The following is a 57,671-nucleotide window of genomic DNA, read 5'->3' as shown; positions in this document are numbered from 1 at the left end:
GGAACGTTTTTATGAGAACAATGTGTTAACAGGTGTGTTTTTAGAAGCGATTGCGATTTATTATTTAGCAAAAGTGTTGGAAATATTTCACGAAACAGCAACAGAGGATTGTTTGATGTATATGAAACAATTAAATCAAATGGGAATAACGGCTGTGGGAGATGTTGCTTTAACTGGTGAAAGCCCAGATGATTTAGTATATCCACATTTATATGCACATCAACAAGCAACTGTACGCATCAATTTCTTTCCAGCAATGCGTGAGGAAACACAGCACTTGGATACACTGTCTTCTAAGTATACATCGCCTATGCTCCAAATGTCAGGTGTGAAACAATTTTTTGACGGTGTGACAAGTTCACATACAGCGTTATTAAAAGAACCTTATGCCAATCCCTACCATGCTCATGATGTGGGTATTCCCTTAATTCCTATTGAAAAGATGCGTCGACTAATTCATCTTGCAAATCAAAAGGGTTTCCCAATCCGTATTCACGCCATTGGCGATAAAGCCATTCAGCTCACATTAACATATTTAAAAGAAGCACAAGAAAAATATCCACTTTTAAAAGGCAATAATACGGTTGAACATCTAGAAGTCATGGACTTAGCCGATTTACCATTGGTGACACAGCCAAATTTAGTATTATCTGTTCAACCAAGCCATTTGCTTGTAGGATATGACACGCTCGATGAAGAAGTCGGTCCAATCAGAGCAAAGGATATGTTCCCATTTCAGACCTTTCTTGATGTTGGGGCAACATTAGGATTTGGAACAGATGTGCCGGTGGTTGTTGATGTGACACCATTGGAAAGTCTTTACTATGCTGTTGCCCGTAAAACGACAGACGGTTTACCAGAGGGAGAGGCTTTAATGAGTCATCAAAAAATGAGTATTGCTGATGCATTAGTAGCACATACAAGTGGAGCAGCTGCGGCAATTAGTCGAGATGATGTAGGTACGATTTGCGTCGGTAAGCGAGCCGATTTAGCCGTATTAAGTGATAATATATTGCATCTATCAAATCCACAAGATATTTTAAATGTACAAGTTCTTAAAACCATTCTTAATGGTGACATTGTGTATCAAAAAATATAAAAAAATGATTGAAACAACTTGCAATTTCTGAAAAGAAATGGTTTAATAACAACATAATATTAACATTTATTGATAAAGACACGATTGATTAGTGAGCATTTTAGAGAGAATCGGCTAGGTGAAACGATTTATGTAACTAATGAATTACCACTTTTGAAAAGTTATTTTGAAAAATAACCGCTAGTTGCGTTACAACAAATGAGTGTTCGTCTGTTGACGAATAAAATGGGTGGAACCACGTATCATAGCGTCCCATTTCTAAGCCCCGGCTTAGAAATGGGATTTTTTGTGTTTATCAATAGAAAAAGGAGAATAAGATGATTAAAGTAACATTTCCAGACGGTGCTGTTCGTGAGTACGAGCAAGGCACAACACCTCATAATATTGCCAAAGAAATTAGTTCTGGTTTAGCTAAAAAAATATTGGCTGCTAAATATAACGGAGAATTGATTGATTATAATCGTCCTTTAGAAAGTGACGGTCGTATTGAATTGGTAACACCTGAGCATGAAGATGCATTAGGAATTTTGCGTCATTCAACAGCACATTTATTAGCACATGCCTTAACACGTCTATACCCAAATATCCATTTTGGTGTAGGTCCTGCCATTGAAACAGGATTTTACTATGACACAGATATGGAAGTGCAATTATCTGAAGATGAATTGCCAAAAGTTGAAGCTGAGATGATGAATATTGTGAAAGCTAATTTCCCTATCGAGCGTCGTGTTGTGACAAAAGAGGAAGCTTTAACGATTTTTGCCAAAGACCCTTATAAAGTAGAACTTATTAACGCATTACCAGACAATGAAACAATCACTGTCTATCAACAAGAAAACTTCATTGATTTATGTCGTGGTATTCATGTGCCATCAACTGGTCGCATTCAAGTCTTTAAATTATTGTCACTTGCGGGTGCTTATTGGAGAGGTAATTCTGATAACAAGATGATGCAACGTGTTTATGGAACAGCCTTTTTTGACAAAAAAGATTTGGCCGAGTTTTTGAAAATGCGTGAGGAAGCTAAAGAGCGTGATCACCGTAAATTAGGAAAAGAATTAGACTTGTTTATGGTGTCTCAAAAAGTAGGTTCAGGTCTACCGTTCTGGTTACCAAAAGGTGCGACTATCCGTCGTGCTGTTGAGCGTTATATTGTGGATAAAGAAATTAGCTTAGGATACCAACATGTGTATACACCAGTTATGGCTGATGTTGAGCTATATAAAACATCAGGTCACTGGGCACATTATAAAGATGATATGTTTCCTCCAATGGACATGGGCGATGGAGAGATGTTAGTATTGCGTCCGATGAACTGTCCGCATCACATGATGGTCTATAAAAACGATATTCATAGTTACCGTGAATTACCAATTCGTATTGCTGAATTGGGTATGATGCACCGTTATGAGAAAAGTGGTGCTTTATCTGGTTTACAACGTGTACGTGAGATGACATTAAACGATGCACATGTGTTCGTACGTCCAGACCAAATTAAAGATGAATTTAAACGTACATTAGAGTTAATTCGTGCTGTATATGAAGATTTTAACATTAAAGACTATCGTTTCCGTCTAAGTTATCGTGATCCAGAAGATAAAGAAAAATACTTTGATGATGATGCTATGTGGAACAAAGCAGAAAGTATGTTAAAAGAAGCAATGGATGAATTAGGATTAACATATTTTGAAGCAACTGGTGAAGCTGCCTTCTATGGACCAAAATTAGACGTTCAGTTCAAAACAGCTATGGGCTTAGAAGAAACAATGTCTACTATTCAGTTGGACTTCTTATTACCTGAGCGTTTTGATTTAACATATGTTGGTGAAGATGGAGAAAATACACATCGTCCAGTCGTTATTCACCGTGGGGTTGTATCGACAATGGAACGCTTTGTTGCCTACTTAATTGAAGAATATAAAGGTGCATTCCCTACATGGTTAGCTCCTGTTCAAGCAACAGTTATTCCAGTTAATTTTGATTTACATGCTGAATATGCACGTCAATTAACAGAACAATTACAACGTATTGGTATGCGTATTGACCTAGATTTACGCTATGAGAAAATGGGTTATAAAATTCGTGCTTCTCAAACACAAAAAATCCCATATCAATTAGTAGTGGGAGATCAAGAAGCGCAAAATCATTCCGTCACTGTTCGTCGCTATGGTTCAAAAGATACAGTGACCATGAGTGTTGATGACTTTATTGCAAAAGTACAACATGAAATTAGCCAATTTAGTCGTCCAGTTGAATAATCAAGAAAAGCCTTGTATACTTTGTGTATGCAAGGTCTTTTTGATAAAAATATTTTATTTTCACCTAAATTTATTTCGTGATGAAAAAACTAGATTAGGGGGTGTCGAAAGAGTATATAAGAAAAAGTAAATGTTAATGTCTGTCATTCATAATTTGAGATGAAAGGGGTACGAAAATGATTACATATAGTATGACAAAAGAAATAACAGATGAGCAATTAAGACAGCTATATACATCTGTCGGGTGGTGTGCCTACACCAATACATTTGATGATTTATCTATTTTATTGGACAAAGCAATACAAGTTATTACAGCATGGGACAATAATAAATTGGTTGGTCTAATACGTACGATAGGCGACGGCGTATATGTAGAAGTGATACAAGATTTGTTGGTGCTTCCAGAATATCAAGGAAACGGAATAGGGAAATATTTATTAACAAGAGCATGTGAGGGAGCAGAAGACAAAAAGCAAGTCTTTTTATTAACAGAAAGTGGTGCTGAAAATAAAAAAGCTTTATCGTTTTATTCAAAGCAGCCTTATTTCAGTGCATTTTCAGACATTTCGATTACTGGTTTTTACAAAACACAGCATATATTAAAATAAAATATGTTGCTACTCTGTACTTTACGATTAGAAATAGATAATTTTTTAGAGTTTATTTAAGGTTACTTTAAGCTAGTATGTTTATACTTATCTTAAATCAAGGATAACCTTGAATAAAAACAATGAAAATTGTTATTCCCTAATAAACACTTTCTTTTCAGAATATCTCTCATAAATATCGAAAAGAAAAATATGTCAGGACATCAACTCTCCCTATTTGATGCCTTGAACATAAATATTTCCCCCTTTTTTAACACCCGTTTTAACGGGTGTTTTTGTTTTGTAATCCTTTTTAATAGAAAAAGTTGACTTCATAGCTAGGTAGCTATATTATTGTAAATGCAAAAGGAGGATTTTTATGAAAAGTATGGAAACAGATGAACAAACTCAAACAAAACCAAAATGGTCTAAAAAAATTATAGCTCTTATTGTATTTTTATTAACGATTTTAACAATGACGATTTATGTTGTTTCACAATCTACGGTACATGCACCTGCACCTGAAACAACAACCACGACCACGACAACGAAGCAAGTATATAAACAAACAGAAGAAGAAAAAGCATTTCTAAAGAAAAAGTTTGAAGAGTTAGCGAATGTGAATAAAGAAGTGATTGCGTATCTTTATTTGCCTGGAACAAAATTAGATGAGCCAGTTGTTCAAACCTCTGATAATTTTACATATTTGGAAAAAACATTCGAAGGAGAACAAGTACCGTTTCTGGGAGCTGTTTTTATGGATACGAATAATCAGAAAGATTTTAGTGATCGTTTAACATGGTTATTTGCACACGCAAGAGGAAGTAAAGTGCCGGACAACCGTATGTTTAATGATGTTAACTATTATGATAAGCAAGAATTTTTTGATGCACATCCATTTGTTGTGGTGGAAACGCCAGAGAAAAAGTTATATTATCAAGCAGTGGCAATGGTCATTGTACCAGAAACAACAGCATTTTATCGTACAACATTTAAAGACGATGATGATTTTTTAACACAATTAGAACAAATTAAAAAAGATGCACAAGTAAAAAATGAATCTATTCAAATTAAAGCAAGTGATAAATACATGGTTTTATCAACATGCCGAGAAGAAGATGATACATTACGTGCCAATTTATATGTACGACAAATACCCGAAGATGAATTACAAGATTTCTTGATGAAAAACAAAGAGAAATTAAAATATGTGAAAACAAGAGAATAATATAAAAATGCACCAAAGCACTGTGTATGCTTTGGTGCATTTGTGTTATTTTGTACCAAATAATCTGTCGCCAGCATCGCCTAAACCTGGTAAAATATAACCATTTTCGTTTAAACGTTCATCTAAACAAGCTGTATAAATATCAATACCTGGATGTGCACTTCTTAATACAGCAACACCTTCTGGTGCAGCTACTAAACAAACGAATTTAATAGAGGATGGTTGAGCACCACGTTTTAATAATGCATCAATCGCAGCTACGGCAGAGCCCCCTGTTGCTAACATTGGGTCTACAACGAATAATTGACGTTCCGCAATATCAGATGGTAGTTTTACAAAGTATTCAACTGGCTCCAAAGTATCATGATCACGGTACATCCCAACATGTCCTACTTTTGCAGCAGGGATAAGTTCTAAAATACCGTCTACCATACCTAACCCAGCACGTAAAATAGGCACAACAGCAACTTTTTTACCTGATAATGTTTTTTGAACAGTTTTCACTAAAGGTGTTTCAATTTCAATGTCCTCTAATGGCAATTCACGAGATACTTCATAAGCCATTAACATTGAAATTTCATTAACAACCTCTCTGAACACTTTTGTTCCACAATCTTTTTCACGAATCATTGTTAATTTGTGTTGAATTAACGGATGATCCAATACCATAAATTTACCCATTGTACTGACCTCTCTTTTCTTATACTTGTTCCATTCTATATGAAATTTTTGATTTTTTCCAGTATTTTTTATAGTATAGTTAAAAGGAGAGATGAACATGACAATATGCGATTGGGCATTGCACAGCACACTTGAAAAAGTCTATCATGACACAGAGTGGGGAATACCGAAAACAGATGATCAAGAATTGTTTGAATTGTTGATATTAGAGGGAATGCAGGCAGGGTTGAGTTGGCATTTAATTTTAAAAAGACGTGAAAATATGCGACAAATACTTGAGCAATTTGATTATCATAAATTGGCGATGTATACAGATGAACAATTAGATATGCTTCTGCAAGACACACGTTTGATACGAAATAAACTAAAAATTTATGCAATTAGAACAAATGCACAATGTTTTCTACAAATACAAAAAGATTACGGTTCATTCGCACGCTATATTTGGAAATTTGTCGATTATCAACCTATCCAAAATAAATGGGCAACTATTGAACAAGTTCCTTGCTTTTCATCTTTATCCGATAAAATTAGTAAAGAGTTGAAAAAACGAGGATTTAAATTTATCGGGACAAAAATCATTTATTCCTTTTTACAAGCGAGTGGAATGATTAACGATCATCTAACAAGTTGTCCTTGTTATTCGTTGAAAAAATATGATAGAATTAACCTTAAAAAACAATAAAAATGGAGTATATCAACATGGAACTATTAAAGCAAATGGTGTTAAAGTATGGAAAAGTATATCCGAATAATGTGTTAAAAGTAGATTCATTTGTTAATCATCAAATTGATGCCCCATTGATGAAACAAGCAGGCGATACTTTTTTTGAACATTTTAAAGAAACAGGCGTGACAAAAGTATTAACGATTGAAGCAAGTGGTATTGCTCCTGCTATTATGACTGCACTATCATTTGGTGTCCCAATGGTATTTGCTAAAAAAACATTGCCAACTACTTTGACGAAAGATACTTTATATAGTACAGAAATTTATAGTTACACAAAGAATATGACGAGTAAAGTTATTTTATCGAAGGAGTATTTAAGTAAAGGCGACAAGGTGTTAATTATTGATGACTTTCTAGCAAATGGTGGAGCTGTTCTCGGATTAGACGATATTGTCAAGCAAGCAGGTGCTGAAACAGTGGGTGTAGGTATTTTGATTGAAAAAGCATTTCAAGATGGTCGTCAAAAACTAGAAGAAGCAGGGTTTGATGTATATTCTTTATGCCGTATTGCCTCTTTAGAAGATGAAAGTATTACATTTTTGTAAAAAACTACGTATTTCTTTAGAAATACGTAGTTTTTTATTGATTATTTTTATAGGAAGCGTTAACATGTAGGTAACTTAATATATTAAGGAGGGGTTTCTGAATGTTTAATACTTTAGAAAGTAAATTTGAAACATTATTTCATACAAAAGAGCATCATAATTTTTTTGCTCCGGGACGTATCAATCTGATTGGTGAACATACCGATTATAATGGAGGATATGTTTTTCCTTGTGCGATTACATTGGGTACATACGCTGTCGCGAGTAAAAGAGAAGACACAAAGTTAATGTTGTATTCCGAAAATTTTTCAGCAGACGGTGTTGTTGAATGTGATTCGACGGATTTAACACATTCGACAACATATACATGGACAAACTACGTTAAAGGTATGATTTTATACTTAAAAGAAGCAGGATATACTATTCGCACAGGTGCCAATATCGTCTTTTATGGAAATATTCCAAATGGTTCAGGGTTATCGTCATCAGCATCGTTTGAATTGTTGATTGGTGTTATTTTTAAAGGGTTATATCAATTAGATATTGAGATGATTGACTTAGTGAAATTGGGCAAAAAAGTAGAAAATGATTTTATCGGTGTTCAATCGGGTATTATGGATCAATTTGCTGTAGGTATGGGTAAAGAAAATCATGCAATAAGATTAGATTGCCAAACACTTGAGTATACATTAGTACCAGTGGACTTAAAAGATAATGTCATTGTCATCATGAATACGAATAAACGTCGTGAATTGGCAGATTCTAAATACAACGAACGTTTCAATGAAACAAGACAAGCGTTAAAAGAATTGCAAACACGGGTATCAATTCAAACATTGGCAGATTTAACGATAGATATTTTTGAAGCAAATAAAGATGTTCTATCATCTGAAGTATTAGTAAAACGTGCAAGACACGCAGTAAGTGAAAATCAACGAACTATTGAAGCTACTGAAAAATTAAGAGCAGGGGATTTAGTTGGGTTTGGAGAATTGATGAAACAGTCGCATTTATCCACAGAATTAGATTATGAAGTAACGGGTAAAGAGTTGGATACATTGGTTCATACAGCATGGGAACAAGAAGGCGTAATCGGTGCAAGAATGACTGGAGCAGGTTTTGGAGGTTGTGCGATTGCCATTGTTCAAAAAGATAAAGTAGATGCTTTTCAACAAGCTGTTGAAGACGTATATGTGAAAGAAATTGGATATAAACCTTCCTTTTACATTGCAGAAATTAGTAATGGGGCTGCACTAAAACAATAATCGTACGAACTCAAAAGATAGTCGTCTTTTGAGTTCTTGTAGTTGTGTAAAAGGAGATATGAATATGGATGTGTATATCAATAAATTTATAAAAAAAGCTGTTCAAGACAATTACATTGACCGATTAGATGAAGTGGTTCAAACGAACCGTTTATTACATGTATTGCAAAAAGATGCTTATGAGCCAATGCATGATGTGCTTTTAGACATGTCTTATCAAGAGCTTTTGGATAAATTCGTTGAAGATGCGATAAAAAGAGGTGTTATTGATACATCATTAGCACAAAAAGAACAGTTAGAAGCAGAGATTATGTCAGTCATAACCCCGCTACCGTCTGTTGTCAATCATGTTTTTTGGGATAAATATATGCAGTCTAAAGAATTAGCAACACGTTATTTTTTCCAGTTAAGTCAAGATAATGATTATATAAAAACAAGGGCTATCCAAAAAAATATATCATTTTCTCATGACAGTCGATACGGCACATTGGAAATAACGATTAACTTATCTAAGCCAGAAAAAGACCCTAAAGATATTGCAAAAGCCAGACAGATGACGCAAGTGACTTATCCCGAGTCGCAATTAACGATGACAAATGAGGGATACTATGGACGAATAAATCATCCTGCACGAAGTAATCATCGTATTATTCGCTTATGTTTAGGAGAGGATAAATGGGGATTCCAGTATTCTCCGTATGCTTATTTTAATGAGCACAGTATTTTTTTAAGTCAAGAGGTACGTCCGATGAATGTGAATAAGACGTGTTTGGCGAATTTATTGCATATTGTAGAAATATTTCCGCATTATTTTGTGGGTTCAAATGCAGGTTTGCCAATTGTGGGAGGTTCAATTTTATCGCATGACCATTATCAAGCAGGTAGACATGAGTTTCCAATGGATAATGCTAGAGAAATACCTATCGAGGAGATAAAAGGTGTAAAAGCCTCACTATTGCACTGGCCTTTATCTGTTATTCGTTTGAAAGATGTATCAATCGACAAATTGATTGATGCAGGTGGGCATATTTTATCTGTTTGGAAAGCATATAGTGATGAAACAGTCGATATAAAAGCAAGTACAAATGGTGTACCGCATAATACCGTCACACCAATCGCACGGTATAAAAACAACATGTATGAGCTGGATATTGTTCTTAGAAATAATCGTACAAGCAGTGAATATCCAGACGGTATTTTCCATCCACATCCCGATGTACAACACATAAAAAAAGAAAATATTGGCTTAATTGAAGTAATGGGTCTAGCCATTTTACCACCAAGATTAAAAGAAGAATTAAAAGTGGTACAAGATTATTTGGATGGAAAAGATGTATGTGTCAATCCAATTCATACGGACTGGGCAATGTTATTGAAAGATAAAGGAATATCGGTTGAGCAAGGTGTTGGACAAGTATTTGAACGTGTTTTAGAAGATGCTGGTGTCTTTAAGCAAACAGTAGTCGGGCAGGAGGCATTTTATCGATTTATAGAAGAAATAAGGAGGTCATAAATGAAACCTTTTAAAAAAGCAGTTATTGGAGAAATAAATGGTGAACCAGTAGATGTCTATACATTGGAAACAAAAAAAGGGCATCGACTTAGTGTGATGTCGTATGGTGCAACTGTTTTAGAGTATACTATGCCGGATAGAAATGGTGTGTTTGAAAATGTTGTTGTACGCTATGATACATTTGAGGAATATATTGACAACGCTATGAAACTTGGTGCAGCAATAGGTCCAGTGGCAGGGCGTATTGCCAATGGAGAGTTTAAACTGAATGGTATGGTGTATCATTTACCTAAAAATAACAATGGTAACCATTTACATGGAGGAAGTACAGGTTTTGATAGTGCCATGTTTAAAGCCGTTCAAGTGTGCGATGATGAAGTTGTTTTTTATTTACACCGTCAACGCAATACGGGTGGGTATCCTGGAGAATTACGTACATGGATTCACTATCGCATATTTGAAGATGGGCAGTGGCGTATCCGCTATGTTGTAAAAACAGATACAGATACTTTAGTGAATCCAACGAATCATAGTTATTTTAATTTAAATGGACGATTAGATATTGGTGTTAGCAATCATCACTTGACAGTGAATGCTACGGGATATACAGAACTAAATGATGTACAAATTCCAACTGGTAAAATAGATAGAGATGCAGATTTTTTAAAAGCGTTACAAAAAGGGGGAAATTTGAGCGTCATTTTTAAAAGTAAACACCCTCAAATTCAAGCTGCTGGAGGATTAGATCATGCGTTTGTATTAAATCCATTAGAAAGGGTAGCTGGTATTATTTCTTGTGAACAAACAGGCAGACAACTTATAATTGAAACAACCTCACCTGCAATGGTTGTATATACAGCAAATGGCTATGATGATAAGACGTTCTTTGGAGGTAAAAAACCTGTAGAGCATGTAGGTATTGCGATTGAAACACAAATATTACCTGATGCTATCAATCAAAAGTCTTTTGGAGATACTATTTTACGTTTAGGGCATACGTTTGAATCAGAAACGACGTATACGCCTTGTGTGTATTAAAAATAGATAAATAACGTGTAATGAGAGATGACTTTTTTACACGTTGTTTTTATTTTCTGTTTTTTTATCTAAAAACACGAATATTTTAAAATTTTTTGGTTAGAAAACATTAAATCTAATTATATTTTTCTTTATGTTATGGTATAATTCTTATAAAAAATAAGATTTTTTATAAGAGATCCTTTTCTAGAAGGGATAAAAGCTTTTTGTTTCTTGAAAAAATAAATTCTTTTTCAGAAAACTCCTAAGTAGATTGTTCAATATATGATGTGGGAGGCTAGGGTTACATTCTTTTTAGTGTATGTGAGGTATTATAAAAGTGAAAGGAGAAATATTTTGAAAGAAAATAGATTTTATAAACGCGTTTGTACAAAAAGTATGGTGGCATTGATGGCTACTTTTGTGATGGCAGGAACCGTATTACAAACACAAAATGCATATGCGGTTAATGGTAACTTAAAAATTACTGGTATACCACTCATTGGGAGTTTGGACATACCTGCAACGATTAATATCAATCAAGAGAAATCTGCTAGTGACACAATTAGTGGTTCACCAATTTTAGAACACCATAATTTTGAAACAGAGAATAAAACAAAACAAGTACTTGTAACGTCACCAACTACTGAAGATAGCTTGTTTAAATTTAATTCGACATTTCAAATGAAACAATCGCAAAGTCTTATTATTGCGACTCTTTGGGGAGCTTTACTTAAACCAGATTTATCGGATGCAGCAACGCTTGCTGAACTAGCTAAAGCTCAACCGGGAGGAGCAACATCTTATGTTGACTTAAAAGTAACGCTGGATGATCGTTTATCTTATACAGATGCAAATGGTTTAATTCAAAAAGCATATTTCACATCAGAAACATGGCGACCAGTATATATATTTGATTCACAATACAATCAATTAGCAGATGTTAAGGATACATATGTTGAGAATGTCGCACGTAAAGAATTTGATATTCCAACACATCATGTTAAGGAATTTATTATTCGTGTTGTCCCTATTGCTAATAAGACTTTTTCGGCAGCACAACAAGATACACCGATGTCATTTGGTTTTGATACAGAGGGCACTAATAATTTTAAAGTAAGTGCACAAGATGCCAATGCGATTGCTGCGAATCGTCGTATGATGACCGATGACGAAAAAACAGAAGAAAAACGTATTGTAGAAAAAGATTTAAATATGGCTGCTAATAAATTAACGCCAACTGAAATTGAAACATTAAGAAAATACAATATTTTCGTAACTGGAGAAATTGGTGGGAAAGTATGGGGGGGAGTGGGACGGCTTATACTCTCAGCAGATGTAAACAATATTTTGCCGCCAGCCGGAGTGGCCGTTACTTTTGCTAATCCAGAAGTGACCTTTATGAAAAATATTGAAACAGATGTAACAAAAGATAAAATTGCTAGTGTGTATGCGGATTACAACAAAACGATTCCAAATGATACGTTGACGGACCAAAATGTACCTGCTAATCCAACACGAGATGGTTATATATTTGTTGGGTGGAGTGAGAATAAAGATTCTAAAACAGCAGATTTTGACCCTGAAACAGCAGTTATTACAGAAAATAAAACGGTCTACGCGATATGGTCTCAAGGTTTTAATGTGACATATAACTTTGAAAAACAACAAGGTGTTACTCTAGAGTTGCCACAAGCGATTCAAGATAGATTAGCTGATAAAAATAAAATAGATGTCTTAATAGGTAGTGAAGTAGACACACAAGGTATTGATACAAGTGAGTATGAAGATAAAGACAATAAAGGGGTGTGGACATTTGTATCTTGGGATAAAGAGAAAGCGACAGTGATGAATGCAGATGTTGTATTTAAGGGTACATGGGACTTCAAATTACATAAATATGAATTGGGGGATCCGGAAACACCAGATAAACCGATTTTAGAAATACGCACGGCAACCTATGTCTTTAAAGAAAAAACAGGAAAAGATTTACCACAAGTATTGAAAGATCGTTTGGCTAATACAAATGTGCTTGGTGTAGATGGACAAGAGGTGAATGTATCAGCGATTGATACCTCAAGTTATACAGATCAATCTGGCACATGGACATTTATTGCTTGGGATAAAGAGAAAGCGGCATTTAACAAAGAGAATCTTGTATTTGTTGGAGAGTGGGTATTTACACCAATAAAAGACGAAACAACCACTACGACAACTATCACACAAAAACCAAAACCTATTATTCCGTCAAAACAAACAACGACAAGTACAACGACAATGACAATGACTGAAAAAGAAAAACCAACTCAATCAACTCTACCACATACAGGAGATGTATCAGGCGTGTCTACTATATTATTTGGGTTAAGTGCTATTTTAAGTGCAATTGGCTTATCTAAAAAATCAGCTCGTAAACGTTAAATATATTTTTGAAAATGAGTGAGTTCATGTGGACTCGCTCATTTTTACTTTAGATGAATTGTGATCAAAGATGAAATCTTTAAAATTAGTGTCTTTAGATTGGAAATCAGTACAAAGACGAACAAAGAAGTTAAATTGTTCTGTTTTTTTAGCGTTTTATTATCATGCAAAATGTCTTAAAAATTTTTTACAGTGATTTTTCTTTTTTTACGTTTTTTTCTTTAGAGTTGTGATATACTTAGAGTGTAGTTGATTATATAATCAAAATTTAGATAGAAAGTTGGCGCATAGATGCAACATCCGCGTGAAGGAGAGTTCATTACGATTAAGAGCTACAAGCATGATGGCAGTTTGCATCGAACATGGCGTGATACAATGGTATTAAAAACAAGTGAGCAATCAATCATTGGATGCAATGATCACACGCTTGTCACAGAATCAGACGGTAGAAGGTGGGTAACAAGAGAACCAGCGTTATTGTATTATCATAAACATTATTGGTTTAATGTGGTTACAATGATACGACCAAAAGGTATTTCTTATTATTGCAATATTGCCTCGCCGTATGTGATTGATTCAGAGGGATTAAAATATATTGATTATGACTTAGATGTCAAAGTCTTTCCCGATGGAGAAAAACGCTTGTTAGATGTAGATGAATATGAATTGCATCGAAGAAAAATGCACTATCCAAAAGAGATAGATCATATTCTGAAAGAAAATGTACGTATTCTTGTTGATTGGATTAACAATGAGAAAGGTCCTTTTTCTCCTGCATACGTCAACTTGTGGTATGAACGATATCGTCAATTATCTCGTAGGCGATAAATGGAAAAATCTTTAGTCGATTAAAGCACTAAAGATTTTTTATATCATAGAATGGAAAAGAAAAATGGATTTATTAAAAGAAAGATTAAGAAAGAATGGAATGAGGCTAACCCCTCAACGTATGGCTGTTTTGGAGTATATCTATGAATCCAAGACGCATCCAACGGCACAGGATATTTACCAGCAAATTAAGGATAAGTTTGATACGTTGAGTTTGTCTACTGTATATAATAATTTGAATGCTTTAATTAAATTAGGTTATGCTATGGAACTAACGTATGGTGATGCAGCAACGAGATATGATTATAAAGAAGATGATGAAGTGCATTATCATGCCATTTGTTTGCAATGTGGGAATGTGATTGATTTTGAGTATTCAGCACTTGAAGATATGTGTCAAAAATTAGAAAAAACATATGGTTTTGACCCTGTATCTCCAAGACTAGAAGTATTTGGCTATTGTAAAGAATGTAAGGGAGTTATGAATAATGAAATCTAAAACTATGAAACTAACACTATATATGATGACAGTGGTGTTGTTGCTTTTATTGGTACTTGCTGGCTATATATTTTATAATGAACAAGCTTTACCAGGTGCGTATCAAAGAGTGTTGAATGAAGCAGGGCAAATCGCACAAAATGAAGCGGGGAATGTTGAGTATGCAGATAAAACATTAAATGACACAACCGCTCTTGGTTATTTTCCAGTAGATAATACAGGAAAACAAGTGGAAGGATTATCTGATTTAGTGAATACATTTATGGATAATCAAATTGTGAAGCAATCCGATCATGATGTAGTATCTTTTTACTATAAAAAAACGGATAGAGGAAATGGGTATATGAGTTATGACTTATATAAAGATGTCTATAAATATGGGTTTGGTAACTACAAAAAAGACACATCCTCTTTATTAGCAACACAATATTATTACGGTGGTAGAAATTTAACATTTGAAGGATTATTTGAATCATTTTCTTTAGAAAAAGATGATATTTTATCTGCTTTAATGTCTACAATCAATCAAGTAACAAATGAAAAAGAAAAACAACTATTACAAGCTTCTCTTTCTGTAGATACATTAAAAACATTAGGTTATATCTATAATCCAGATGGATTTAGTGTTCTTGTGAAACAAGAAGACGGTATGTTGAGTCCGGTAGCTTTGAATATAGATGCTCTCGTACCTTATTTTAAAGAGCACTTATTATTATCAGATGCACATAAATCAATTTATCAATCACGTATCGCAGAAATTAAAGAAAAACGTGAAAAACTAATTGCTAGTCGTCTTGATGAGATTATTGCGACGATTAGAAATAATGGAGCAACGAACAAAGTTGCTTTGACATTTGATGATGGTCCAAGAGCAGATACAACACCAAGAATTTTAGACGTGTTGAAACAATACGATGTTAAAGCGACATTCTTTATTTTAGGACAAAATATTGCGGGAAATGAAAACTTATTAAAACGAGAAGTACAAGAAGGTCATGAGTTAGGTAATCATACATTTACGCATAGAAGTTTACCAACTTTAACGGACGATGAAGTTAAAGAAGAAATTGGTAAAACACAAAAAATGATTGAAGATATTACAGGGGTGAAACCAAAATCATTAAGACCTCCGTATGGAGCGTATAATCAAAAAGTCGCAGAATTGGCTAAATTACCAATTGCTTTATGGAATATTGATAGTGAAGACTGGAAGTCACGTAATGTAAATTCTATCCAACATCAAGTATTAGATACAACGATTGGAGGCTCTATTATTTTAGTGCATGATATTCATGAAGAATCTGCACAATCTGTTGAGAGTTTAATTTTGGGGTTAAGAGAACGTGGCTTTGAATTTGTAACATTCTCAGAATTATATCAAGATGGACAAGTGTTACCAAATGTTGTTTACTTCAGTCACAATGATGCAAGAAAAGCCGATTAAACATAAAGTAATATAAGTTGTTGTTTTTATTGTTTTGATGTAGAATAGAAACAAAGCGAAAAGAGGTGTTATGTATGGAATTTGTTGATGAAACAATGTTATTCAATAAAGAAGATTTTGAAGGAAAAGAACTGGAACGTGCGATTTTATGTGTGTATGATGCTTTAAAAGAAAAAGGGTATCAACCGGTTAATCAAATTGTTGGATACTTAATGTCAGGAGATCCGGCATATATTCCAAGACATAACAATGCACGTAATGTCATTCGACATTACGAGCGTGATGAAATTCTGGAAGAATTATTAAAAGCCTACTTAGCATCGCATGGGAGAGAGGACAAGTGAGAATTTTAGGTTTAGACGTTGGCTCAAAAACAGTTGGTATGGCTGTGAGCGATCCTTTTGGTTGGACAGCTCAAGGAATTGGTATTTTATCAATTGATGAGGAAAAACAACAATTTGGATTAGATGATATTCAAAAAATTATTCAAGAATACAAAGTTGAAAAAATAGTCATAGGTTTACCTAAAAATATGGACAACTCAGAAGGGTTTAGAGCAGAAGCCTCTCGATATTATGCTGCTTTATTAGCAGAGTTAACACATTTACCAGTTGATTTCCAAGATGAACGCTTAACGACAGTTCAAGCGGAGCGTATGTTAATTGATGAGGGTAATGTATCAAGAAAAAAAAGAAAAAAAGTCATCGATAAATTAGCTGCAGTTATTTTGTTGCAAAATTATTTAGATAGACAAAAGTAAGGAGAAAGTTTTATGACTGAACATAATCACGAGCACGATGAAGAATTTATCACAATTGTTGATGAAGATGGAAATGAAGAATTATATCAAATTTTATTTACATTCGACTCAGACGATTTTGGAAAATCTTATGTATTATTATATCCTGCAGGGACAAGTGAAGATGATGAAGTAGAAATTCAAGCATACGCATTTAAAGAAAATGAAGAAGGTGGAGCAGGAGATTTGCTACCAATCGAAACAGACGAAGAATGGGATATGGTTGAAGAAGTATTAAACACGTTTTTAGCAGAAGAAGAAGAATAAAGACTCTTCATCAATTATGTTGGTAAAGAGAATGAGAAAGTTTTTTGGTAGTGAATGGCTGTGCCATTCACTACTTTTTTATAATAAAGAGCATATAAACAAAAAGTTGAAACAACGTCTAAAAACGTTATTTCAACTTATAGTTACTTTTTAGGTGTTATTTTGTAGCACGTCTTACGTATGTACCTTCTGCTGTGTTTACTTCTAAGTATTCACCTGCTTCGATAAAGTCAGGTACATTTACAACTAAACCTGTTTCCATTGTAGCAGGTTTACCTGAACCTGAAACAGTAGCACCTTTGATAGATGGTTGTGTTTCTGAAACTTGTAATACAACAGTTGTTGGTAATGTTACGCCAACCACTTCATCACCGAAGAATTCAATTTTTACATTCATGTTTTCTAAAATATATTTTAATTCTTCTTCAATGCTATCTTGAGGGATTTCATATTGTTCGTATGTTTCTAAATCCATGAATACGGCTGTGCCGTCCATGTTGTATAAGTATTGCACTTCTTTTTTCTCAATATGTGCTTTTTCTACTTTTTCATCTGGACGCATTGTTGTGTCGACTGTTGAACCGTTTCTTACATCACGGATTTTCATACGCATGACAGTATTTCCTTTACCTGGTTTGTGATGACTGATTTCAAGTACTTTCCATAATTTTCCATCAGCCACATAAGTCATACCGGCTTTTAAATCACTTACGTTAATCATTTGTTCTCTCCTTAACTAATTAAATACTATTTAGTTATACCATATTTTCCTCATAACAACAACATTTTTATTAAAACATAGTGTACAATTTCTGTTTGTTTTGTATTTGTTTTTGACGAAAACGGTGTGATGAAACAGTGCTTAAGATTATATAAAATACTGGTATTTTAAAAGATGTATTATAAATATTTTTATGCAAGACACTACTTTTTTATGATGAAAAGTAGGGAATGATTTTCTTGACGGAAAGATAGAGCGTGTTATAATTTTTATGGGATAGTCATATTAAATGAATAGGAGTGTCATACATATGTACGCAGTTGTATTAGCGGCGGATAATCAATATTTGGATAAAGTAGATGTATTGATTAAATCCATTTGTGCCAATAACCAATATATTAAATTTTATCTTCTTCATGAAGATATTCCTAAAGAATGGTTTATTTATATAGAAAGTGTGTTGACACAAGTAAATTGTTCGATTGTCAATATGAACATGGTTGATAAAGATTGTCATTATCAATCACAACATGCACATATTAGTCAAGCAACCTATTTTAGATATTTAATTGGTGATTTAGTTGAAGAAGAAAAAGTATTGTATTTGGATACAGATATTGTTGTGACAGGAGATATTACACATCTATTTGATATTGACCTAGGACATTATTATATTGGAGCTGTAAATGAACCGCATCATGTCAATCAATTTAATGCGGGTGTCATGCTTATCAATAATGCTCTTTGGAAAGAAGAAAATATATCTGAAAAACTGATGCGTTTAACAGAAGAATTTATTCATACAGTGAATAATGGTGATCAAAGTATTTTAAATATGGCATTTAAAGATAATTGGTTATCTTTACCTAGACGCTATAATACAATGATTGGGTTTGATAAGTTGTTGGAAATAGAAAACAAACAGGATTTCATTGAAACTATCCATCCGCTACCAATTATTGTGCATTACGTCACAGCAAAAAAGCCTTGGGGGCAATTCAGTTCCATTCGTTTGCGAGAAATATGGTGGTTTTATTATGCGTTAACTTGGACGGACATCATTGGAAAATGGAAAATTTTCAACTATAATACAGAGATGTTTCTACACTATGGGAACAAAAAACTATTTATTTTAACAAACACACAAGATATCGCTCACATAGAAGAGTTAGTGATTGCTTTACCCAATAGTCAATTTTGTATTGCGGCACCAACCTATTTTTCATCCAAAGTAGTTGCTTTAAGTAAATATCGAAACGTCTTTTTATATCCTAATATTTTATCTTTAACAAGAGATAGACTATTAGAAGAATGTGATATTTATTTAGATATCAATTATTTAGGTGAAGTAGATAATGTTGTCGAGAAAGCAAAAGAAAAGCATAAAATTATTTTTGCTTTTGATGAAACAAAGCACCGTGATGATGCTATTTATGATAAAGTTATTCCTATTCAAAATGTACAAGATATGATAGAAGCCATTAAACGCGTTTAATGGCTTTTGTTATATGTATGTTTTAAGTCATTTAATTGACTACTAATAAATATGATGAGTTCATCTGCATGATAGGCTAAAGGTTCTTTGATTAAACAATAAGATTTAATAAATTTACTTAATGCAGATGCATTGTACATAATAAAAGATTGTTTTAAATAAGGTGTTATGTCAACCTTTTTTTCTTTAATAGCCATTTCAAGAAGATAATGGCATTGTTCTGTGAAAAAATCGTCAAAATTATTTTGTCCTAGAATGAGAAAAACTTTACTATAAAACTCTTGACGTGTGTCAATATATTTGAGTAGTTGTGTGAGTATGATTTTCCAAGTGTAGTTATGCAAATGATGAGTTATTTGTTGTTCTAATTCATTTTCAAAAATCCAAATAATTAAGTCGTACTTATCTTTAAAGTGATTGTAAAAAGTTTGTCGTCGTATGTTGGCGTATGTTGTAATATCTGTTGTGGTTAGTTTTTCAAAATCATTTTTGACCATCAGTTCTTTAAAAGCATCTGCAATTTTCTTTTTAGTGACCATAGATTTTTTCATAGACAATCTCTCCTTTTATAACTATTATACATGATAAAAAGAAAAAATGTGACAAAATATAGTTTTTGTCCCTTAAAAATTGTAAACGCATTCTGTATAATAGTGATATATAAAAAGTGATTTTTATAGAAAAATAATGAATAAACCAAGTTATATTGTCGATGTGGTATTCATAAAAATAGAGAAATAAGGAGAGATAGTATGAGTTCGGAAATGACACAATTCATTGGAGAATTGCTAGGAACGTTTATTTTAGTATTATTAGGGAACGGTGTTGTATGCAGTATTGCATTAAATAAAACAAAAGCACAGAATACAGGTTGGCTCATGGTAACTTTAGGTTGGGCTGTGGCAGTAACTATTGCTGTTTACGCATCTGGATTTTTATGTCCTGCCCATTTAAACCCTGCCGTGACAATTTCACTTGCTGTGATTGGTAGTTTTCCTTGGGCACAAGTGGTACCATTTATCATTGCACAAATGATTGGTGCCATGGCAGCATCTGTTTTGTTATATTTACATTTTTATCCTCACTTCCAAGAAACAGAAGACACTGGCACAGTTTTAGGCTGTTTTTCAACAGCACCAGCTATTCGTCACACATGGTCAAATGTTTTTGGAGAAATGCTAGGAACAGCTGTTTTAATGGTTGGTATTTTAGCTATGGGACAAAATAAATTAAGTGATGGTATGTCACCAATGATTGTTGGTTTAATTATTTTAACTATAGGATTTTCATTAGGGTCTACAACTGGTTATGCGATTAACCCAGCACGTGACTTAGGACCAAGATTGATGCATGCCATTTTACCTTTAAAACATAAAGGTGATTCAGACTGGGGATACGCTTGGATTCCTATTGTAGGTCCAATCCTTGGTGGTATCGTTGGTAGTGTGTTATATAATATGATTATTCAATTAACAATGTAATAGTAGAGATATTTCTAAAATGGATTCCAAATCGACATATAACTAAACCGGGATAAATGATTATCCCGGTTTTAATATGGTTATTTTAATTTTTTAGCTTTTTCTGTATTGGCAAAATGTAATTTAGCATAATAAGATAGTGCGTTTTTATCTTTTTTGAGTAATTGACTTGCCACAACATCAACAGAATGACCTGCACCAGATGGCAAGTTTATACCCGCTTGTTTTGAGAGTTTTTTTAAATTTTCAATAAATTCATATCTTGCGATAATGCTTGCACATGCAACAGCTAAATGATGACTTTCTCCTTTTGTGGCGAAGTACACATCTTTTTTAATTTGAACGGGTTCATCTTTTATGTGTGAAAAATAGGTTTGAGGTAATTCGAATTGGTCAATAAGCAAACCGTCAGGATACTCGGGAGATATTTTTTTTAATAATTTTCCGAGTGCATAATTGTGCAAAATAGCTTTCATTTTCCCTTGGGACATGGTTGGCTGAATGTCATTGTATTTTGGTGGTTCAACGACAAGCAAGCTATAAGGTACTATTTCTTTTAATTGTGTTGCTAAAATAGCAATGCGAGAATCGGATAAATTTTTTGAGTCTTGTACACCAAGTTGCTTTAAAGACGCTAATTGTTCTTTTTTGACATATGTAGCACATACGACAATTGATCCAAAATAACTACCGGTACCTGTTTCGTCACTACCAATAACAGACCATGTTTGGAAATTGGGTGGCAAGTTATTATCCTGTTTTTTTTCATTTGTATCAAAAGTCCCCCACTGTTGTGCTTCTGCTTGTGCATTAGAGCCTTGAAAAAGTACTTTGCCAGATTCATAAGCGGTAATAGTCGTTCCGTCTTTAACAGCAGAAAACAAACTGTATGGTGGGCATGTTGGTTTTAAGTAATCTTGGTAAAAATTTTTTAATTGTTCTATTTGTACTGTGTTCATTTTTATCGTCGTCATGTTAATCTCCTTTATATACAGTGTATCAAAAATAAAAGAAAAACCATAGTCAAAACTATGGTTATAGAGGTTGAACAAAGGCTTGTTTAGCCCCTTTTGATAGTAATATACATCTTAAAGCATCTGCATCTTGTTTTGTTTTTGCTAAAGCAATCATACAGCCACCTAAACCACCACCAGTAAGTTTAGCGCCAAGTGCACCGTGCTCTAAGGATAAGGATACAAGTTGATCCAATAACGGATGCGATACGCCTAATTTTTGTAAAGCGTGATGAGCATGTGTCATGGTCTGTCCTAAAGCATGTAATTGATTGGTTGCCAAATAATGTGTGACACGATGTGTCATATTTGATAATGTGGTCATGATAGATGTATGTGTTTTTGGCGCTACTTTTTTTAAGGTTGCTACTTTTTCAATGGCTTGTTTTGTTTGTCCTGTTAATCCTGTATCTGCAATGACGAGATAACCAGTCGTATTTATGCTGATTTTTTTAAAGGGTTTGCCTTTTTCAAAAAATAAAGGTGTTTCCGTTGAAATAATTGTGGCATCTAAGCCGCTTGGATTACCATGAACGACTTTTTCAGCAATTTGAACAAGATGTATTAGTTCCTTTGTTGTAATCGATTTATTGAAATATTGACATAAACTACGGACAATTGCGCAAGAAACAGCAGCACTAGACCCCATACCTCGCTCTGATGGAATAGAGCTTTCTATACGAATGTGTAGAGGTGTATGTTCTTGGTTTAAGTAGTATAAAGTGGCGTTAATAATTGTTTTCAAACCAGTTAGTAATTCTGGCATATCATCAATTAGTCCTTCATATAAATCACAATATAAATATAAGCCGTTCTTTGCTGGAGAAATATTTACATGTGTTTGGACAGCTGTACAAGGAATGGCGATAGCAGGATGTCCATAAACAGCGGCGTGTTCACCAATTAAAATAATTTTACCACTTGCTGTTCCCGTTGCTGTTTTCTTTTTGGTTATATTCATAATAAACTCCTATGATAGTAAACTCATGATATAGTCTATAAAACATTACTTCAAAAGTAAACAACGTTTAAAAAATTTTAATATTTGAAAATCAAGATTCACAAATTACAATAGTAAGTTAGCCACCTCAGGTAAATCATAAGGACATACATAGTTAAATAATTTACGTGGATAACGATTTATCCATTGTTCAACAGCCGTTACTTCGTTAGGAGTAACGGTTGTTGTGCCTTTTGGAAACCATCGTCTAATCAATCGATTTGCATTTTCGTTACTACCTCGTTCATAAGAAGAGAATGGATGTGCATAATAAATAGGACAGGTGACAGCCTCATCTAATCGTAAAAATTCAGAACCATTATCAGCTGTTAAAGAGCGGATTAAATAGTCTTGTTGAATAGACGTCAAAGCGATGTTCACACTTTGAGCCGTTTTATCAGGAATTAGACGAATAATTTCATAGCGTGTTTTTCTGTCCGTTAATGTCAATAATTGTTGTCCACGTTTCTTGTTTAAAATCACTAAATCTATTTCAAAATGCCCAACTTCTTTTCTCTCGTTAATCTCTTGTGGTCGCTGTTCGATAGAGAGGGCATTAGCCTTTCTTGGTGGTCGTTTTTCATTGGATTTTATCGGTTTATGTTTTCTAGGATAAATCAAATGTTTACGCGAAATACCTGTAATCCATCCTTTGTATACCCATGAGTAAATCGTTGTACAAGAGGGCATATCAGGTAGTTGACTAATCATTTCAGGGGAATATTTATCCATGATTTTTTCTCTGATGAGGGCTTCTTTTTTCTACCGTCCACGTATCTGTTCTACCTACGGCTAAACGTAAACGATGATAATCGTTTTGTGCCTTTTGAGCAGAGTATTCTTTAGTGCCGCCATGAAAAGATAAATCGATAAGTCCACGTTTGATTTCATTATTGATGGTTTGGTGATTTTTTCCTAATAATCTACCGATTTCTCTATTGCTTTTTCCTTCTTTTTTCCATTTTTCGATGAAGTAACGTTCTTTTTCTGTTATATGTTTGCCTTTGGTGTTATAGTATTCTTGCATCTCTTGGTATCCTTTTTTTGTTGTTACTAAAAGTATATCCTATGAGATGCTTTTTTTGTACTACTGGCTAACTTAATTATATAATTTACTAAATCAAGATTTTTTAATAAAATAGTTGACATAAAAAAGTAAAAAGGGTAAGATAAAGAAAGTGAAAAGCTACCAAAGACAGTGGGTGGAGAAATCCTTAATATCCTACCGAGGAAGATAGATATTTAATATAAATTTCTGTGGTTCTCTATGTCTTGGGTGATGTAGGGCTTTTTTATTTAAAAAGTGCTACCCCAAATCTAATGGAGGTGAAATGAATGAGCGAAGCAGCTATTGCTAAAAAAGCAGAGTTAGTTCAAGAAGTTGCTAAAAAAATTGAAGAAGCATCTTCAGTTGTTATTGTTGACTACTTAGGATTAACTGTTGATGAAGTAACAAGATTGCGTGTTCAATTACGTGAAGCAAACGTTGAATTTAAAGTGTTGAAAAACGGTATTGTACGTCGTGCAGTTGCTCAAAACAACTTAGAAGGATTAGACGAAGCTTTAGTTGGACCTACAGCTGTTGCATTCTCAAATGATGATGCAGTAGCACCAGCAAAAATTATTGCTGAGTTTGCTAAAAAAGCAGACGCGTTAGAAATCAAAGCTGGTATCGTTGAAGGTAAAGTATCTTCAAAAGCAGAAATCGAAGCATTGGCTTCTTTACCAAACCGCGATGGAATGCTTTCAATGCTTTTATCAGTATTACAAGCACCAGTTCGCAATACAGCATTGGCTTTCAAAGCTGTTGCAGAACAAAAAGAAGAAGTGGCTTAATTTTATTAACCACACAAAAAGTTGCCTAGTGTAACAAAAATAAAAACATATATAAATCGGAGGAAATTATAATGGCATTAAACATTGAACAAATTATTGCAGATATTAAAGAAGCAACAATTTTAGAATTAAACGACTTAGTAAAAGCTATCGAAGAAGAATTTGGCGTAACAGCAGCAGCTCCAGTAGCAATCGCAGCAGGACCTGCAGCAGCAGCTGAAGAAAAAACAGAATTTGACGTAGAATTAACAAGCGCTGGCGACGGCAAAATTAAAGTAATCAAAGTTGTTCGTGAAGCAACTGGATTAGGCTTGAAAGAAGCTAAAGAATTAGTTGACGGTGCTCCATCTGTTGTTAAAGAAGGCGTATCTAAAGAAGAAGCAGAAGCGTTAAAAGCTCAATTAGAAGAAGTTGGCGCAACTGTAACATTAAAATAATTTTAATGACGTATCAAAATTGGCATCCCGTACGGGATGCCAATTTTTTGTTTTAGTGTGAATCTTTTGGGTTCATAGTATATCAATTTGTCCTTACTATGATAATTAAAAATAAACTATATTTAACAAAAATGAGGATAGAAGTGTTTATTGGTGCGTATCATTGACTATTCCATATAATCTTTATACAATAAAAATAATAGAAAGATATGAGGTGCAAATATGACGATAAAACTAATTGCGACAGATATGGATGGTACTTTTTTAAGAGAGGATAAAACGTATGATAAAGAGCGATTTAACCAAATTGCTGAACAGTTGCGTGAGAAAAATATCGTTGGTGTCATTGCAAGTGGAAATAGTTTTGACCATATTTCAAAACCTTTTGATGATGTATGTCAAGATTGGCTATATTTTGCAGGAGATAACGGGAACCATATTGTGAAACAAGGGGAGTCCATTCATGTATTAGCGATTGCTCAACACATTGTTGAAAAAGTTGTGACATTAGCTGAAAGTTTTGAAGGATGTTATGCGTTATTGAGTACGACAAAAACAGCATACACTTACGAAACGATTTCTGATGAAGCGTTGATGCATTTTCTAAAATATAATATGGAAATTATTAAAATAAAAACATTGTCGGATATTCCAGCTGATGAAGAAGTCGTTAAAATTGCCATCATGAGTAAACGTTCTTTAGAGGAAAATAAACAAATTGCTTTAACAATTCGTGAACAATATAATGTTTCTTCAGCGACAAGTGGAGATATGTGGATTGATGTGTATCATAAAGACGGCGGAAAAGGAGCAGGCATTCGATTTATACAAGAAAAATACGGTATAAAAAAAGAGGAGTGTATCGCATTTGGCGATAATTTAAATGATTTGCCAATGATGAAAGAAGTTAAGTACAGTGTTGCCATGGAAAATGCCGATAATGAATTGAAAAAAGTATGTCGTTATGAGATTGGAACGAATGAAGAACAAGCTGTTCAAAATATTTTAGAACAATTTGTTGCAAATGGAGATATTTCTTTTTTACAGAATAAAGAGAATTAAGTAAAGATTATCTATTAAGAATATGCCAAAGGTGTACGATTATTTTTGTTTTATGTTACAATAAGAAAAGTAGTGAAATCTTGAGAAAATAGGTGAGGATATGTTTTTTTTCAAAAAGAAACAAAATAATGAAGAAAAAATATCGTTTGATGAAAAGCAAGGTGTTCCTAATCATGTGGCCATTATTATGGATGGAAATGGTCGTTGGGCACAACAACGTATGTTACCTCGTGTAGCTGGGCATAAAGAAGGTATGCAAACAGTTAAAACGATTGCATTGCATGCGAAAAAATTAGGTGTTAAAGTATTGTCTTTATATGCTTTTTCAACAGAAAATTGGAAAAGACCTCACGATGAGGTATCTTTTTTAATGAAATTACCGATTGATTTTTTTAGTACATTTATTCCACAATTAAATGAAAATAATATTCGAGTAATGACAACGGGATTTATTGAGCAATTACCCGAAAAGACGCAAAAAGCTGTTTTGGATGCTGTGGAGCAGACAAAGCAGAATGACGGTATGATTTTAAATTTTGCATTAAATTATGGGTCCCGTGCGGAAATAATTGCTGCGATAAAAAAAATAAGTATTGAATATCATGATAAAGTAGAAGAAATTAACGAAGAGATTGTGTCAGATTATTTATGGTCCAAACAATTAGGCGAGTATGCAGAGCCGGATTTGTTAATTCGTACCAGTGGCGAAGAGCGCATTAGTAATTTTATGTTATGGCAAATCGCTTATAGTGAATTTTATTTTACAGATGTATTTTGGCCTGATTTTAAAGAACAAGAATTAGAAAAAGCGTTCGCAATATATCAAAAACGGCATCGACGTTTTGGAGGATTGTAGGAGGAAATGTCTTGAAGTTAAGAATTATAACAGCGCTTGTCATTTTGGCGATAGGTCTGCCATTATTATATTTTGGAGGATTAACGTTCCAGCTTTCTATTGTAGGACTAGCTACTATTTGTTTTATGGAAATTATGCATATGGCAAAAATAAAAATACCTTCTCCGGAAGTGATTATTGGATTGTTGGCAACGATTGGCTTAACCATTCCAATTACTTACTACAATTATTTCCGTATGACACCTTTACTTTGGCTATGTCTATGCTCCTTTGCGTTACTCGTTTTAACCGTTTTTTCTAAAAATGAATTTTCATTTGAAAAAGTAGGTATAGTTTCGCTCGCAGCTTTATATATTGGATTAGGTGCACACCATGTACTTATTCTTAGAGAGTATGGATTTGTTGCGATTTTGTTCATTTTTTCTATTGGCTGGATAACTGATTCAGGTGCGTACTTTGTAGGAAGACGTTTTGGGAAACACCGTTTAGCCCCACATATTAGTCCTAATAAATCGATTGAAGGATCTGTTGGTGGAACGGCACTTGCTGTTTTATATGCACTCATTTTTGTTGCGATACATCAACCATTTGCGACACTTTCACTAGATTTTCTAGGGACGATTTTATTGGCATTTGGTGTTTCGTTAGCAGGACAAATGGGAGATTTAGTTGAGTCTGCTTTAAAACGATTTTACCATGTTAAAGATTCAGGAAATATACTACCCGGTCATGGTGGTGTGTTAGATAGATTTGATAGCACACTTTTTGGGGTGGTAGCGTGTCACATTATTTTAATTTGCTTAATATAAGATAAAAGGAGGTTTTTCATGCAAATTATTGTATTTTTACTTGTTTTTGGGGTGATAGTCACCATTCATGAATTTGGTCATTTTTATTTTGCAAAACGTTCAGGTATTCTTGTTCGAGAATTTGCGATTGGTATGGGACCTAAAATTTTTGCCACAAAGAAAAATGGGACAACATATACTATTCGCGCATTGCCTGTTGGGGGATATGTTCGTTTAGCAGGATATGGTGATGATGTTGAACCCTTAAAAGCAGGACAGTTGATTAGTATTGTACTCAATCAAGACAATATAGTGACATGCATTAATACATGCGCTAAAACAAGATTGGATAAAGCAGTACCTTTTGAAGTGCGTCAAGCCGATTTAGAAAAAGAAATGCTTTTAATAGGTCGTCTAGCAGGGCAAGATACAGATAGTACTTTTTCTGTTTCAAAAGAGGCAACGTATATCGAAGAAAACGGAACTGAAATACAAGTAGCACCACTAGAAAAACAGTTTGAACAAGCAAGTATTTTTCGCCGTATTCTTGTTAATTTTGGTGGACCATTAAACAATTTTATATTAGGTATTTTACTATTTATTTTAGTTGGATTTATGAATGGTGGTATTCCTCATTTATTGAATAAAGTAAATGTTATGGAAAACACACCTGCGTATCAAGCCGGTATTCGTACAGGGGACAGTATCACACAGGTAGATCATCAAGAAACGAAAAATGGGGCAGAATTATACCAAAGACTATCTGAAGCGAAAAAAACACAAACACAAGTTGAATTGATAGTGGAAAAAGAAAATCATGAGATGGTGACATACACTGTACCGTTTCAAAATAATGTCATTGGTGTTACATTCCAACAAGAAAAAGATGCTTCTGTAACGTCAATTTTGGCGTATGGTTTCACAAGAACATGGGAAATTGCTACAGGTATTTGGTCAACTCTAGCTGGATTTTTCAAAACAGGATTTGATATTCAACAATTTGGAGGACCAGTAGCAATTGCTCAAGCAAGTGGGCAAGCCACTCAAGGTGGTATAATGTCTGTTTTAATGTTTATGGCTGCGATTAGTGTGAATTTAGGTGTGATGAACTTATTGCCAATTCCAGCATTAGACGGTGGGAAAATCGTATTGAATATACTAGAATTATTGCGTGGGAAACCAATTAGTAAAGAAAAAGAAACCATGATTACATTGGTATTTGCAGGATTATTAGTATTACTCATGGTTGCCGTAACGTTTAATGATATACAGCGTTGGTTTTTTAAATAATTGTGAGTGTTATTGTAAGTAGTAGATTTATTGAATCATAAGAGTTCTATCATAAGTTGTGTTAAATAGTTGTTAAACTTTTTAAAATATTTTATAAGATAGTATATTATAAATATTTGGCAACTATACACTAACTTAATTATATAATTTACTTATGATCAAATGTGATGTTTTTATCCTTTAATTGTAGTAAGATTTCTGTTATATTAGACATAGGCAATTTCTCCTTATTATTTGGTGGTACTTTTAATTTAAGAGAAAATTGCCTTTTTGTCTACATGAAATTAGGGTTGCTGGCTTATGCCATTAACCCTAAAAATTATACAACCATAATTACTTTTGGTTAAATTTTTAAGCTGAATATGATATAATGATTTTCGTCTAAATAGAAAAAATCTATTATTTGAATAGTACTATCAATATTGTTATTAAAAAATTTTGGTCGTTTTTTGTTTTCTAGTATTGGAAGATAATAAAAATAAAGGATAGTAGTGGAAAATCCAATATTATATATTGTTATTCCTTGTTATAACGAAGAAGCTGTCTTACCTCATACATTTCCGCTTTTTAGTCAGCAATTACACTATTTAATGGATAATGGATATGTTAGTCCTTTAAGTCGTATTTTGTTTGTTGATGATGGAAGTAAAGATAAAACATGGGACTTAATAAGACGGTACTCACAGGAAGAATGGGTAGAAGGGATTTCTCAAAATAGAAATAGGGGACATCAGTCTACCGTTTTGGCAGGTATGATTGAGGCTGCTGACTTTGCCGATATTGTAATTACGATTGACTGTGACGGACAAGATGATATTTGTTGTATGACAGATATGGTTCAAGCATATAAAAATGGAGCCGAAATTGTTTATGGTGTTCGTAAGGATCGATCAACAGATACGTTCTTCAAACGATTTACAGCGGAAAAATTTTATAAACTTTTATCCAAAATGGGTGGTGAAGTTATATATAATCATGCGGATTATCGTTTAATGTCAAAAAAAGCGATACTTGCTCTTTCTGAATTTAAGGAAGTTAATATTTATTTACGAGGATTAGTTCCTTTAATTGGTTTTAATCATGCGGTTGTTGAATACAGCCGTAAAGAAAGAATGGCTGGAGAAAGTCATTATCCTTTAAGCAAGATGCTAGGATTAGCTTTTGACGGTATTACAAGTTTAAGTGTTCGTCCAATTCGTGTTATTACAGTTTTAGGTGTGTTAACGTCTATAATAAGTTTCATCTTTTTGATTTGGAGTATTGTGAGTTATTTTTTTGGTTATACTCTAGTAGGATGGACAAGTATGATATCCATTATGAGTTTTTTAGGCGGTATCCAATTGATTTCCATTGGTATTATTGGAGAATATATTGGGAAAATTTATTTAGAAACGAAGGCAAGACCTCGATATATGATTGATAGAAAAACAAAAGGCATGAGAAAAGAGTCATGTGAAAAATAACAAGAATGTTTTAAAAATCGATGGTATAGTATTTTTGTGACTAAATGGATGATTGACGCCGTTTGTTTTATAGGATAAAGGTTCTGTTTAAATAGAACTAAATAATGCAATTTAACGAAGAACTATTAATTCATGATGAGATTAATTTATCTTATTTGCAAATTTTGTTATATCCATATAAATCAAGTGATATCCGGATATTTTAATGAGGTTTTATAATTTAAGTATAAGAATACTAATTGTAAATCGTTTATTTAAAAACAAGGAAACTGATAGAAAAGAAACATCTGCACTATTAGCTGATCAGGTTGCTTTATTTTGATTACTAACACTATTTGACATAGAACAGTATCATTTTGGTTGCTGTCACAGCTTTTTTTGTTTCTTTGTTTATTAGTATTTGAATATTATTTTCATTGTTTTATAACCTTACTTTGACATCATTACGATCAATGTTATAATATTTTATAATATAAATAAAGGAAAAGTGACGATATGAGAGCCGTTTGTGTGAGTAATTTTAATTATTATGGATTACGGATTCAATACATTCAAACATATTTAGAACAAAAGGGATATGATGTCACGTATGTGACAGGAGATTATGATACGATGAATCGCCAAAAATATACGTTGGCAATTTCTAATATAGTGCAGATTCCTTTGATACAATATAAAAAAAATATTTCGTTTGAACGTATCCATTCGCACTATGCTTTTGCTAAAAAAGTCTATCAACAATTAGAAATGATTCAACCAGATGTTATATATGCTATGGTACCTCCAAATTTTGTGGCACATTTTATTGCGAAATACAAGAAAAAATATCCGAGTGTTCGTGTTATTTTTGATGTGTTTGATATGTGGCCGGAAACGTTTCCGTCAGGTTCTTCAAAAACGCTACTTTCTCTTCCTTTTTATTGTTGGCAAACATTACGGACAAAAGCTTTAAGCAAAGCAGATTATGTTTTTAGTGAGTGTGATTTATTTAAAGAGAGATTAAAAGAAATACAGCCAACATTAAATGTTCAAACATTATATCCTTGTAAAGAAAATTGTGATGAGGATATTGCGTATACACCAGAGGAAGATGTACTGCCTTTATGTTATCTAGGTTCTATCAATAATATTATTGATATTGATAAAATCGAAGAGATGATAAAAGTATTGAGTGAGTATAAACCAATCACACTTCATGTGATTGGTAATGGAGAGAAAAAAGAACAATTTATTGAAAGGTTATCGGTATTTTGTCAACATATTTATGACTATGGGAATGTGTATGATGCAAAGAAAAAACAGGATATTTTTAATCAATGTGCCTTTGGTATCAATATATTAAAACCCACTGTTTTTATCGGATTGACATTAAAAACATTGGATTATTTAAATGGTGGATTGCCATTGTTGAATACTGTATCTGGAGATACCGAGCGTTTAGTGTTTGAGTACAGTATTGGAAAAAACATAAAAAAAGAGAACATTGATAATATTCAATCTTTAACATCAGATGATATATTACAAATGAAATACCGAGCTAAAGATGTGTTTATGCATTATTTTAATCAGCGTGAATATAATCAGCGATTAGATGAGTTGTTGGGCGATGTGTTCACAAAGGAGAACGATAGATGAAATCAGTAGGTATTGTCGTAGCGACATATAAGCCAAATATGACTTATTTAGAGGAACAGTTCAAAAGTCTTGAAGAACAGACGTATCCTAATTATCACATTTATATTAGAGATGATAGTGCAGATGATGATTATTTTAAACAAATCGCCACATTAGCGACAACTATTTTCACAAGACCATTTACGATTGTGCAAAATGACGTCAATATGGGAAGTACAAAGACTTTTGAGTTATTGACAAGTGACTGTCAACAAGAGTATATTGCTTACTGTGATCAAGATGATAGATGGCATCATCAAAAAATAGAAAAATTAGTATACAAACTTGAACAAGAAAAAGCATTACTTGTTTACTCTGACTTAGCGATTATTGATGAAAATGGACAATTTGTGTCGTCGAGTTTTGCTACTGTGAATAAACGTATTTACCATGTATATGGAGATAACACGTTCTCGTTTTTTATTCGAAGAAATTGTATGCCTGGCTGTTCCATGCTAATGTTAACAGAGATTGCTAAAAAAGCGATGCCGTTTTATGAAGAGTATGTGCATGATCATTGGTTAGCTTTAGTCGCTGCAAGCATGGGGCGTATAGCTTTTATAAAAGAACTTTTAATTGATTATCGTTTACATCAGCATAATCAAATTGGTAAAGCTATTCTAAAAGGGATTGATACTGTTGATGATTATATTCCTTTAAAGTTAGTCCCCGAACAAGATAAGTTTCGCGCTTTAGCATTGCGATTTGGTAAGACGTATCAAAAAGAGATTGATAAAGAATTATCGTTTGTCGGTCAACGAATACAAGCATTTCAAACGAGAAAATTCAAAGATATTTGGTCTTTAACAAAGTATTTAAAAGAAGATAAAACGTTAGTATTATTTGAAATAGCGTTAACGATATTACCGAAATATCTTGGTAATAAAATGATACGACGTATAAAATCAGGAGGTTAATAAATGAAAGGAATTATTTTAGCAGGAGGTAGTGGCACACGTTTGTATCCAATTACAAGAGCTGTTTCTAAACAGTTAATGCCTATTTATGACAAACCAATGATTTATTACCCACTATCTGTTTTAATGTTGGCGGGTATTCGTGAAATTTTAATTATTTCCACACCAACAGATACACCACGTTTTGAACAACTTTTTGGAAATGGACACGAACTTGGGTTAGATATTTCATATAAAGTACAAGAAAGTCCAGATGGTTTAGCACAAGCGTTTATTTTGGGAGAGGACTTTATTGGTGATGACTCTGTTTGTTTAATTTTAGGAGATAATATTTATTATGGTGGTGGGCTATCTAAAATGGTTCAACGTGCAGCTTCTAAAAAAGAGGGTGCAACTGTTTTTGGCTACCATGTAAATGATCCGGAACGTTTTGGTGTTGTGGAATTTGATGAAAATATGACAGCTGTGTCTATTGAAGAAAAACCAGAAAAACCAAAAAGTAATTATGCAGTAACAGGCTTATATTTCTATGACAATCAAGTTGTTGATATTGCTAAAAACATCAAACCATCTTCTCGTGACGAATTAGAAATTACAGATGTTAATAAAGCTTATTTAGAAAAAGGGCAATTATCTGTTGAAATTATGGGGCGTGGATTTGCGTGGTTAGATACAGGAACGCATGAATCATTACTTGAAGCATCTACGTTTATTGAAACGATTGAAAAACGTCAAAATTTAAAAGTGGCATGTTTAGAAGAAATTGCTTACCGTATGGGTTATATTACGAAAGAACAAGTTTTAGCATTGGCTGAACCATTGAAAAAAAATGAGTATGGAAAGTATTTACTACGTTTAGTAGAGCATGAATAAGAGGACAAATCATGAAAGTAACGACAACAAAATTACAAGATGTCAAAATTATTGAGCCAGCTGTTTTTGGAGATCATCGTGGATTTTTTACAGAAAGTTTTTCAGAAAAAGATTTTAAAGCAGCGGGTATCAATACGGATTTTGTGCAAGACAATCATTCTTTATCCGCACAAGCAGGTGTTTTAAGAGGATTGCATTTTCAAAAAGGAGAGGCAGCTCAAGCAAAATTAGTTCGTGTGGTAACAGGAGCTGTATTAGATGTTATTGTTGATATTCGGAAAGGAAGTCCTACTTATGGGCAGTGGGAAGGATATATTTTGTCCGAACATAATCATCGTCAATTATACGTGCCAAGAGGATTTGCACATGGTTTTGTCACATTAACACCAAATGTAAATTTCTTGTATAAATGCGATAATTATTATGATGCACAAGCTGATGCAGGTATTGCGTTTGATGATCCTGATTTAGCGATTGATTGGCCAGTAAATATTGAAAAAGCTATTTTATCTGAAAAAGATAAAAAGCACCCAACTTTAAAAGAATTTGAAACAGAAAATCCATTTGTATATGGATAAATATAAGGAGAATAAGATGAAGCATATTATTGTGACAGGTGGTGCCGGATTTATAGGATCAAATTTCGTGCATTATGTTGTAAACAATCATCCAGATATTCATGTAACTGTATTGGATAAATTGACTTATGCCGGAAATCGTGAAAACTTAAAAGGATTACCTGAAGATAGAGTAACACTTATCGTAGGAGATGTTGCAGATGCAACGCTTGTGGATGCATTAGTACAAAAAGTAGATGCTGTCGTACATTATGCAGCAGAATCACATAATGACAATTCCTTGAAAGATCCATTTCCGTTTGTACAAACAAATATTATTGGAACATATACATTGATTGAAGCGTGTCGCAAATATGATGTACGTTATCATCATGTTTCTACCGATGAAGTTTATGGAGATTTGCCTTTACGTGAAGATTTACCTGGACATGGGGACGGTGTTGGAGAAAAATTTACATCTGAAACACCTTATAATCCGTCTAGTCCGTATTCATCAACAAAAGCAGGTTCCGACTTATTAGTTAGAGCATGGGTACGCTCATTTGGGCTAAAAGCAACTATTTCAAATTGTTCAAATAACTATGGACCGTATCAACATATTGAAAAATTTATTCCACGTCAAATTACCAATATATTAAGTGGTATTAAACCTAAATTATATGGAGAAGGAAAAAATGTACGTGATTGGATACATACCAATGACCACTCTAGTGCCGTGTGGACTATTTTAACAAAAGGTCGTCTTGGAGAAACCTATTTAATCGGTGCAGACGGTGAACAAGATAATAAAACAGTCGTTGAATTGATTTTGGAGTTAATGGGACAACCTAAAGATGCTTATGAACATGTAAATGATCGTGCGGGCCATGATTTACGCTATGCGATTGATGCTACAAAATTACGTGAAGAATTAGGCTGGGTACCTCAATATACAGATTTTCGCTCTGGATTAGCAGATACGATTCAATGGTATCAAGAAAATAAAGATTGGTGGAAAGCTGATAAAGAAAGTGTCGAAACAAATTACGCGAAAAATGGGCAATAAGTAAAATTGTGTTGGAAGATTTTTCAACACAATTTTTATCGAATAAAAGACTATATACGGTTGTTTTGTTACTGTAATGAGAGAAAAGGAGTGGGTGTATGACGACTTGGCATGATGTTTTGGCGCAAGAAAAAGAAAAAGAGTATTTTAAACAAGTAATGACATACGTTTCAGAAAGACGGAGAGTAGCAACGGTTTTTCCGACCAAAGAAAATATGTTTCATGCGTTAAAATTAACTGAATATGATAATGTGAAAGTTGTTATTTTAGGACAAGATCCATATCATGGAGAACATCAAGCGCACGGATTAAGTTTTTCCGTTCAAGAAAATATCGACTTTCCTCCGTCGCTACAAAATATTTTTAAAGAATTAGTAGACGATATTGGTTGTTTAATGCCTACTCAAGGAAATTTAACAAAATGGGCACAGCAAGGTGTTTTGTTGTTAAATACCGTATTGACTGTCGAAAAAGGGCAAGCGCACAGCCATAAAGACAAAGGATGGGAAATATTTACGGATAAAGTAATTTCTGTATTAAATGATCGTCAAAAACCAGTCGTTTTTGTGTTGTGGGGACGCCCTGCTCAATCTAAACAAACGCTCATTACAAATCCGCAACATATCATACTAACAGCACCACATCCTAGTCCGTTATCAGCCTATAGAGGCTTTTTTGGGAGCCGACCATTTAGCCGAATCAATGAATATTTACGTGCTTTACATATAGAGCCGATTGACTGGACATTGTCGTAAAAACATAGTATGATAATATTTCCTAAAGAAGAATAAATAAACACGCATAAAAAGATACATGTGTATCTTTTTATGCGTCTATGTGTATGTATAGAGGTTGAAGATGACAAAAATGATTATTGGATTGGGAAATCCTGGAAGAGAATATGAAGGTACGAAGCATAATATCGGTTTTATGGTCTTAGATAAATGGGCAGAAACAGAACGAGTGACATTTCATAAAACAAAACATAAAGCGCTATTTACAGAGTTGTTTATCAATGGTGAAAAAGTCATTCTGGTTAAGCCACAGACATATATGAATTTATCTGGTCAAGCTGTGAAACCTTTAATGGATTATTTTCAGCTTGATGTGGAAGATATTGTGGTCATTTATGATGATATGGATTTACCTATCGGAAAAATTCGATTAAGACAAAAAGGTAGTGCTGGTGGACACAATGGCATTAAAAGTTTAATAAGCAGTTTACAAACACAAGAATTTAACCGTGTTAAAGTAGGTATAGGAAGACCTTTATCTTTTGAAACGGTTACGCAACATGTATTGTCTAAGTTTTTAGGCATTTATCAAACAGAGGTTGAAACCTCAATCGACAAGACCATTCAAGCTATGCGACATTGGATAGAGAAAAAATCTTTTGTGTTGACGATGAATGATTTTAATTAGTGGAGTAAAAGATGGAGTTATTAGAGAAATTAGTCAATCAAACAGAATTATTGGATAATCAATTAGTATTGGGATTATCTGGTGCTGCTAAAAGTTATGTGATTTCTAAAATTAAGGAACGACACAATGTGCCTATTTTATATGTTACATATAATTTATTACAAGCAACGTATGTATATCAAGATTTATTAACATTATTGCCCAATGAATCAGTGTATTTATTTCCAGTTGAGGAAACCATTGCCGCTGAATATGCAACTGCTTCAAAAGATTTAGTGTCACAAAGAGTAGAAGTTTTAGACTTTTTAACAAAACAAAAAAGTGGTGTTGTCGTATTACCATTATCTGCATTAAGACATCGTTTATCGCCTAAAACTTTATTTAAAGAAAGTGTGCTATCTATTTCTGTTGGAGAAGAGTGGCATCTTGATGCGATTATTAAAATATTGCATACAATGGGATATATACGTGAAAAATTAGTAGAATCTCCGGGTCAATTTAGTGTACGTGGAGGTATACTAGATATTTTCCCTTTAACACATGACCAACCATTACGACTTGAGTTTTTTGATACGGAAATTGATTCTATTCGACAATTTGATGCGGAAACACAAAAATCTATCGAGGTGTTGGACAATGTCACAATTTTACCTGCGTCAGATATTTTATTTGATGAAGAAGTGTTAGAAAATGCAGTTTCAACGATTGGAAAAAGTAAACAAAAAGCAATTAAAAAAATAACAGATGAAACACTTGCTGATAGTATACATGTGTTTTTTGACGGGTTGGTTCAAAGGATAGAGCATCATGAACTACCGGAGCATCCTGCGCTGTACATGGACTTAATCTATCCAAATATTAGTATTTTAGATTATTTAGATGAAAAAGGCTTGGTTGTTTTAGATGAGTACGCTCGACTAATCGAGCAAGAAAAAACGAGTTTATCAGAAGAACAAGATTGGTTGTTGCACAAAGTAGAACAAGCCGTGTTACTGCCTACGCAAGAGTTGAAATTAGATTTTAAAGAAATTATCAAAAAAGATACGCATAAAAAGTTATATTTTTCTAATTTGCAAAAAGGATTAGGTCGTATTGCATTTTCTGAAATTTATTCATTCCAATATCGAAGTATGCCACAATTTTTTAGTCAAATGCCGTTGATTAAAAATGAAATGGAACGATTTACTAAACAACAGATGACTGTTGTCGTGTGTGTATCGGATATGAAACGTGCTGAAAAAGTGAGTCAAACATTTTCTGATTTTGATATTCAAAATGTTGTGACAACATTATCCGATCTTCAATTAAGTGCAATCAATATCGTTGTGGGATCTATTCATAGTGGTTTTGAATTACCCATTGAAAAAATCGTCTTTTTAAATGAACGTGAATTATTCAATAAAGTAACAAAGACGATTGCTAAACGTCAAAACTTAACGAATGCCGAAAGATTAAAAAGTTATTCAGAATTAACAGCGGGTGATTTTGTTGTGCATGTCAGTCACGGTGTCGGAAAGTATCAAGGAATGGAAACCTTGGATATTGGCGGCGTTAAACAAGACTACATGTCAATTATTTATCAAGATGATGCCAAATTGTTCATTCCGGTTACTCAAATTCATCTTGTGCAAAAATATGTTGCATCTGACGGTAAAGATCCTAAAGTGAATAAATTAGGTGGAACAGAATGGGCGAAAACAAAGAAAAAAGTAGCTCGAAAAATAGAAGATATTGCAGATGAATTGATTGAGTTATATGCAAAACGTGAAAGTGAAGTCGGTTTTGCATTTAGTAAAGATTCTAAAGAACAGCACGACTTTGAAGAGGCCTTTCCTTATGCGGAAACACCCGATCAGTTGCGTAGTGTTAAAGAAATTAAACACGATATGGAGAAGGCGAAACCAATGGATCGTTTATTGGTTGGAGATGTTGGTTATGGGAAAACAGAAGTTGCGATGCGTGCTATTTTTAAAGCTGTTCAAGACGGCAAGCAAGTTGCTTTTTTGGTACCAACTACCGTTTTAGCACAGCAACATTATATGACGCTTGTACAACGTTTTGAAGATTATCCTATTACCATTGGTTTGTTAAGTCGCTTTAGAACGAAAATGCAACAGGAAGAAACTGTTTCGGGTATAAAAAAAGGGACGGTTGATATTGTTGTTGGAACGCATCGACTTGTTTCTAAAGATGTTGATTTTTCTGACTTGGGCTTATTGGTGATTGATGAAGAACAACGTTTTGGTGTTCGACATAAAGAAAGATTAAAACAATTAAAATCACAAGTAGATGTACTGACCTTAACAGCTACACCAATTCCTAGAACATTACACATGTCTATGTTAGGTGTGCGTGATTTGTCGGTTATTGAAACACCACCGGCAAATCGTTATCCCGTTCAAACGTATGTCATGGAACAAGATGATGCTCTTGTTAGAGATGCTATAGAACGTGAATTGGCACGTAATGGGCAAGTGTTTTATTTGTATAATCGAGTAGAGTCTATTCAAGAAAAAGCAGAGCACATTCGTATGCTCGTACCAGATGCACGTATTGCGATTGCACACGGTCAATTAAGTGAAGTGGATTTAGAAAACACATTATTATCGTTTATGCAAGGAGAATATGATGTATTAGTCACAACAACAATTATTGAAACGGGTGTTGATTTACCTAATGTAAATACGCTCTTTATAGAGGATGCTGATAGAATGGGATTGTCGCAACTCTATCAATTACGTGGGCGTGTAGGACGTACCAATCGCATTGCTTATGCATACTTTATGTATCAGCCACACAAAATGTTAACAGAAACAAGTGAAAAACGTTTAGAAGCTATTAAAGAATTTACGCAACTAGGTGCAGGATTTAAAATTGCCATGCGAGATTTGTCCATTCGTGGAGCAGGGAATTTATTAGGGCAACAACAAAGTGGCTTTATTGATTCTGTAGGGTTTGACTTATTTACAGAAATGTTAAAAGAAGCTGTTGAAGTCAAACGTACTGGAAAAGCAAAAGTTGTGAAGAATGTTGAGATTGATTTAGGAATAACAGCATATATTCCAACCAATTATGTTGAAGACGAACGACAAAAAATTGATTTATATAAACGTATTCGTACAATTGACAGTCTAGAGGATTATCGTCAAATCCAAGATGATTTGATTGATCGTTTTGGTGATTATCCTCAAGAAGTTTCTGATTTGGTAAATATTGGATTATTGAAATATTATGCTGAAAAACAAGATGTGGATAAAATCAAACGTGTTGGGAATAAAGTGTTTGTGACATATTCTAAAGAAAAATCAAGAATGTTAAGTGCACCAACATTATTTGAACAACTAGGAAAAGTGACCCTAAAAGCCCAAATCAATCAAGATAATCAACAATTATCCGTTGTTTTTGATATTACAGGCTTAGAAATATATTTATGGTTAGAAATATTACAAAAATATTTAGAAATCTAAAGTTCTACATCTTATTGTGCTGATAAAGAGAAATCAATATTGTTTTGGTAGTGAATGGCATTAGTCATTCACTGTCTTTTTATGGTGTAAAATATGCTATAATAGTGAAGATAATGTGATAAGGAGTGTTTTATGTTGAAAATAGATATTATAGGTCTAGGTGGAGGCGATTTGGAACAAATGACCGTAGGTGTTTATAAGGTCATTCAAAAAGCGATTGATGACAAACAGATCGTTTATTTGCGAACAAAAGAGCATCCAGTGATTAACACTTTAGAACAACAAGGGCTTTTATATGAAAGTTTTGATGATATATATGAACATACAGATACTTTTGAAGAAACATACGAAAAAATTGTGATGACTTTAAAACAACTGGCAAAAGAGAACGAACATATTTTATATGCTGTTCCGGGGCATCCTATGGTGGCAGAGAAAGTTGTACAGACATTGTTACAAGATAAAGAAATTGAAGTCACAATATTAGGTGGCAAAAGTTTTATTGATGACTTACTTCAAGCTGTTCAAGTAGATATGATTGATGGTTTTCAATTAGTCGATGCACTTGGATTTAAAGTGGATGATTTAGTATTGACACAATCCATTATGATTATGCAAGTATTTAATGAATATGTCGCAAGTGATGTAAAACTAGCCTTAATGGAAAGATATCCTGATGATTACCAAGTGGCATTGGTTCATGGAGCAGGAACGTCAACGGAAAAAGTAGAGTGGCTTCCTTTGTACGAAATAGATAGATTAAAAGGTGTCTACAATTTAACGACATTATTTGTTCCTGCATTAGAAAGAGATGCAGCAACCAAATCATTCCAAACATTACAAGCATATATGGATGATATTGCTAAACATGATATTTGGTTAAAAGAACAAACGCATGAAACATTATTACCGTATTTGCAAGAAGAAGTGAATGAAGTTATAATGGCAGTCGAACAAGATGATATTGATAATCTTATTGAAGAATTAGGTGATGTGTTATGGCAAGTATTGTTTCAAACAAGTGTTGCTGAATACGATGGTTTCTTTAATTTAGAAGATGTATTGGATACATTAAATCGTAAAATTAGACGACGTCATCCTCATGTTTTTGACGGTGTAAAGGTAGAGAGTGTAGAAGAATTAGATGCTTTATGGCAAAAAATAAAACAAAAAGAAAAGGATGAAAATAAATGAGATTAGACAAATTTTTAAAAGTATCCCGTATTATTAAAAGACGAACTGTTGCTAAAGAAGTAGCGGATAAGGGACGTATTTTTTTAAATGGTAATGTTGCAAAATCTAGTAGTACAGTAAAAGTAGGCGATGAATTAGTATTGGAATTTGGAACAAAAACATTGACGGTACGTATTGATAAAATCGTTGAAACAACAAAAAAAGACGAAGCGACAGATATGTATACAGTTATTCAAGAAGTCTATAAAGAAAAAGAACCCTTATTTTAAAAGATTTCTTTGAAAAATGCGGATACGATTCTATAACTAGAAATAGATTCAAAGAGAGCTGTTTGAGGTTGACAGCTTTCTTTTTTTATGTTAATTTAAATGCATGAGCATACATTTAGATAATTGTTTGTATAATGAGGTGGTATTTATGGAAAAAGATGACTGTTTACTCCAATGGTTTGCATTTACAAAAAAACAAAAAGAAGTGGAAGCAATTCTTGAGAAAGAATTAGCAGAAAAACAAAAACTGTCTTTGAAAGAATTTTATGTACTATACTTTTTAAATGAACAAGAAGAGCATAAAATGATCTTACAACAGCTGCAACAACTCGTAGGCTTAAGTCAAAGTGCCATGTCAAGAATGATTGGACGAATGGAAAGTAGTGCATGTTGTGCGTACATTAAGCGTTGTGAGTGTGAAAAAGATAAACGTTCTGTTTATATTTGTTTAACAGAAAAAGGACAACATAAACTAATAAAGACAATAGAAACGGTGACATCAATTTTAGAGGAACAATTTTCTGATACAAAATAGGCGATTGCCTATATTTATGTATATGTATGAGCATACATTTAAAAAGGAGTATGGATATGGAAAACATTGCATTTTTTACTAATTTTTTAAAAATTAGCCAGGGTATCACATTAGTAAGTATTTTTGTATTATTAGGGAGCTTATATTTTTTAAAAGTGTTACAAAAGAAAAAAGTTTCTTTTTCAACACGTATGTTAATTGCTTTAGTTTTAGGTCTTGTTTTAGGATTGGGTATTGATTTATTCGGAAGTACGCAAGGTGTTCATTATACACAGTTTGCACAAAAAGAAATTACTGTATGGTTTTCATTGCTAGGTAGTGGTGTGTTAAAACTTATTCAATTACTTGCTGTACCGATTGTATTTTTATCTATTGTAGACATTGTGACACAAGTAAAAGGAGAAAATATTAAATCATTATCTATCAAAGCATTCACGATGCTACTTGGAACAACGGCTATTTCAGCACTTGTTGCAGTAGGTGTGGTAGAGTTATTACAATTAAGTGCATCTGGTTTTGCAGGAGAATTGACAAAATCAACAGCAGATAGAATGCAAACTATTGCATCGCAAAGTTTCCCTCAATTTTTCTTAGATTTAATTCCAAATAATATTTTTAGTGTGATGACAACGAATAGTCAAATTGTATCCGTTGTTATCGTAGGAACATTAGTTGCGGGTGCCATTCGTTTCTTAAACCAAAAAAATCCAGAAGTTATTCAACCAGCAGTGTCAGTATTAATGGCATTGAAAGAAATTGTGAACAGTATGTTAAAAACAGTATTGAAATGGATGCCGTATGGTATTGTTGCATTAGTATCTAGTACGATTATTCGTAATGGGGTATCCGTTATTTCAAGTACATTTAGTTTTATTGTAGGTTTATATATCGCTGTATTTATCATGTTAGGCATTTACGCTATTATACTAGCTGTAAATGGATTAAATCCTATCACATTTTATAAAAAAGCATTTAGTACTATGGTATTTGCATTTTCTTCTCGTTCAAGTGTTGGTACATTACCGTATACACTAAATACATTAGAAGAGCAAATGGGTGTTTCTAAACAAAATGCTCGTTTTATTGCAACACTAGGAACAACGATTGGAATGAATGGCTGTGCAGGTGTATTTCCAGCGATGCTAGGTGTGTTACTTGCAAAGGCAACAGGGCAAACTCTTGACGTATCATTTATTGTTACACTTATTTTAGTTGTGACAATCGGATCTGTTGGAATTGCGGGTGTTCCAGGAACGGCAACAGTTGCTGCAACAGTAACGTTGAATGGATTAGGTTTGGGTAGTTATATGAACCAAATCGGAGCAGTTTTTGGCATTGACCCAATTGTAGACATGGGAAGAACGATGCTTAATGTAACAGGTGCATTATTGAGTAGTGTTATTGTTGATAAATGGGAAAATAAAATAGATTTAGAAACATATCATAAATAATATTTTAGGTAGCGAATGATAGTATTATTCGCTACCTTTTTAGTATATAAATACCGTGATATAAAAGGAAAAATCGGTATTTTTCTCTATTTTTGTTAAAATATTCACAATAAAAAACGGAAGCGTATACAATTATAATAGCTTTTATTATAGACTTTTTTTGAAATTTAGTATTGATTTTTCATGAAAAACATTGTATCATGTGAATGTATTAACAAATAAAAAATATAAGGAGTTTTGTTTATGGAAAAACACGAAACAACGATTTATTCAGAAATTGATACACTTGTGAAAAAGGGGTTAGAAGCACTAGAACAATTTAAAAAGCTAAACCAAGAAGAAGTTGATTACATTGTTGCAAAAGCATCTGTTGCGGCATTGGATCAACATGGTATTCTTGCGATGCATGCTGTTGAAGAAACCGGTAGAGGTGTTTTTGAAGACAAAGCAACTAAAAATTTATTTGCATGTGAGCATGTTGTGAATAATATGCGTCATTTAAAAACAGTTGGTATTATTGATGAAGATGAAGTGACAGGGATTACAGCGATTGCTGATCCAGTTGGTGTTATTTGTGGGATTACACCTACAACAAATCCGACATCAACAACTATTTTTAAAGCATTGATAGCATTAAAAACAAGAAATCCAATTATTTTTGCTTTTCATCCTTCTGCACAACAAAGTTCAGCTCATGCAGCGCGTATTGTGAAAGAAGCAGCCGTTTTAGCTGGGGCACCAAAAGAATGTGTACAATGGATTGAATCACCGTCAGTTGAAGCAACAAACACACTGATGAACCATGAAGGTATTTCAACGATTTTAGCAACAGGCGGAAATGCCATGGTAAAAGCAGCGTACTCTTGTGGTAAACCAGCATTAGGTGTGGGAGCTGGGAATGTACCAGCCTATGTCGAAAAAACAGCAGATGTTAAACAAGCAGCACATGATATTGTAATGAGTAAATCATTCGATAATGGAATGGTGTGTGCTTCTGAACAAGCTGTGATAATTGATAAAGAAATTTATCAAGACATGGTAAACGAATTGAAATCGTATCATACATATTTTGTCAATAAGAAAGAAAAAGCATTATTAGAAGAATTTTGTTTTGGTGTAAAAGCAAATAGTAAAAATTGTGCTGGGGCTAAATTGAATGCAAATATCGTTGGTAAACCAGCAACTTGGATAGCAGAACAAGCAGGATTTACAGTGCCAGAAAACACAAATATTCTTGCGGCAGAATGTTTAGAAGTTGGTGAAAAAGAACCATTAACTCGTGAAAAATTATCCCCAATTTTAGCTGTTTTAAAATCAGAAAATCAAGAAGATGGTCTGACAAAAGCAGAACAAATGGTAGAATTTCATGGGTTAGGACATTCGGCAGCTATTCATACAAAAGATGAAGCGTTAGCGAAAAATTTTGGAAAACGTGTCAAAGCAATTCGTGTCATTTGGAATGCTCCATCGACTTTTGGAGGTATTGGAGATGTTTACAATGCATTTTTACCATCATTAACATTAGGATGTGGATCTTATGGACATAACTCTGTGGGGGACAATGTTAGTGCTGTGAACTTGCTTAATATTAAAAAAGTAGGGAGACGTCGTAATAATATGCAATGGTTTAAAGTACCTTCTAAAATTTATTTTGAAAGAGATTCAATTCAATATTTACAAAAAATGAAAGATGTTGAACGTGTGATGATTGTAACCGATCATGCTATGGTAGAATTAGGGTTCTTAGATAGAGTGATTGAACAATTAAACTTGCGTCGTAATAAAGTAACGTATCAAATTTTTGCTGATGTTGAACCAGATCCAGACATTACAACAGTTGAAAAAGGTGCTGAATTGATGAAACAATTCCAACCAGATACGATTATTGCCTTGGGTGGTGGTTCACCAATGGATGCAGCAAAAATTATGTGGATGTTCTATGAACAACCAGACATTGATTTTAGAGATTTAGTTCAAAAATTCATGGATATTAGAAAACGTGCATTCCGTTTCCCTGAATTAGGTAAAAAAGCAAAATACGTAGGTATTCCAACCACATCTGGTACAGGTTCTGAAGTGACACCATTTGCTGTTATTTCTGACAAGCAAAATAATCGTAAATACCCAATTGCAGATTATTCATTAACACCAACCATTGCAATTGTCGACCCAGCGTTAGTGATGACAGTGCCAGCACATGTTACAGCAGATACAGGTATGGACGTTTTAACACATGCAACAGAAGCTTATGTATCAACAGTTGCGAATGACTATACAGACGGATTGGCGCTACAAGCGATTAAACTTGTTTTTGAAAGTTTAGAAAGCTCTGTGAAAAATGCTGATTTTGAATCACGTGAAAAAATGCATAACGCTTCAACGATTGCTGGTATGGCGTTTGCAAATGCATTCCTAGGTATTTCACATTCTATGGCACATAAAATTGGTGGACGATTCCATACTGTTCATGGACGTACAAATGCTATCTTATTACCGTATGTTATTCGTTACAATGGTACACGCCCTGCTAAAACATCAACATGGCCAAAATACAATTACTACAAAGCTGATGTGAAGTATCAAGACATTGCTCGTATGTTAGGATTGCCATGTAGTACACCAGAAGAAGGTGTTGCATCTTATGCAAAAGCCGTTTATGAATTAGGTGAAAAAATTGGTATTAACATGAGCTTTAAAGGACAAGGCGTTGACCATAAAGAATGGCAAGCTCATACCAAAGAAATTGCGCTATTAGCTTATGAAGATCAATGTACACCTGCAAACCCACGTTTAGCTATGGTATCTGATATGCAAGAAATTTTAGAAGATGCTTACTTTGGTTATGACGAAAGACCAGGAAGAATAAAATAGTGTTAAACTAGAAAAAGATAGTGACCCGTTTAAAAGGTCACTATCTTTTTTAGTTATTGCTGTTATGACATTATTTTAAATAGAACAAATATAACGTGATTGTAGGGAAAACGATTAACACGATGTAGGCTTATATCTTATGATAGATTGTTATATAAACGTTTTACAACATTTAACATATAATGTTAATATATACATATAACATATTGGATAACATTAAAATACTTTTGCTATGATAACAAGTCGGTTTAAAAGGAGGAATAAAAATGAAGAAGATACTAACTAGCTTATTGTTTGTTATGTCTATCTTTTTATGTGTAATGTTTATGCTCCACCAACAAACAATGGACCATAGAAAAATGGATGAACAATTTAATGGAGTAGATGCAAATGCTTTTCACGTCTATCACTCATCAGTCGATGTTGAAGAAATGATAAAGAAACTAGAAGAATTGTCACAGACATATAAAGTGAGTTTTTTAAGAACAGATATAGTATTTGAAAATAATGTGGATATGATGTATAAATCAGGGGTTTTTCGTGAAGACTATTTCAATGCATTAGATATTGATATGTTGTCCGGTGAAAAAGTAATCAAAAACAATCAAATTATCGCTACTTATGATACAAATATGTCAAATCAAATTGGAATCATTCGGGACTTGTTTAATGATGATAAATTGCAACTATTAACACTAGATAATCTTTATCAACAACATAAATTGATTTCTAGTGATGGTGAGTATCAATTTATAGGCAAAGTAGCGGATAAAGAAATGATTTATCAGGAATTAGCCAACGTATTCGGTGTATCAAAAGATAGCTTGTTGAAACCTTTGTATGAAAAAGGATATGATGAGGGGACATTATTTATTATTGGAGCCTTTTTATTAGTCATTGCTTTTGCGATATTTAGTTTAGTTAGTGTTTTCTATCCGATTTCTCGTTTACGTGAAATTGGAATGATGAAACTTCTTGGTGTGAAATCAATTCATATTTGGTTAGAGCTAAATAAAAGAGTAGTGTTATTTTCTATTGTGAATATTTTTACGGTATCAACCATAGCAATTATACTTATTCCAAATAGCAGTTTCAAACATTTTATAGCATTATTATGCTGGCAATTTTGTTTATTGTTTAGTTGTATGTGTCTTTCGGGAGTATCATTTATCTTAATCAGAAAAATAAGTATTTCACGTTTATTGAAAAATTTCTTGCATTTTAAATTGTCTATCCGATTTAGTTATCTTTTGAAGTTTTTTGTTTTTATAGGTTTAATAGCATTATTGCCATCAATGGTTTCTCATATAAAACAACTTTATCATGATATTCAAATTAGACAGGTGTATGAACAACAACAGCAATACATGACATTATCAAACTATACTTTTGTTTCATCAGAATTTCAAGATAGATTACAAGGGAATGACACATTAGGAGAGAAACTAGGTCAGTTATTTGTTGAATTAGAGAAAACAGCTAATGCGGAATATATCAGAATGGGTCGTATAAAATTAGACAATCAAACAGGGGAATACGTAAATATAGGAACAATCAATGAACATTATATGAAGCGGCTACCTTTTTCGATAGAAAATGAGGAAAATATTTTTACTACTCAACGTATTAGTGTTTTAGTACCAGAAATACTAAAACAAAAAGAAGAAAAAGTATTATCTCTTCTTCATTTACAATTAAAAGATTTACCAGTTCAAATAATATACTATCCAGAAAATAAAAAGCCAATTTTTTCAGAAAATATTGAAATGGAAAGGTATAACAATGGTTTTGTGATGAATCCTATCTTGATTTGTTTACAAGATAAATATGTGAATAAAGAGAGTATATTTTTAGGGAACAGTGCTATTAGTAATCCTATTAGAGTTTTAGACAATGAAAAAAATAAACAAGCTATTCAAGAGGCAATTAAACATCATCATCTTGAATTAAATCAAATCGAGTTCGCCAATGTTTTAACAACAGGTTTTTCTGATAGATTGGCTATCTCTAGTTCTTCTGTTTTTGTTTGGGTAATAGGGTCGTTTTTAGCAATAGTTGTCAGTAGTTTAGCATCTTATTTTATTCTTCTTATTATTTTAATGTCTAAGAAAAAAGAGATTTTAGTATCTAGGCTTTTAGGATATACACTCATAGATAGATATAAATTAGAATTTATATATTTTGGCTTGATATATATATTTGCTTTTGTTGAATTGATATTATTATCGTTTAGCGTTGTTACTTTACTCGTTTATAGTGTATTGGTTTTATTAGATATATTGATGATTTTATCATTGATTAAAAAAGGCGAGGGAAAAGCATTAACTTTAGCGTTGAAAGGAGAGGAATAACATGACAACATTGATAAAATTAAATCATTTAACAAAGACATTTAAACATAAAACAATTTTTGATTCATTTTCTTTAAAGATACAAAAAGGAGAAATGGTTGCTATTATTGGGAAAAGTGGTTCTGGAAAGACAACATTACTAAATATGATAGGATTGATTGAGGAGATAGATTCAGGCACCTATTTTTTGAATGGGAACAAAGCACCAAAACCAAATACGAAACAGGCTACTCAAATTATACGTGAACAAATTTCTTATTTGTTCCAAAATTTTGCTTTAGTAGATTACTTAACAGTAGAACATAATTTGATGATGGCATTAAAATATGTGAAACTATCTTTAAACGAAAAGAAAAAAATTATTCATGAAGCTTTAGAAAAAGTTGGATTACTAGATTATGAATCTTTGAAAATTTTTGAAATTTCTGGTGGAGAACAGCAAAGGGTTGCGATTGCTAGGGCAATGATTAAACCAAGTACGATTATTTTAGCCGATGAACCTACTGGCTCGTTGGATGATGAAAATAGAGATGATGTGTTAACTATTTTAAGAGAACTAAATCATTTAGGTAAAACAGTGATTATTGTCACGCACGATTCGGTGGTTGCTAAAGCCTGTGATAGAGTGATTACATTAGATTCTTTGCCGTATTAACTAAATACTACACAAGAGGTAGTATTGATATATTTATTTTGTCGTGTAAAAGGAGGATAAAAATGGTGTTTTGACACCTTAAAATGTCAAAACACCATTTTTTCATTTTTCAATGATTCTGTGATTATCTCACAACGGATTGTGCCATTTTGAAGTAAGTATGACGCTTACCGCGTACAGCGATGCTTAAAGCCATAATGTTCTCTGGCAATGGCATACGACCATATCCTCCATCGCCAATATGATGAATATCTGCTCCAATACGTTTGTTGCTTAAACCGAATGAACGTATCGTTTGTTCGTCGGCACTTTCCTGACTAGTTCCAATGGTGGACATAACCAAGCCACCTAGTTTTTTGATTTCTTGACTTGCGGCAAATGCCAATGATTCTGTGACAAATGGAACTGTTGAAACACTTGGAATTAAAATACCGTCTGCTCCAGCATGAATAAATGCTGTTAGCATATCTACATCAATAATGTTTTCCGATAATCCTGCACCATGCATTTTTCCTGCGAAAATCAAACCGTTAAAATGGTCTTTGGCAAGTACAATAGCTTTTTTAATAGCTTCCATTGAAACAGCAGTTGAAGGATTTCCTGTTAACATAATAAAATCAACACCCAATTCATTTGCTTTTTTGAACGTATCAATGCTTGCTTTACGCCCTTTCGCAATAACGATTTTCTCGTCCAAAACATCTAATGTTTCATCCACGGGTTCTAAGTTAATTCCGATAGGTCGACCTGTTAATTTCTTGATTTCTGCAATAGGATTTTCACAAGGATAAAATCCATTTATAAATTGTGTGTAGACATCGAATTCGTTTAAAACAATTAAATCTGCACCGAAAGTTGCCATTACTTCGGTATTGCTGACGCCTTCTAATAAAGGTGCAGCGGTTACAACCGTTTCAGCTAAAATGGTTCTTCCTTCGCTTGAAGATATGGCTATTTTTAAGTCTTCTTTAGAAATATTTTTTAAATCACTTGCATAACAACTAATTAAACGTTTCATGTATCCGCCTCCTCATAATATGTGTATATTTTACCATAAAAAAAGCGAGATGTATGACTTTTTTTGTCTTTTTTGGTATGCTTAATAGCATAAGAAGAGGTGCTGTGATGAATGTTATATTGACAAATATGTGTATGATTCAAGATACACATACGAAACAAGTATTGGTGCAAAATCGAGTAAAAACGTGGACTGGATTAGCGTTTCCAGGAGGCCACGTGGAACCGTTTGAAAGTATGCACGATTCTGTCGTCAGAGAAGTCAAAGAAGAAACAGGATTAGATATTTCTGATGTCGTATTATGTGGTGTCAAAGACTATGTTGATAAAAAAGGAAATTTACAAGTTGTTTTATGCTATAAAACAAGTTCTTTTTCAGGTGAATTGGTTCAAAATGAACAAGAAGGACAAGTATCTTGGATGAATTTAGAGCATTTAACACTAGAAAACACGCCGAGAGGTTTTTTAGATATGCTACCTTTGTTTTTATCGGAAAAAACAGAGTGCCACTATACATTGAATGGAGAACATATACTATATTAGAAAGTAGGTGAGATAATGGGCAAAATTCAAGAATTATCTGTTTTACTCACAAATCAGATTGCAGCGGGAGAAGTTGTCGAACGTCCCTCATCAGTTGTTAAGGAATTGATTGAAAATGCCATTGATGCCAATAGTACAAAAATTGACGTGCATATTTCTGAAGGTGGTTTGTCTAAGATACAAGTGATTGATAATGGTGATGGTATCGAACAAGAAGATGCTTTACTAGCGTTTAAACGGCACGCAACAAGTAAACTTTATACAAAAGAGGACTTATTTCGTATTAAAACATTAGGCTTCAGAGGAGAAGCTTTACCAAGTATTGCTTCTGTGTCGTATATTACGTTGGATACGTCAACAGGTGAACATTCAGGGACACATTTGGTGTTAAAAGCAGGAGAAGTCATTGAACATACGTACTCATCTTCCAGAAAAGGAACAAGTATTACTGTTGAACAATTATTTTTTAATACACCAGCACGATTAAAATTTGTAGCAACACTACAACGGGAAACAGCACATATTGCTGATTTAATCAATCGCTTAGCACTTAGTCACCCACATATTGCGTTTACATTGATAAGTGACGGGAACCAAATGTTAAAAACGATTGGAAATGGACAGTTACAACAAACGATTGCAGGTGTATATAGTCCAACAATAGCTAGACAAATGAAATATTTTGAAGCAGAAGATTTGGACTTTAAAGTCAAAGGGTATACGACTTTACCAGAAGTCACTCGATCTAATCGGAATTATATGTCTATTTTTGTCAATGGAAGATATATTAAAAATTATGCCATTTCCAATGCCATTATTGAAGGATATGAGTCCAAATTAATGATAGGCAGATTCCCTATTTCTGTTATAGATATTACAATGGATTATGCTTTGGTTGATGTTAATGTTCACCCGACGAAACAACAAGTGAGAATTAGTAAAGAAAAAGAGCTAGGGCTATTAATTAAGCAAGCTATTAGTCAAGTGATGAATGATACAGTACGTATTCCGTCAAGTATACCAAAACGATTTGTACAAGATAGTGAGCAAACGGATATTGATATTGCACCACTCATGCTAGAAACGCAAAAACCGGTAGATGATGTTCAAGAAATACCTTATGTATCATACGACAACGTACAAGATGATAGTATTTCTATTTCAAAAAATGGAAAAGACGAATTACCCGTTTTTGTCGATAATTCTCAATCCACTCATATAGAAATGGTTGAGGAAACACAAGCGTCTTATAAAACGTTAGAGAGTAAGAATCGTTTTCCAGAATTGCATTATTTTGGGCAGATGCATGGGACGTATTTGTTTGCTGAAAATCAAGATGGTCTGTATATGATTGATCAACATGCAGCACAAGAGCGTATTAAATATGAGTATTACCGTGAAAAAATTGGTGAATTGGGACAAGAAAAGCAAGGTATGTTAATGCCGTTAGTGTTAAATTACCCAATGAATGATTATTTAATGATTAAAGAAAAACAGTTGGTATTAGAAGAAGTTGGTATTACGCTCCAACCTTTTGGGCAAACAAGTTTTATTTTAGAAGAGCATCCAATGTGGATAAAAGAAGAGCAACTTGAAGATACCATTCGGGACTTGATTGCGATGTTATTGGAAAAAGGGAACGTATCTATTGCTAAGTTTAGAGAAGATACAGCGATTATGATGAGTTGTAAAAAATCAATAAAAGCAAATTATTATTTAAATGAGGAACAAGCGAGAGCGTTGTTAGTCGATTTAGCTAAATGTGACAATCCGTACAATTGTCCGCACGGTAGACCAGTATTAATTCATTTAAGTCATACCGATTTAGAAAAAATGTTTAAACGTATTCAAGATAGATAAGAGATAGAGAAGAAAAGAGGAGAAAAAATGGAAGTTTACACACATTTAACATGTTCAACGGCAAAACGTGCATTGAAATGGTTGGACAGCCAAGGGTATACGTATCATACACACAATATTAAAGAAGAAACTCCGGATAGAGCGTTTTTTGAGTATGTGTTAAAAGAAAAAGGAATGCCTGTTAAAAAAGTATTAAATACATCAGGTGAAAAATATAAAGCGCTTGGATTAAAAGACAAATTAGATACTTTATCAATTGATGAAGTAATTGATTTATTAGTCAGTGACGGTATGTTGATTAAACGCCCAGTTATTATTGAGGGGGCTTTGTTCTCGTTTGGTGCAAAAGAAGTAACGTTAGAAGAAGCATGGGGAAAGTAGGACTTTAAGATGAAATATAGTGAAAATGGTTTTTGGGTAGAAAAAATAGACACACACTATTGGTTTGGCTTATCTGAAAAAGGACAAGATGATTTGGGTGACATCGCATTTTTAGAATTTTTAAGTAAAGATACCATTAGTACGGAAGAATCTTTTATGGGTGTTGAAGCATCTAAGGCTGTGACAGAATTGACAGGGCCATTAAATGCACATGTTTTAAAATGGCATGAAGCACTAGAAAAACATCCAGAATTATTAAATAGTCAATCAAAAGATGATAATTGGATTGCGTATATTGATCAGGTTGATGATGAAGCATATCAATCTTTAAAAGATACCAGTGGTTTATCTTAAAAAGACGAAATAAAGATACCGTTTAATTTATGCGAGAAGGTATACTAATGTTCTTCATTGATAAACATAAAGACAAAAGTAGATTTATTATTAAAAATAAATGAATTTAAAAAAAGGTATTGCCAAGTATAAAAAAATAGTATAGAATATTCGAGTATTGTGTTTGAGAGCAACGGGGAGATAGCGAAGTGGCTAAACGCGGCGGACTGTAAATCCGCTCCTTAGGGTTCGGCAGTTCGAATCTGCCTCTCCCCATTTTTCAATACAATAATGATTGGGGTATAGCCAAGCGGTAAGGCAACGGACTTTGACTCCGTCATTCGTTGGTTCGAATCCAGCTACCCCAGTTTTGACTTGTGCAATCGTACAGGTCTTTTTTTGTGTTTATTTTGGCTTATAGTATTTGGTGTTGGTGGCTTCCAAAAGGAAGTCACCAACACCTTTTCGTTTGTAGGCTTTATGCCGAATCATTTTGGTACAGAGAAATAGTGAGCATATAGGTAGTGAATGGTACTCGTTGTTTTTTATGATGTACTAGGAAAATGTGGTTCTTTGTTAAATGATGGGTTTTACAGTAAATAGTGTTGGTAAATAGAAATTATCCGTATGATTTTGTTTTTCGTTAAAAATAAAAGCAGAGTGTATCGTGAATATGGTGCAACACCACGAATTTGTGGTGCTGCACCATAGTGGTTTTTTGTAGGTTTATTTGTATAAAAATAGCTTGGTCATAAGTGTTTAAAAGCTTGAATATGAATATTTCTACAACGATTGGGTTAAAATGTGGTATACTGTATATGATATTTTTCAAGGAGTGGCGAGTGTGGATATAAATAATTTATTATCTTTAAGTAATTTATCTTATGTCATTGATGTTGTTATTGTGACGTATTTGATTTATTTGTTAATTACATTTTCTAAAAACACACGAACAATCAATGTTTTAAAAGGTGTGTTAGTCATTGTTTTAATTAAGTTTGTAAGTAATTTATTACATCTTTTGATGATGAGTTGGATTATTGATCAAGTCATTACATGGGGTGTGATTACAGTTGTGATTATTTTCCAACCGGAAATCAGACGAGCATTAGAACAACTGGGGCAAAACAATTTTTTCAAAAAGAAAAAACAAGATGCACAGTCAGAAACGCTGTATGTGATTGATGCACTAGAAGAAGCAACACAATATTTAGCTAAGCGGAGCATTGGTGCGTTAATTAGTATTGAGAAACAAAGTTCATTACATCCGTATATTCAATCTGGTGTCAGCGTAGATGCACATATTTCTAGTCAACTGTTAATCAATCTATTTATTCCAAATACACCACTACACGACGGAGCAGTTATTATTAAAGAAAATCGAATTGTTGCGGCAAGTTGTGTGCTACCACTATCTGAAAATCCAAATATTCCACAAGAATTAGGGACAAGGCATCGTGCAGCTATTGGCTTAAGTGAAGTGAGTGATGCTCTAACACTTATTGTTTCTGAAGAAACGGGACATATTAGTGTTACACATCATCAAGATATTCATCGGAACTTGACAAAAGAAGAATTACGACGTATTTTAGAAAGTCATTTGAATCATGAACAAATTGGCATAGCTAGTGCAAAAGGGCACTTCCTTAAAAAAATAATGGAATTTTTAAAAGGGGGAGAACACTAGTATGGAAAAATGGTTGAAAAATAAATATATTGTGGTATTCGTTTCTTTTTTACTATCTGTTCTTTTAGCTAGCTTTATTTATTCAAGACATGATGCTTTAACGACAAATATTGATAGTTCAGCGAGTGTCACAACACAAAAAATTATTACAAATGTACCAATTCGTATTAAAGATTCTTCAAATAGTAAATATATCTCTGGATTACCGGAACATGTTGTCGTTTCTTTAGAAGGTCCACGAAATATTCTTTCTCAATTAAGTAATCAAACGATTAATGTTGAAACGGAAGATTTAGCCACTGTGGAAAACGGGAGTACAACTATTCGGTATAAATTAACAGATTTACCGAATGGTGTTATTGGGACTATTCAACCCTATGAATCAAATATTATTGTGAGTAAACGTATGACAAAAACATTTCCGGTAACGCCTTTGGTCGATAAAAGTATTGTGTCGGATGGCTATGTGATGGGAGCTGTTGAAGTATCGCCGTCTACTGTATTCATTACAGGAAGTGAAGATACGATTTTGAAAATAGATACGGTGACAGCAACGATTACAGTATCATCTACAAAAACAGAGACATTTACACAAGATAATGTGTCTGTTGTTGTTAAAGATAAAAATGGCAATATTTTAGATGTAAAAGTTGATAAAAATGTGTCAATTACTGTACCAATTTATAAAAAAGGACAAACAGTACCAGTTGATATCACACTGGCAGGACAAAGAGAAGGCTATACGTATACCGTTGAAAGTCAAAATGTGTCTGAGTTGACGTTATTAGGAACAGCCGATAAATTAAAAGACATTACGAGAATTTCTGCGACTATAAATGTTAGTGACTTAACAGAAACAAAAACATTAGAAGCAACAGTATTAGTGCCTATTGGTGTAACAATTAGTAATCCTCAGCCGATTACAGCAACGATAAAAGTAGAAAAACAATAGTCTATACAAAATGAAACATAAGGAGAAGAAAATGGGTAAATATTTTGGGACAGATGGTGTTAGAGGTTTAGCAAACAGTGAGTTGACACCTGAATTAGCCTTTAAATTAGGAAGATGTGGAGGATATGTTTTATTACAGCATGCTTCACAAGAAACACACCCACGTGTATTAGTAGGAAGAGATCCTCGTATTTCAGGGCAAATGTTAGAACAAGCACTGATTTCTGGTTTATTATCAGTAGGTATTGAAGTATTGCAATTAGGTGTCATTTCAACACCTGCTGTAGCATATTTAACACGTGTGCAAAACGTTGCTGCAGGTGTGATGATTTCTGCTTCTCATAATCCAGCAGAAGATAATGGTATTAAGTTTTTTGGTTCAGACGGTTTTAAATTATCAGATGAACAAGAACTTGAAATTGAAGCGTTACTAGATAAGCAAGAAGACACATTGCCTAGACCAAGTGCAGACGGATTAGGTACCGTAGAGCAATATCTAGAAGGTAGTATGAAGTATACACAATTTGTTGCGTCAACTATTGAAGGAGATTTATCTGGTTTACGTGTTTGTTTGGATGCTGCAAATGGAGCAACAACACCTTTAGTAGCTAATTTATTTGCTGATTTAGAAACAGAATTCTTTGTCATGGGAAATAAACCAAATGGTATTAATATAAATAATCATGTTGGTTCTACACATCCACAAGCTTTACAACAATTCGTCTTGGATAATCAAGCAGATGTTGGGTTAGCATTTGACGGAGATGGTGACCGTTTGATTGCCGTAGATGAGTTGGGACAAATTGTTGATGGAGATAAAATTATGTTTATTTGTGGTAAGTTTTTATATGAAAGAGGCTTATTAAAACAAAATACCGTTGTATCAACAGTCATGAGTAATTTAGGTTTCCATAAAGCTATTGAAGAAGCTGGTATGAACACAGTAAAAACAGCCGTTGGCGATAGATATGTC

The 57,671-nt window shown here is 33.4% G+C and carries 53 protein-coding genes, 2 tRNA genes, 1 pseudogene and 2 other annotated features (2 of these 58 cut by a window edge); of the genes and pseudogenes, 49 read left to right on the top strand and 7 right to left on the bottom strand.

From position 1 onward, the window contains the following. From H1220_07915 to srtB, 4 genes are all read left to right on the top strand, one after another. Nucleotides 1-1,099 carry the 3' portion of an amidohydrolase family protein gene (locus tag H1220_07915; protein ID QMI85602.1) on the top strand. Its footprint begins 491 nt before the window's first position, so the window shows 1,099 of its 1,590 coding nt (coding positions 492-1,590); its start codon lies off the left edge, out of view; it ends in the stop codon at nucleotides 1,097-1,099. Between the two features lie 60 nt (nucleotides 1,100-1,159). Next, nucleotides 1,160-1,357 (top strand) — a binding site (T-box leader). A gap of 59 nt (nucleotides 1,358-1,416) precedes the next feature. Beyond that, a complete protein-coding gene (gene thrS, locus H1220_07910) occupies nucleotides 1,417-3,357 on the top strand; it encodes a threonine--tRNA ligase (GenBank protein QMI85601.1) in 1,941 nt (646 codons plus the stop codon). A gap of 176 nt (nucleotides 3,358-3,533) precedes the next feature. Continuing rightward, entirely contained in the window at nucleotides 3,534-3,965 is a 432-nt protein-coding gene (locus H1220_07905) for a GNAT family N-acetyltransferase (GenBank protein QMI85600.1), read from the top strand. Nucleotides 3,966-4,332: 367 nt separating this feature from the next. Further along, on the top strand, nucleotides 4,333-5,172 hold the full coding sequence (gene srtB, locus H1220_07900; GenBank protein QMI86693.1) for a class B sortase: 840 nt from the start codon (nucleotides 4,333-4,335) through the stop codon (nucleotides 5,170-5,172). Nucleotides 5,173-5,217: 45 nt separating this feature from the next. On the opposite strand, the gene upp is transcribed toward srtB, so the two are convergent. Further along, complete coding sequence (gene upp, locus H1220_07895; protein ID QMI85599.1) at nucleotides 5,218-5,853, bottom strand: uracil phosphoribosyltransferase; 636 nt, start codon at nucleotides 5,851-5,853, stop codon at nucleotides 5,218-5,220. Between the two features lie 91 nt (nucleotides 5,854-5,944). Here upp and H1220_07890 point away from each other — a divergent pair, with 91 nt between their 5' ends. From H1220_07890 to H1220_07835, 12 genes are all read left to right on the top strand, one after another. Beyond that, nucleotides 5,945-6,538, top strand: a complete 594-nt coding sequence (locus H1220_07890) for a DNA-3-methyladenine glycosylase I (GenBank protein ID QMI85598.1) — start codon at nucleotides 5,945-5,947, stop codon at nucleotides 6,536-6,538. Nucleotides 6,539-6,555: 17 nt separating this feature from the next. Further along, complete coding sequence (gene xpt / locus H1220_07885; GenBank protein QMI85597.1) at nucleotides 6,556-7,128, top strand: xanthine phosphoribosyltransferase; 573 nt, start codon at nucleotides 6,556-6,558, stop codon at nucleotides 7,126-7,128. 101 nt (nucleotides 7,129-7,229) lie between these two features. Further along, on the top strand, nucleotides 7,230-8,393 hold the full coding sequence (locus H1220_07880; GenBank protein ID QMI85596.1) for a galactokinase: 1,164 nt from the start codon (nucleotides 7,230-7,232) through the stop codon (nucleotides 8,391-8,393). Between the two features lie 64 nt (nucleotides 8,394-8,457). After that, nucleotides 8,458-9,906, top strand: coding sequence for a UDP-glucose--hexose-1-phosphate uridylyltransferase (gene galT, locus H1220_07875; GenBank protein ID QMI85595.1), 1,449 nt, complete (start codon nucleotides 8,458-8,460; stop codon nucleotides 9,904-9,906). Next, nucleotides 9,907-10,944, top strand: a complete 1,038-nt coding sequence (locus H1220_07870) for a galactose mutarotase (protein QMI85594.1) — start codon at nucleotides 9,907-9,909, stop codon at nucleotides 10,942-10,944. It abuts the gene before it with no gap. Nucleotides 10,945-11,280: 336 nt separating this feature from the next. Beyond that, the gene (locus tag H1220_07865) at nucleotides 11,281-13,344 is read left to right on the top strand and encodes an InlB B-repeat-containing protein (protein QMI85593.1); all 2,064 of its coding nucleotides are present in this window, start codon (nucleotides 11,281-11,283) and stop codon (nucleotides 13,342-13,344) included. A gap of 291 nt (nucleotides 13,345-13,635) precedes the next feature. After that, nucleotides 13,636-14,172, top strand: a complete 537-nt coding sequence (locus H1220_07860; GenBank protein ID QMI85592.1) for a DUF402 domain-containing protein — start codon at nucleotides 13,636-13,638, stop codon at nucleotides 14,170-14,172. Nucleotides 14,173-14,236: 64 nt separating this feature from the next. Further along, nucleotides 14,237-14,671 (top strand): transcriptional repressor, encoded by a 435-nt coding sequence (locus H1220_07855; GenBank protein QMI85591.1) that lies wholly within the window; start codon nucleotides 14,237-14,239, stop codon nucleotides 14,669-14,671. Beyond that, on the top strand, nucleotides 14,661-16,115 hold the full coding sequence (locus H1220_07850) for a polysaccharide deacetylase family protein (GenBank protein ID QMI85590.1): 1,455 nt from the start codon (nucleotides 14,661-14,663) through the stop codon (nucleotides 16,113-16,115). Before H1220_07855 ends, H1220_07850 begins: the two co-directional genes overlap by 11 nt. A gap of 74 nt (nucleotides 16,116-16,189) precedes the next feature. Beyond that, complete coding sequence (locus tag H1220_07845) at nucleotides 16,190-16,459, top strand: IreB family regulatory phosphoprotein (GenBank protein QMI85589.1); 270 nt, start codon at nucleotides 16,190-16,192, stop codon at nucleotides 16,457-16,459. Next, nucleotides 16,456-16,875, top strand: coding sequence for a Holliday junction resolvase RuvX (gene ruvX / locus H1220_07840; GenBank protein QMI85588.1), 420 nt, complete (start codon nucleotides 16,456-16,458; stop codon nucleotides 16,873-16,875). Before H1220_07845 ends, ruvX begins: the two co-directional genes overlap by 4 nt. A gap of 12 nt (nucleotides 16,876-16,887) precedes the next feature. Beyond that, on the top strand, nucleotides 16,888-17,181 hold the full coding sequence (locus tag H1220_07835) for a DUF1292 domain-containing protein (protein ID QMI85587.1): 294 nt from the start codon (nucleotides 16,888-16,890) through the stop codon (nucleotides 17,179-17,181). Between the two features lie 157 nt (nucleotides 17,182-17,338). Here the strand turns inward: H1220_07835 and efp are convergent, their stop codons facing one another. Then, nucleotides 17,339-17,902, bottom strand: a complete 564-nt coding sequence (gene efp / locus H1220_07830) for an elongation factor P (protein QMI85586.1) — start codon at nucleotides 17,900-17,902, stop codon at nucleotides 17,339-17,341. A gap of 310 nt (nucleotides 17,903-18,212) precedes the next feature. Here efp and H1220_07825 point away from each other — a divergent pair, with 310 nt between their 5' ends. Next, a complete protein-coding gene (locus H1220_07825) occupies nucleotides 18,213-19,397 on the top strand; it encodes a glycosyltransferase family 8 protein (GenBank protein ID QMI85585.1) in 1,185 nt (394 codons plus the stop codon). Here the strand turns inward: H1220_07825 and dhaS are convergent. Further along, entirely contained in the window at nucleotides 19,394-19,948 is a 555-nt protein-coding gene (gene dhaS / locus H1220_07820; protein QMI85584.1) for a dihydroxyacetone kinase transcriptional activator DhaS, read from the bottom strand. The two genes, H1220_07825 and dhaS, sit on opposite strands and share 4 nt — an antisense overlap. Nucleotides 19,949-20,161: 213 nt before the next feature. Between dhaS and H1220_07815 the strand changes: the two genes are divergently transcribed. Next, nucleotides 20,162-20,878 (top strand): aquaporin family protein, encoded by a 717-nt coding sequence (locus tag H1220_07815; protein ID QMI86692.1) that lies wholly within the window; start codon nucleotides 20,162-20,164, stop codon nucleotides 20,876-20,878. An 80-nt stretch (nucleotides 20,879-20,958) separates the two neighbouring features. Here the strand turns inward: H1220_07815 and H1220_07810 are convergent, their stop codons facing one another. The 3 genes and pseudogenes from H1220_07810 to H1220_07800 all read right to left on the bottom strand — a co-directional run bounded on the left by H1220_07810 (nucleotide 20,959) and on the right by H1220_07800 (nucleotide 23,918). After that, nucleotides 20,959-21,852 (bottom strand): ribonuclease HIII, encoded by an 894-nt coding sequence (locus tag H1220_07810; protein ID QMI85583.1) that lies wholly within the window; start codon nucleotides 21,850-21,852, stop codon nucleotides 20,959-20,961. Nucleotides 21,853-21,913: 61 nt separating this feature from the next. Beyond that, a complete protein-coding gene (gene mvk, locus H1220_07805) occupies nucleotides 21,914-22,852 on the bottom strand; it encodes a mevalonate kinase (protein ID QMI85582.1) in 939 nt (312 codons plus the stop codon). A gap of 105 nt (nucleotides 22,853-22,957) precedes the next feature. Then, a pseudogene (locus tag H1220_07800) lies at nucleotides 22,958-23,918 on the bottom strand (IS30 family transposase). A 144-nt stretch (nucleotides 23,919-24,062) separates the two neighbouring features. Next, nucleotides 24,063-24,194 (top strand) — a sequence feature (ribosomal protein L10 leader region). 32 nt (nucleotides 24,195-24,226) lie between these two features. Here H1220_07800 and H1220_07795 point away from each other — a divergent pair. The 22 genes from H1220_07795 (at nucleotide 24,227) to H1220_07690 (ending at nucleotide 49,925) form a co-directional block, all read left to right on the top strand. Next, nucleotides 24,227-24,727: a 50S ribosomal protein L10 gene (locus H1220_07795; GenBank protein ID QMI85581.1), complete on the top strand. Its 501-nt coding sequence runs from the start codon at nucleotides 24,227-24,229 to the stop codon at nucleotides 24,725-24,727. Nucleotides 24,728-24,798: 71 nt separating this feature from the next. Then, complete coding sequence (gene rplL / locus H1220_07790) at nucleotides 24,799-25,164, top strand: 50S ribosomal protein L7/L12 (GenBank protein QMI85580.1); 366 nt, start codon at nucleotides 24,799-24,801, stop codon at nucleotides 25,162-25,164. Between the two features lie 222 nt (nucleotides 25,165-25,386). Then, nucleotides 25,387-26,226, top strand: coding sequence for an HAD family phosphatase (locus H1220_07785; GenBank protein QMI85579.1), 840 nt, complete (start codon nucleotides 25,387-25,389; stop codon nucleotides 26,224-26,226). A gap of 100 nt (nucleotides 26,227-26,326) precedes the next feature. Beyond that, nucleotides 26,327-27,082, top strand: a complete 756-nt coding sequence (locus H1220_07780) for an isoprenyl transferase (protein QMI85578.1) — start codon at nucleotides 26,327-26,329, stop codon at nucleotides 27,080-27,082. 11 nt (nucleotides 27,083-27,093) lie between these two features. After that, nucleotides 27,094-27,891: a phosphatidate cytidylyltransferase gene (locus H1220_07775; GenBank protein QMI85577.1), complete on the top strand. Its 798-nt coding sequence runs from the start codon at nucleotides 27,094-27,096 to the stop codon at nucleotides 27,889-27,891. Between the two features lie 18 nt (nucleotides 27,892-27,909). Then, nucleotides 27,910-29,160: an RIP metalloprotease RseP gene (gene rseP, locus H1220_07770; protein QMI85576.1), complete on the top strand. Its 1,251-nt coding sequence runs from the start codon at nucleotides 27,910-27,912 to the stop codon at nucleotides 29,158-29,160. Nucleotides 29,161-29,645: 485 nt separating this feature from the next. Further along, entirely contained in the window at nucleotides 29,646-30,623 is a 978-nt protein-coding gene (locus H1220_07765; protein QMI86691.1) for a glycosyltransferase family 2 protein, read from the top strand. A 510-nt stretch (nucleotides 30,624-31,133) separates the two neighbouring features. After that, nucleotides 31,134-32,258: a hypothetical protein gene (locus tag H1220_07760; protein ID QMI85575.1), complete on the top strand. Its 1,125-nt coding sequence runs from the start codon at nucleotides 31,134-31,136 to the stop codon at nucleotides 32,256-32,258. Continuing rightward, complete coding sequence (locus H1220_07755) at nucleotides 32,255-33,214, top strand: glycosyltransferase (protein ID QMI85574.1); 960 nt, start codon at nucleotides 32,255-32,257, stop codon at nucleotides 33,212-33,214. Before H1220_07760 ends, H1220_07755 begins: the two co-directional genes overlap by 4 nt. 3 nt (nucleotides 33,215-33,217) lie before the next feature. Continuing rightward, a complete protein-coding gene (gene rfbA, locus H1220_07750) occupies nucleotides 33,218-34,087 on the top strand; it encodes a glucose-1-phosphate thymidylyltransferase RfbA (GenBank protein ID QMI85573.1) in 870 nt (289 codons plus the stop codon). A gap of 11 nt (nucleotides 34,088-34,098) precedes the next feature. Further along, nucleotides 34,099-34,665 (top strand): dTDP-4-dehydrorhamnose 3,5-epimerase, encoded by a 567-nt coding sequence (gene rfbC / locus H1220_07745; protein ID QMI85572.1) that lies wholly within the window; start codon nucleotides 34,099-34,101, stop codon nucleotides 34,663-34,665. A 16-nt stretch (nucleotides 34,666-34,681) separates the two neighbouring features. Next, on the top strand, nucleotides 34,682-35,710 hold the full coding sequence (gene rfbB, locus H1220_07740) for a dTDP-glucose 4,6-dehydratase (GenBank protein ID QMI85571.1): 1,029 nt from the start codon (nucleotides 34,682-34,684) through the stop codon (nucleotides 35,708-35,710). A 98-nt stretch (nucleotides 35,711-35,808) separates the two neighbouring features. Beyond that, complete coding sequence (gene ung / locus H1220_07735; GenBank protein QMI85570.1) at nucleotides 35,809-36,465, top strand: uracil-DNA glycosylase; 657 nt, start codon at nucleotides 35,809-35,811, stop codon at nucleotides 36,463-36,465. Between the two features lie 103 nt (nucleotides 36,466-36,568). Next, complete coding sequence (locus tag H1220_07730; protein QMI85569.1) at nucleotides 36,569-37,132, top strand: aminoacyl-tRNA hydrolase; 564 nt, start codon at nucleotides 36,569-36,571, stop codon at nucleotides 37,130-37,132. An 11-nt stretch (nucleotides 37,133-37,143) separates the two neighbouring features. Then, nucleotides 37,144-40,599 carry a transcription-repair coupling factor gene (gene mfd / locus H1220_07725; GenBank protein QMI85568.1) on the top strand — a complete coding sequence of 1,152 codons (3,456 nt, stop codon included), beginning with the start codon at nucleotides 37,144-37,146 and terminating at the stop codon, nucleotides 40,597-40,599. Nucleotides 40,600-40,731: 132 nt separating this feature from the next. Then, nucleotides 40,732-41,793, top strand: a complete 1,062-nt coding sequence (locus tag H1220_07720; GenBank protein ID QMI85567.1) for a nucleotide pyrophosphohydrolase — start codon at nucleotides 40,732-40,734, stop codon at nucleotides 41,791-41,793. Beyond that, the gene (locus H1220_07715; protein QMI85566.1) at nucleotides 41,790-42,062 is read left to right on the top strand and encodes an RNA-binding S4 domain-containing protein; all 273 of its coding nucleotides are present in this window, start codon (nucleotides 41,790-41,792) and stop codon (nucleotides 42,060-42,062) included. Before H1220_07720 ends, H1220_07715 begins: the two co-directional genes overlap by 4 nt. A 148-nt stretch (nucleotides 42,063-42,210) precedes the next feature. Beyond that, a complete protein-coding gene (locus H1220_07710) occupies nucleotides 42,211-42,597 on the top strand; it encodes a MarR family transcriptional regulator (GenBank protein ID QMI85565.1) in 387 nt (128 codons plus the stop codon). A 56-nt stretch (nucleotides 42,598-42,653) separates the two neighbouring features. After that, nucleotides 42,654-44,048 carry a cation:dicarboxylase symporter family transporter gene (locus H1220_07705; GenBank protein QMI85564.1) on the top strand — a complete coding sequence of 465 codons (1,395 nt, stop codon included), beginning with the start codon at nucleotides 42,654-42,656 and terminating at the stop codon, nucleotides 44,046-44,048. Nucleotides 44,049-44,291: 243 nt separating this feature from the next. Next, nucleotides 44,292-46,919, top strand: coding sequence for a bifunctional acetaldehyde-CoA/alcohol dehydrogenase (gene adhE, locus H1220_07700; protein ID QMI85563.1), 2,628 nt, complete (start codon nucleotides 44,292-44,294; stop codon nucleotides 46,917-46,919). 266 nt (nucleotides 46,920-47,185) lie between these two features. Continuing rightward, entirely contained in the window at nucleotides 47,186-49,270 is a 2,085-nt protein-coding gene (locus H1220_07695) for a hypothetical protein (protein QMI85562.1), read from the top strand. Nucleotides 49,271-49,280: 10 nt separating this feature from the next. Further along, the gene (locus H1220_07690; GenBank protein ID QMI86690.1) at nucleotides 49,281-49,925 is read left to right on the top strand and encodes an ABC transporter ATP-binding protein; all 645 of its coding nucleotides are present in this window, start codon (nucleotides 49,281-49,283) and stop codon (nucleotides 49,923-49,925) included. A 124-nt stretch (nucleotides 49,926-50,049) separates the two neighbouring features. Here the strand turns inward: H1220_07690 and H1220_07685 are convergent, their stop codons facing one another. After that, nucleotides 50,050-50,943 carry a haloacid dehalogenase-like hydrolase gene (locus tag H1220_07685; protein QMI85561.1) on the bottom strand — a complete coding sequence of 298 codons (894 nt, stop codon included), beginning with the start codon at nucleotides 50,941-50,943 and terminating at the stop codon, nucleotides 50,050-50,052. 107 nt (nucleotides 50,944-51,050) lie between these two features. On the opposite strand from H1220_07685, the gene H1220_07680 reads away from it, so the two are divergent. From H1220_07680 to H1220_07640, 9 genes are all read left to right on the top strand, one after another. Continuing rightward, complete coding sequence (locus H1220_07680; GenBank protein ID QMI85560.1) at nucleotides 51,051-51,485, top strand: 8-oxo-dGTP diphosphatase; 435 nt, start codon at nucleotides 51,051-51,053, stop codon at nucleotides 51,483-51,485. 15 nt (nucleotides 51,486-51,500) lie between these two features. Next, nucleotides 51,501-53,345, top strand: coding sequence for a DNA mismatch repair endonuclease MutL (mutL, locus tag H1220_07675; protein QMI85559.1), 1,845 nt, complete (start codon nucleotides 51,501-51,503; stop codon nucleotides 53,343-53,345). A gap of 27 nt (nucleotides 53,346-53,372) precedes the next feature. Then, nucleotides 53,373-53,726 carry a Spx/MgsR family RNA polymerase-binding regulatory protein gene (locus H1220_07670; protein QMI85558.1) on the top strand — a complete coding sequence of 118 codons (354 nt, stop codon included), beginning with the start codon at nucleotides 53,373-53,375 and terminating at the stop codon, nucleotides 53,724-53,726. Nucleotides 53,727-53,735: 9 nt separating this feature from the next. Then, nucleotides 53,736-54,080 (top strand): glycine cleavage system protein H, encoded by a 345-nt coding sequence (locus H1220_07665; protein ID QMI85557.1) that lies wholly within the window; start codon nucleotides 53,736-53,738, stop codon nucleotides 54,078-54,080. A gap of 174 nt (nucleotides 54,081-54,254) precedes the next feature. Then, nucleotides 54,255-54,335 (top strand) — tRNA-Tyr (locus tag H1220_07660). A gap of 20 nt (nucleotides 54,336-54,355) precedes the next feature. After that, nucleotides 54,356-54,427 (top strand) — tRNA-Gln (locus H1220_07655). A gap of 434 nt (nucleotides 54,428-54,861) precedes the next feature. After that, a complete protein-coding gene (locus H1220_07650; GenBank protein QMI85556.1) occupies nucleotides 54,862-55,746 on the top strand; it encodes a TIGR00159 family protein in 885 nt (294 codons plus the stop codon). Between the two features lies 1 nt (nucleotide 55,747). Then, the gene (locus H1220_07645) at nucleotides 55,748-56,698 is read left to right on the top strand and encodes a hypothetical protein (GenBank protein QMI85555.1); all 951 of its coding nucleotides are present in this window, start codon (nucleotides 55,748-55,750) and stop codon (nucleotides 56,696-56,698) included. Between the two features lie 31 nt (nucleotides 56,699-56,729). Then, nucleotides 56,730-57,671, top strand: partial view of a phosphoglucosamine mutase gene (locus H1220_07640; GenBank protein ID QMI85554.1) — the 5' portion only. The gene runs 420 nt beyond the window's last position; only the first 942 of its 1,362 coding nucleotides appear in the window; it begins with the start codon at nucleotides 56,730-56,732; its stop codon lies beyond the right edge, outside the window.

Source organism: Carnobacteriaceae bacterium zg-84 (assembly GCA_013874835.1).
GTDB lineage: Bacteria > Bacillota > Bacilli > Lactobacillales > Aerococcaceae > WM01.
The sequence above is the reverse complement of the archived record's forward strand: the minus strand, read 5'-3'. Positions and strand labels throughout refer to the sequence as shown.

Excerpts from the sequence above, each read along its gene's own strand:
- H1220_07665 (QMI85557.1), top strand. The coding sequence starts at position 53,736 with ATGAAATATAGTGAAAATGGTTTTTGGGTAGAAAAAATAGACACACAC.
- galT (QMI85595.1), top strand. The coding sequence starts at position 8,458 with ATGGATGTGTATATCAATAAATTTATAAAAAAAGCTGTTCAAGACAAT.
- H1220_07835 (QMI85587.1), top strand. The coding sequence starts at position 16,888 with ATGACTGAACATAATCACGAGCACGATGAAGAATTTATCACAATTGTT.
- H1220_07845 (QMI85589.1), top strand. The coding sequence starts at position 16,190 with ATGGAATTTGTTGATGAAACAATGTTATTCAATAAAGAAGATTTTGAA.
- srtB (QMI86693.1), top strand. The coding sequence starts at position 4,333 with ATGGAAACAGATGAACAAACTCAAACAAAACCAAAATGGTCTAAAAAA.
- thrS (QMI85601.1), top strand. The coding sequence starts at position 1,417 with ATGATTAAAGTAACATTTCCAGACGGTGCTGTTCGTGAGTACGAGCAA.
- efp (QMI85586.1), bottom strand. The coding sequence starts at position 17,902 with ATGATTAACGTAAGTGATTTAAAAGCCGGTATGACTTATGTGGCTGAT.
- rfbB (QMI85571.1), top strand. The coding sequence starts at position 34,682 with ATGAAGCATATTATTGTGACAGGTGGTGCCGGATTTATAGGATCAAAT.
- upp (QMI85599.1), bottom strand. The coding sequence starts at position 5,853 with ATGGGTAAATTTATGGTATTGGATCATCCGTTAATTCAACACAAATTA.
- H1220_07710 (QMI85565.1), top strand. The coding sequence starts at position 42,211 with ATGGAAAAAGATGACTGTTTACTCCAATGGTTTGCATTTACAAAAAAA.
- dhaS (QMI85584.1), bottom strand. The coding sequence starts at position 19,948 with ATGAAAAAATCTATGGTCACTAAAAAGAAAATTGCAGATGCTTTTAAA.
- ung (QMI85570.1), top strand. The coding sequence starts at position 35,809 with ATGACGACTTGGCATGATGTTTTGGCGCAAGAAAAAGAAAAAGAGTAT.
- H1220_07705 (QMI85564.1), top strand. The coding sequence starts at position 42,654 with ATGGAAAACATTGCATTTTTTACTAATTTTTTAAAAATTAGCCAGGGT.
- H1220_07650 (QMI85556.1), top strand. The coding sequence starts at position 54,862 with ATGTGGTATACTGTATATGATATTTTTCAAGGAGTGGCGAGTGTGGAT.
- rplL (QMI85580.1), top strand. The coding sequence starts at position 24,799 with ATGGCATTAAACATTGAACAAATTATTGCAGATATTAAAGAAGCAACA.
- H1220_07850 (QMI85590.1), top strand. The coding sequence starts at position 14,661 with ATGAAATCTAAAACTATGAAACTAACACTATATATGATGACAGTGGTG.
- H1220_07685 (QMI85561.1), bottom strand. The coding sequence starts at position 50,943 with ATGAAACGTTTAATTAGTTGTTATGCAAGTGATTTAAAAAATATTTCT.
- H1220_07730 (QMI85569.1), top strand. The coding sequence starts at position 36,569 with ATGACAAAAATGATTATTGGATTGGGAAATCCTGGAAGAGAATATGAA.
- H1220_07905 (QMI85600.1), top strand. The coding sequence starts at position 3,534 with ATGATTACATATAGTATGACAAAAGAAATAACAGATGAGCAATTAAGA.
- H1220_07780 (QMI85578.1), top strand. The coding sequence starts at position 26,327 with ATGTTTTTTTTCAAAAAGAAACAAAATAATGAAGAAAAAATATCGTTT.
- H1220_07645 (QMI85555.1), top strand. The coding sequence starts at position 55,748 with ATGGAAAAATGGTTGAAAAATAAATATATTGTGGTATTCGTTTCTTTT.
- xpt (QMI85597.1), top strand. The coding sequence starts at position 6,556 with ATGGAACTATTAAAGCAAATGGTGTTAAAGTATGGAAAAGTATATCCG.
- mfd (QMI85568.1), top strand. The coding sequence starts at position 37,144 with ATGGAGTTATTAGAGAAATTAGTCAATCAAACAGAATTATTGGATAAT.
- H1220_07870 (QMI85594.1), top strand. The coding sequence starts at position 9,907 with ATGAAACCTTTTAAAAAAGCAGTTATTGGAGAAATAAATGGTGAACCA.
- H1220_07815 (QMI86692.1), top strand. The coding sequence starts at position 20,162 with ATGACACAATTCATTGGAGAATTGCTAGGAACGTTTATTTTAGTATTA.
- adhE (QMI85563.1), top strand. The coding sequence starts at position 44,292 with ATGGAAAAACACGAAACAACGATTTATTCAGAAATTGATACACTTGTG.
- H1220_07860 (QMI85592.1), top strand. The coding sequence starts at position 13,636 with ATGCAACATCCGCGTGAAGGAGAGTTCATTACGATTAAGAGCTACAAG.
- rseP (QMI85576.1), top strand. The coding sequence starts at position 27,910 with ATGCAAATTATTGTATTTTTACTTGTTTTTGGGGTGATAGTCACCATT.
- H1220_07695 (QMI85562.1), top strand. The coding sequence starts at position 47,186 with ATGAAGAAGATACTAACTAGCTTATTGTTTGTTATGTCTATCTTTTTA.
- H1220_07720 (QMI85567.1), top strand. The coding sequence starts at position 40,732 with ATGTTGAAAATAGATATTATAGGTCTAGGTGGAGGCGATTTGGAACAA.
- mutL (QMI85559.1), top strand. The coding sequence starts at position 51,501 with ATGGGCAAAATTCAAGAATTATCTGTTTTACTCACAAATCAGATTGCA.
- H1220_07715 (QMI85566.1), top strand. The coding sequence starts at position 41,790 with ATGAGATTAGACAAATTTTTAAAAGTATCCCGTATTATTAAAAGACGA.
- H1220_07680 (QMI85560.1), top strand. The coding sequence starts at position 51,051 with ATGAATGTTATATTGACAAATATGTGTATGATTCAAGATACACATACG.
- H1220_07755 (QMI85574.1), top strand. The coding sequence starts at position 32,255 with ATGAAATCAGTAGGTATTGTCGTAGCGACATATAAGCCAAATATGACT.
- rfbC (QMI85572.1), top strand. The coding sequence starts at position 34,099 with ATGAAAGTAACGACAACAAAATTACAAGATGTCAAAATTATTGAGCCA.
- H1220_07795 (QMI85581.1), top strand. The coding sequence starts at position 24,227 with ATGAGCGAAGCAGCTATTGCTAAAAAAGCAGAGTTAGTTCAAGAAGTT.
- H1220_07810 (QMI85583.1), bottom strand. The coding sequence starts at position 21,852 with ATGACGACGATAAAAATGAACACAGTACAAATAGAACAATTAAAAAAT.
- mvk (QMI85582.1), bottom strand. The coding sequence starts at position 22,852 with ATGAATATAACCAAAAAGAAAACAGCAACGGGAACAGCAAGTGGTAAA.
- H1220_07855 (QMI85591.1), top strand. The coding sequence starts at position 14,237 with ATGGATTTATTAAAAGAAAGATTAAGAAAGAATGGAATGAGGCTAACC.
- rfbA (QMI85573.1), top strand. The coding sequence starts at position 33,218 with ATGAAAGGAATTATTTTAGCAGGAGGTAGTGGCACACGTTTGTATCCA.
- H1220_07670 (QMI85558.1), top strand. The coding sequence starts at position 53,373 with ATGGAAGTTTACACACATTTAACATGTTCAACGGCAAAACGTGCATTG.
- H1220_07890 (QMI85598.1), top strand. The coding sequence starts at position 5,945 with ATGAACATGACAATATGCGATTGGGCATTGCACAGCACACTTGAAAAA.
- H1220_07880 (QMI85596.1), top strand. The coding sequence starts at position 7,230 with ATGTTTAATACTTTAGAAAGTAAATTTGAAACATTATTTCATACAAAA.
- H1220_07785 (QMI85579.1), top strand. The coding sequence starts at position 25,387 with ATGACGATAAAACTAATTGCGACAGATATGGATGGTACTTTTTTAAGA.
- H1220_07825 (QMI85585.1), top strand. The coding sequence starts at position 18,213 with ATGTACGCAGTTGTATTAGCGGCGGATAATCAATATTTGGATAAAGTA.